Origin of the sequence: Nocardia sp. NPDC057353, from assembly GCF_042667085.1 — a bacterium.
GTDB lineage: Bacteria > Actinomycetota > Actinomycetes > Mycobacteriales > Mycobacteriaceae > Nocardia.
In genome coordinates this window covers 1-57,410 of sequence record NZ_JBHVAK010000048.1, presented here as the reverse complement: position 1 = coordinate 57,410, position 57,410 = coordinate 1, and the positions used below count along the sequence as shown (strand labels likewise).

Sequence of the window (57,410 nt, the reverse complement as noted above, 5' to 3'; positions counted from 1 at the left end):
CCCCCCTTCGGCGTTCCTCAGGACTCCAGCTGCCGCAGCCACTCCCGCACGGCGGCGGCGGTGGTGGGGCCGTGCTCCTCCAGTGCGGTGAAGTGGTCGCCGGGGATGTCGGCGGTCCCGTGCGGCACCGGCCAGTAGGCGCGCCAGTCCCGTTCGCCGCCGACGGTGGTGCCCGGCAGCGCGTTCTCGGCGCGCAGCAGGTGGATCGGGGTCGCGATCGGCCCGGGGCGCCAATCGGCGAAGATGCGGTTGTAGCTGCCCATGGTGGTGAGCCGGTCGTCCTGCACCGCGAGGTCGAAGCGGTCGACCCGCTCCAGCATGCCGCCGATCATCGAGCCGACCCACCACTCCATGCCCGGCTGGGCGGCGGCGTCGATCGGGTAGCTGTCCACCAGCAGCAGGCCCCGCGGCCGCACCCCCTCCGCCTCCAGGGCGGCGGCGACCGCGTGCGCGGCACAGCCGCCCATGGAGCGGCCGAGCACCACGAACGGGCGGTCCGGCGGGAGCGCGGCGCGCAGCCCGTCGACGCCGAGTCGGACCAGGGTCTCGATGGAGTCCGGCAGGTCGTCGCTGCCCGCGGTGAAGCCGGGCCACGGCACCACGACGAAGTCGCGCTCGCCGCGGAACTCCTGCGCCACCCGCGCGTACTCGTGCGGGCCGGAGATGGCGCTCAGCGCGGGGAACGCGACCACGGCGGTCGGGGCCGGGCCGGTGGCGAGCCGGACGGGCTCGACGGCGTGGCGGCCGCGCTCGGCCGCCGGGAAGGTGGCGCGGGCGTGCGAGGCCGCGATCAGCAGCTGGGCCGCCTCGGCGTGCTTGCCGCTCTCGTGGATGCGGCGGTGCAGTGCGGCCAGGCCGGTCGGCGCCGCCGGTGCCGGGGCGGCAGGCGTCTCGACCTGGCCGGCGAGGAAGGCGGCGATCGCCTCCGGGGTGGGGTGGTCGAAGGTGAGGGTCGCGGGCAGGCGCAGGCCGGTGGCGCGGCTCAGGCCGTTGCGCAGCTCGACCGCGCTGAGCGAGTCGAGGCCGAGTTCGACCAGGGCGCGCTCGGGGTCGATGGCGGCGGGGTCGGGGTGCGCCAGCGCGGTGCCGGTTTCGGAGCGGACCAGGTGGAGCAGGGCGCGGTGCCTGGCGTCGGGGTCGAGTCCGGCGAGTTCGTCGAGGACCGGGCGCCGGGTGACGCGGCGGGTGCCGGTGAGGGTGCGCAGTATCGGTGGCACGGCGTCGGTTTCGGCGCGCCTGGTGAGCGCTGCGGTGTCGAAGCGGGCGGCGACCACGACCGGGAGGTCGCCCGCGGTGGCGGCGTCGAAGAGCGCGGTGGCCAGGTCGGTGGGGAGCGCGCGGAGGCCGCCGCGGGCGATGCGGGCGCGGTCGGCGGGGGTCAGGTGGGCGGTGGTGCCGCCCGGCTGCTCCCACAGGCCCCAGGAGATCGCGGTCGCGGGCAGCCCTGCCGCGCGGCGGGCGGTGGCGATGGCGTCGAGCTCGGCGTTGGCCGCCGTGTAGGCGCTCTGGCCGGGCCCGCCGAGCAGGGCGGAGATCGAGGAGAAGAGGACGAAGCGGGTGAGCGTCCCGTGCTCCGCGGTGAGCTCGTGCAGGTGCCGGGCGCCCTCGGCCTTGGCGGCGCGCACGGTGGCGATGCGGTCCGGGGTGAGGTCGGCGAAGAGCGCGTCGTCGACCACGCCCGCGGCGTGCACCACCGCGGTGAGCGGGTGTGCGGGCGGGATGTCCGCGAGGGCGGCAGTGATGTCGCTCCGGTCCGCGAGGTCGGTGGCACGCACCCGGACGGTGGCGCCTGCGGCCTCCAGGTCGGCGATCAGCTCCGGTGCGCCCGGGGTGGTGGTGCCGCGGCGGCCGAGCAGCAGCAGGTGCCGCACGCCGTGCGCGGTGACCAGGTGCCTGGTGATCGCGGCGCCGACACCACCGAACGCGCCGGTGACGAGGACGGTGCCCTCCGGGTTCCAGGGCGCCGCGTCGGTGTCCGGTGCCCAGCGGTGCAGGCGCGGAACGAGGATGTCGCCGTCGCGGATGGTGGTCTGCGGGTCATCCGCGGTAGCCAATGTGGGGAGCGCCGCGAGGGCGGCGAGTGATTCATCGGTGCCGTCCAGGTCGGTGAGGATCAGGCGCCCGGGCTGTTCGGCCTGCAGGGAGCGGGCGAGTCCCCAGAGAGCGGCCGCGGCCGGTTCGATCGAAGCGGGGGCGGCCACCTGCGCGGCTGCGGCAGGCCGCGCCGTGGTGGCGATGGCGGCGCGGGTGGCGACGATGAGAGGGACGGATTCGAGTGCGGGCTCGGCGAGCCATTCGCGGAGAAGGGGGATGGCATCGTCGAGCGAGGTCGCGGTGAGGACGGCGGCGGTCGCCGTGCCGTGTTCGACGGCGGCGGCCGGGCCCGCGACCTCGTCGGCGCGGTGGCCGAGGGCGCGAAGCCGGGCGGCGGTCTCGCCCTCGCCCAGCACCAGGAAGTGTCCGGGTGCGGCGGGCGCGGGCGGGGCGGGCACCCAGACCGGCTCGTACAGGGCGTCGCGGAGTTCCGAACGCGCGGAGCGCAGCTGGGCGGCGGAGACGCGGCGGGCGACCAGGCTGTCGATGGTGAGGACCGGGGCGCCTGCGGGGTCGGTGGCGTGCAGCGCGACGGTGTCCGGGGCGATGTCGGCGATCCGGACGCGCAGGGCGGCGGCGCCGGTGCCGTGCACGCGGACCCCGTTCCAGGCGAACGGGAGCCGGTTCGCCCCGGGCGGGATGTCGGCGAGCGCGCGCAGCGCGGGCAGGTGCACGGCGGCGTCCAGCAGCGCGGGGTGCACGGCGAAGGCGGCCGCGCGGGCGCGCTCCGGCTCCGGGAGCTCCACCTCGACGAAGAGTTCGCCCGCGCGCTCCCAGGCCCGGCGCAGCCCCTGGAAGGCGGGGCCGTAGGCGAGCCCGGTGCCGAGCAGCTCCGGGTAGATACCGGTGACGTCGACCTCGGTGGCGTCGGCGGGCGGCCAGCTGCGCAGGTCGGGGAGCGGCTCGCCGGGCTCGGCGCCGAGCAGCGCGGTGGCGTGCCTGATCCACGCCCCGCCTGCCGGGCGGGAGTGGATCTGCACCTCGGCGCCGACCACGGTGACCTGCAGGTCGACCGGGTCGTCGCCGAGCACCAGCGGCGCCTCCACCAGCAGTTCGGCCACCCCGTCGACCCCGGTCTCGGTGCCTGCCCGCGCGGCGAGTTCGAGCAGCGCGGTGCCGGGCACGATAACGGTGCCGAGCACCGCGTGATCGGCGAGCCACGGGTGGCTGCGCAGCGACACCTGCCCGGTGAGCAGCACGCCGTCCCCGGTGGCGATGGCAACCGCGCCGGTGAGCAGCGGGTGGTCGATGCCGGGCACGGCCCCGCCCGCCCGACCCACCTCCGGCTCCGCCCAGAAGCGGGTGCGCTGGAAGGCGTAGGTGGGCAGCGGGATGCGCGGCCGCTCCGGGACCAGGGCGGTCCAGTCCACCGGGTGTCCCTGGGCGAAGGCGGTGGCCGCGGCGGTGAGCACGGTGCCGATCTCACCGCGGCCGCGGCGCAGGACCGGCGCGACGACGGTGTCGTCGGCGCGGAGCAGCGGGGCGAGGACGGCGTCGGCGCCGAGCTCGAGGACGGTCCCCGCGCCCTGTTCGCGCAGGGTGCGCACGACGTCGGCGAAGCGGACGGTGCCGCGCAGGTGCCGCACCCAGTAGCCGGGGCCCGCCAGGTCGGCGGCGGTGAGCACGGCGCCGGTCGAGTCCGAGACCAGGGCGGCCTCGGTGGGTTCGGTGAAGACCAGCTCGGCCACGACCTTCTCGAAGTCGGCGAGCACCGGCTCCATGAGCGGGGAGTGGAAGGCGTGCGAGACCCTGAGCCGCCTGCTGCGGCGGCCCCGCTCGGCCAGCTCAGCGGCGACGGCGAGCACCGGGACCTCGGCGCCGGAGAGCACGACCGCGCGCGGGCCGTTCACCGCGGCGACGGCGACCTCGGCGCGGTCCGGGTGCCGGTCGATGGCGGGCAGCACCTCGTCCTCGGTGGCCTCGACGGCGACCATGGCGCCGCCGGGCGGCAGCTCACCCATGAGCCTGCCGCGGGCGGCGACCAGGCGGGCGGCGTCGGCCAGGGAGAGCGCGCCGGAGACGTGCGCGGCCACGATGCCGCCGATGGAGTGGCCCGCGACGGTGTGGAAGCGCAGGCCCCACGCGCGGAGCAGGCGGTACAGCGCGGTCTCGACCGCGAAGATCACGGCCTGGGTGTAGACCGTCGAGTCGATCAGCCCCTCGGTGCCGGGGGCGCCGAAGGCGACGTCCCGTACCGAGTGCTCGGCGACCGGGGCCAGGTAGCGGTCGAGCAGGGCGACGGTCTCGTCGAAGGAGGCGCGGAACTCCGGGAAGCGTTCGTAGAGCTCGCGGCCCGCGCCCGCGCGCTGGCTGCCCTGTCCGGCGAAGACGGCGGCCAGGCCGCTGCCCGCACGCGATGCCGAGGTGATCGCGCCGGGCGCGGGGCGGTCTTCCGCTATCGCGGTGAGCCCGGCTACCAGCGTTTCCCGGTCGCCGGCCAGGACCACGGCCCTGGTGTCGAGCTCGACCCGGTGCCGGAGCAGGGTGGACGCGATGTCGTCCAGGTCGGCGCCCGTGGCGGCGAACTCGGCCAGCCGGGCGGCCTGGGCGGCCAGCCCCACCCGCCCGACCCCGGACAGCACGAAGGGGATTTCCATGGCCGGAGCGCCGTCGGTGGTCGTGGATGCGGGGTCCGCGGTGCTGGGTACGACAGCGGGCGTCGTGCCGGCGTCCCGCTGTCCGACAGCTGCTGCTGCCGCAGCGTCGACCGCAGCGCGCGCACCGCCGACCGCGGCAGGCGTGGCAGGCGCGGATGCGGCTGCCGTGTCGGACACTGACGGAGCCTGTTCCAGGACGACGTGCGCATTCGTGCCGGAGACGCCGAAGGCGGAGATGCCGGCGCGGCGTGGGCGGCCGCTCTCCGGCCAGGGACGCGCCTCGGTGAGCAGCGCGAGGTGCCCCGAGTCCCAGTCGACGAGCGGGGACGGCGCGTCCAGGTGCAGCGAGGCGGGCAGCCACCCGTGCCGCAGCGCCTGCACCAGCTTGACCACCCCGGCGACGCCTGCGGCGGCCTGCGCGTGCCCGATGTTGGACTTGAGCGATCCCAGGTACAGCGGCTCACCCCCGTCGCGCGAGCCGTAGGTGGCGAGCAGCGCCTGCGCCTCGATCGGGTCGCCGAGCACGGTGCCGGTGCCGTGCGCCTCCACCGCGTCCACCTCGCCGACGCCGAGCCCGGCATCGCCGAGCGCCGCCAGGATCACCCGCTGCTGCGCGGGCCCGTTGGGCGCGGTGAGCCCGTTGGACGCCCCGTCCTGGTTCACCGCGCTCCCCCTGATCACCGCGAGCACCGGGTGCCCGAGCCGCTGCGCGTCCGAGAGCCGTTCCAGTAGCACGGTTCCGACCCCTTCGGCCCAGCCGGTGCCGTCCGCGCCCGCGGCGAAGGCCTTGCACCGGCCGTCGGGGGCGAGCCCGCGCTGCCGGGAGAACTCGGTGAACCCGATCGGCGTCGCCATCACCGACGCCCCGCCCGCCACCGCGAGGTCGACCTCGCCGGAGCGCAGCGCCCGCACCGCCAGGTGCACCGCGACCAGCGAGGACGAGCAGGCGGTGTCCACGGTGACCGCGGGCCCCTCGAAGCCGAAGGTGTAGGCGATCCGCCCGGAGACCACGCTGCCCAGGTTGTTGATCGCCAGGTACCCCTCCAGCTCCTCCGGGATCGGGTCCAGCCGGGAGCCGTAGTCGTGCCCGGCCAGCCCGGCGTAGACACCGGTCCGGCTGCCGCCGAACGCGTGCGGGTCCAGCCCGGCGCGCTCGAACGCCTCCCAGGTGGTGCGGAGCAGCAGCCGCTGCTGCGGGTCCATGGCGAGCGCCTCGCGGTGCGAGATGCCGAAGAAGTCCGGGTCGAATTCGGCGACCCCGGTGAGGAAACCGCCGTGCCTGGTGTAGGAGGTGCCGGGGCGGTCGGGGTCGGGGTCGTAGAGCGCGGCCAGGTCCCAGCCGCGGTCGGCCGGGAACTCGCCGACGGCGTCGCCGCCCGCGGTCACCAGCTCCCACAGCTGCTCCGGCGTCTCGATGCCGCCGGGCAGCAGGCAGGCGGTGCCGACGATCGCGATCGGCTCCCGCGATCGGGCCTGCAGGTCGTCGAGGCGCTGCTGCAGCTTCTGCTCCTTGGCGATGGAGCGCTTGAGGTAATCGCGGAGTTTGGCTTCGGTTGCCATGCGTCAGGTCCTGTCTACCAGGTCGAACAGTTCGTCGTCGGTGGCCGAGTCGAGGTCGGCGGCGGCCGGGCCGCTGTCGCCGTCGAGCCGGTCCGCGAGGCTGCGCAGCCGCTCCGCGACCGCACCCGCCTCGCCGTTCACCGTGGTCAGCGCGGTTTCGAGGAGGCGAAGCGCGGATTCGGCGTCGCGCGGCTCCGGTTCCCCGCCGTCCGGCAGGGCGGCGACCACGAATTCGGCGACCGCCTCCGGGGAGGGGTGGTCGAAGATGAGCGTGGCGGGCAGCGCCAGCCCGGTGGCGGCGCGCAGCCGGTTGCGCAGGTCGACCGCGGTGAGCGAGTCCAGGCCGAGGTCGCGGAAGGCGCGGGAGACCGCGACCGCGTCCCCGCTGGGGTGTTTGAGGACGGCGGCGGTCTCGTCCCGGACCAGGGTGAGGACGGCGGCGCGGCGGGCCGGGGTGTCCAGCCCGGTGAAGCGGTCGAGGACGATCGGGGCCGCCGGTTCGGCCGCGGCGGCGCGCGGGGCGTGCTCGTCCCTGCGGGCACCGGAGCGGTCGGCGTCGATCCAGTAGCGGGTGCGCTGGAAGGCGTAGGTGGGCAGCTCGGTCCGCGCGCCGGGTGGGATGCCCCAGTCCACCGCGATGCCCCTGGTGTGCGCGGCGGCCAGCGCGGTGGTGAAGCGGGCCAGGCCGCCGTCGTCGCGGCGCAGGGTGCCGACGACCGCGGCGGCGGGGGCGCCCGCCGCCTCCAGGGTCTCCTCGATGGTGGCGGTGAGCACCGGGTGCGGGCCGATCTCCACGAATGCCCGGTACCCCGCCTCGACCAGGGCGCGGGTGGCCTCCTCGAAGCGGACCGTGCCGCGCAGGTTGTCGAACCAGTGCTCGCCGGTGAGCGCGGTGCCGTCGACCCAGTCGGCGGTGACCGTGGAGAGCAGCGGGATCGCCGACTCCACCGGCCGCACCGGGGCCAGCGCGGTGCCGAGCTCGGCGCGCAGCGCGTCCATGGTCGGCGAGTGCGAGGCGTAGTCGACGGCGACCCTGCGGTTGCGGATGCCGTCGGCGTCCAGCCGGGCCAGGATCTGCTCGACGGCGGCGATCTCGCCGGAGAGCACCACCGAGGTGGGTGAGTTGACCACGGCGAGCGCGACCCGGTCCGCCCACGGCTCGATGAGCTCGGCCGCCGCGGCGGCGGGGAGCTGCACCGCGGCCATGGCGCCGGGGCCCGCGCTCGCGGCGATGGCGCGGCTGCGCAGCGCGACCACGCGGGCGCCGTCCGCCACCGAGAGCGCGCCCGCCACCACGGCGGCGGCGATCTCGCCCTGCGAGTGCCCGACCACGGCGTCCGGCTCGACGCCGTGCGCGCGCCACAGCGCGGCGAGCGCCACCATGACCGCCCACAGCGCGGGCTGCACCACGTCGACCCGCTCGGCGTCGATCTCGGCGGTGCCGAGCAGCACCGGCAGTGGCTCCCAGTCCACGAGCGGGGCCAGCGCCTCGGCGCACTCGGTGAGCCGGGCGGCGAAGACCGGGGCGGTGGCGTGCAGCTCCCGGGCCATGCCGCGCCACTGGCCGCCCTGGCCGGGGAAGACGAAGACGGTGCGCCCGGCCACGTCGGCGCTGCCGCGCGCGGCGTGCTCGGGCAGGGCGCCGCCGCCCGCCAGCGCCTCCAGCCCGGCGCGCAGCGCCGCGTCGTCGCCGACCAGCACCGCGCGCTCGGTCAGCGCGGCCCTGCCGTGCAGGAGGGTGCGCGCCACGTCGGCGGGGTCGAGGTCGGGCCGCGAGCGCAGGTAGGTCGCGAGCGCGACCGCCTGCCCGCGCAGCGCCGCCGGGGTGTGCGCGGACAGCACCCAGGGCAGCGGCCGTCCGCCGAGGTCGGCGGCGACCGGGTCCGGCGTGCGGGGCGGCTCCTCGATGATGACGTGCGCGTTGGTACCGCTCACCCCGAAGGAGGAGATGCCCGCGCGGCGCGGGCGGTCGCCCGGCTCCCACGGGACGGGGTCGGTGAGCAGCCGGACACCCCCGCCCGACCAGTCGACGTGCGGCGTCGGCGCGTCGACGTGCAGGGTGCGCGGCAGGGTCCGGTTCCGCAGCGCCAGGATCATCTTGGCGATCCCGGCGCCGCCCGCCGCCGCCTGGGTGTGCCCGACATTGGACTTGAGCGAGCCGAGCCAGAGCGGCCGCCCCGGATCGCGGTCGGCGCCGTAGGTGGCGATCACCGCCTGCGCCTCGATCGGGTCGCCGAGCACGGTGCCGGTGCCGTGCGCCTCGACGGCGTCCACGTCGGCGGCGGTGAGCCCGGCATTGGCCAGCGCCTGCCGGATCACCCGCTGCTGGGCGGGGCCGTTGGGCGCGGTGAGCCCGCTGGAGGCGCCGTCCTGGTTCACCGCGGAGCCGCGGACCAGCGCGAGCACCCGGTGCCCGGCACGGCGGGCGTCGGAGAGCCGCTCCAGCACCAGGATGCTCACCCCCTCGGCCCAGCCGGTGCCGTCCGCGGCCGCGGCGAAGGCCTTGCACCGCCCGTCCGGGGCGAGCGCGCGCTGCCGGGAGAACTCGACGAAGGTGGCCGGGCTCGCCATCACCGCAACCCCGCCCGCCAGCGCCAGGTCGCTCTCCCCCGAGCGCAGCGACTGCGCCGCCAGGTGCAGCGCGACCAGCGAGGACGAGCAGGCGGTGTCGACGCTGATGGCGGGCCCCTCGAACCCGAAGGTGTAGGCGATGCGGCCGCTGGCGATGCTGCCCGCGCTGCCGTTCACCAGGTACCCCTCCAGGTCGGCGGGCGCGTCCTGGAGGTGCGGCGCGTAGTCGTGGTACATGGTGCCCGCGAAGACGCCGGTGCGGCTGCCGCGCAGCGAGGTCGGGTCGATGCCCGCCCGCTCCAGCGCCTCCCACGAGGTCTCCAGCAGCAGCCGCTGCTGCGGGTCGGTGGCGAGCGCCTCGCGCGGCGCCATGCCGAAGGCGGCGGCGTCGAAATCGGCGGCGTCGGTGAGGAAGCCGCCGTGCCTGGTGTAGGAGGTGCCTGCGGTGGCCGGGTCGGCGTCGAAGAGCGCGGCCAGGTCCCAGCCGCGGTCGTCGGGGAACTCGCCGACCGCGTCGCCGCCGGATTCCAGCAGCCGCCACAGCGCCTCCGGGCTCGCGATGCCGCCCGGCAGCCGCAGCGCGACCCCGACGATGGCGATCGGGTCGTCGGTGGCGCCGCGCTGCGCGGCCACCGCCCGTTCCGCGCTGCTGCCGCCGAGCAACTCGTCCAGGAAGGCGGCGATGGCGTCCGGGGTGGGGTGGTCGAAGGTGAGCGTCGCCGGGAGCTTCAGCCCGGTGGCGGCGGCCAGCCGGTTGCGCAGCTCGACGGCGGTGAGCGAGTCGATGCCGAGCTCGGTCAGGCCGCGGTCGCCGCGGATGCCCGCCGGGTCCGGGTGGTCCAGCGCGGCCGCGGCCTCCCGGCGGACCAGCTCCAGCAGGGCCGGGCGGCGGTCCACCGCGGTCAGGGCCGCCAACTCCGATTCCTGCTGTGCCGTAGCCGCTCTGGCCCTCGTCCGCCGGACCAGTGCGCGCAGGACCGGTGTGTCCGCGGGGCCCGGAAGGGCGAGCGGGGCCGGGACCAGCAGGGCGCGGTCCCGGTGGAAGACGGCGGCGTCGAAGAGCGCGAGCCCCTCGCCGGTCGCCAGCGCGCGGACGCCCTGGCGGGCCAGCCGGGCCCGGTCGGCGGCGGTGAGGTGCGCGGTGACGCCGGTGGTCTCGGCCCACAGCCCCCACGCGAGCGAAGTGGCGGGCAGGCCGTCGGCGCGGCGGCGGGCGGCCAGCGCGTCGAGCCCGGTGTTGGCGGCGGCGTAGGCGGCCTGGCCCGCGGTGCCGAGGATCCCCGCGACCGAGGAGTAGAGGACGAAGGCGGCGAGGTCGTGGCCGCGGGTGAGGTCGTCCAGGTGCTCGGCGGCGGTGAGCTTGGGGGCGAGCACCGCGGCCAGCCGCTCCGGGGTGACCGCGGCCAGGACGCCGTCGTCCACGATGCCCGCGGTGTGGATGACCGCGGTGAGCGGGTGCTCCGGGGCGACCGCGGCGAGCAGCCCGGTGACGGCCTCCCGGTCGGACACGTCGGCCGCGACCACGAGGACCGTCGCCCCGGCGGCGCGCAGCTCGGCCGCGAGCTCGGCGGCGCCCGGCGCGGCCGTTCCGCGCCTGCCCGCCAGCAGCAGGTGGCGGACGCCGCGCGCGGTGACCAGGTGCCTGGCCAGGGCGGCGCCGAGCCCGCCGGTGCCGCCGGTGATCAGGACGGTGCCGTCCGGGTTCCAGTCCCGGCCTGCGGCGGCGGTGGAGCGGGTCAGGCGGGGCAGGTAAGCGGTGCCCGCACGCAGCGCGAGCTGGGGTTCGCCGTTCAGAGCGGCGGCGACGGCGTGGTTCAGCACCGCGGCCGAGGCGGGGGTGTCGTCGGTGTCGAGGACGACGACCGCGCCGGGCTGCTCCGTCTGCGCGGTGCGGGCCAGCCCCCAGATCGGGGCGGCGGCGAGGTCGGGGCGGTCGCCGTCGAGGACGCCGACGGCGGTGTGCGTGAGCACGATCAGCGGGTGGTCCTGCTCGGCCTGCCGCAGTGCCTCGAGGGTCTCCGGCAGTGCCGCGTCGAGGATGCGGTGCCCGACCGGGGTGACCGCGGGCAGCGGGTGCTCGATCCAGCCGACCTCGTACAGGTCCTCGACGGCGCCAGGAGCGGTGGTGGCGGCGCGCAGGGTGAGCGAGTCGACGGTGAGCACCCGGCGGCCGGCGGGGTCGGTGGCGGTCAGCGCGGTCAGCCCGTCCGGTGCGGCGGTGAAGGTGACGCGCAGCGCGGTGGCGCCGCTCGCGTGCACCCGGATGCCGTTCCAGGCGAACGGGATGCGCGGGGCGGTGAAGTCGCCGGTGAGCAGCGCGACCGGGTGCAGGGCGGCGTCGAAGAGCGCCGGGTGCACGGTGTAGCCGCCCGGTTCGCCGTCCGGCAGGGTGATCTCGGCGAAGATCGTGTCGGCGCGCTGCCACACCGCGGTGAGGCCGCGGAAGAGCGGGCCGTACTCCAGGCCCGCGGCGAGCAGCCGGGCGTACACCTCGGCCGGGTCGAGCGCGGCGGCACCGGCGGGCGGCCAGGATTCGGAGCCGAGCGCGGCGGGCGCGGACGGGCCCGCGATCCGGGACTCCGCCGTTGGCAGGCCTGCGGGTGCCGACGATCCGTTCACATCACCGACGGCGGCAGCGGATTCGACGGTTCGCCCGGCATCGCGCAGGGTTCCGGTGGCGTGCCTGGTCCACGGGACCTCGGGCCGGTCGGCGGGGCGCGAGTGGATCTCGACGCTGAACTCGTCACCGGTGCGCCGGGCCTGCACCTGCAGCTCCACCGCGTGCTCCGGCCGCAGCACCAGCGGCGCCTCGATGACCAGCTCGTCCACGGTGTCGGCGCCGACGGTGTCGGCGAGGTGCACCGCGAGCTCCACCAGCGCGGTGCCCGGCACGAACACCGCGCCCGCCACCACGTGCTCGGCCAGCCAGGGATGGCTGCGCAGCGAGACCTGCCCGCTCCCGACCGCGCCCTGACCGTCCGCGAGCGCGACGACCGCGCCGAGCAGCGGATGCCCGCCCGCACCGCGCTGCCCGGATTCCACGGTGGCCCAGAATCGTTCGCTGCGGAAGGCGTAGGTGGGCAGCGGGGTGCGCGGCGCCTCGGGCACCACCGCGGCCCAGTCCACGGCGTGACCGTGCGCGAAGACCGTCGCCGCCGCGCCGAGCACGGTGCCGACCTCGTTCCTGCCCTTGCGCACGGTCGCCACCGCGGCGACGTCGTCCGGGAGCGTGGCCGCGATCAGCGGGGTCAGCACCGCACCGGCGCCGACCTCGACGAAGACCCCGGCCCCGGCCGCACGCGCGGTGCGCACGGCGTCCGCGAACCGGACGGTGCCGCGCAAGTGCCCGGTCCAGTAGGCCGGGTCGGCGAGCTCGGCCGCGGTGACCACCGCGCCGGTGGCGTCCGAGACCAGCACCGGCCCGGTCGGCTCGGCGATGGTCAGCCCCGCCACCACCGCCGCGAATTCGGGCAGCACGGGATCCATGAGCGGCGAGTGGAACGCGTGCGAGACGGCCAGGCGGCGGGTCCGCCTGCCCGCCCCGGTCAGCTCCGCGGCCAGCGCGAGCACCGGCTCCTCGGCACCGGAGAGCACCACCGCGCGCGGTCCGTTCACCGCGGCCACCGCCACCGACGCGGTGTCGCTCCCCGTGCCTGCCAACAGCTCCCGGACCTCGTCCTCGGCCGCCTCGACCGCCACCATGGCCCCGCCTGCGGGCAGCGCGCCCATGAGCCGGGCCCGTGCCGCGACCAGCCGGGCGGCATCCGGCAGCGGCAGCGCCCCCGCGACGTGCGCGGCGACGATGCCGCCGATGGAATGCCCGGCCACCACCCCGATCTCGATGCCCCACGACTCCAGCAGCCGGTAGAGCGCGGTCTCCACCGCGAAGATCACCGGCTGGGTGTACTCGGTGGCGTCGATCAGCCCCTCGGTCCCGGCGGCGCCGAAGGCGACGTCGCGGATCGGGTGCGGAGCGGCCGACTCGGCGTCCAGCAGCGCGGCGGCCGCGTCGAAGGCCGCGCGGAACGCCGGAAACCGCTGGTACAGCTCGGCACCGGCGCCGGCGCGCTGGCTACCCTGCCCGCCGAAGACCACCGCCACCGAACCCGTACCCGGCTGCTCCGGCCCGGTGATCACGCTCGCGGCCGCGGTCCCGCCTGCGACCGCGGCCAGTCCGGCCCGCAGCCCGCCGTGCTCGGCGGCGAGCACGACGGCGCGCGTTCCGAACCGCACCCGGTCCCGGACCAGCGCGGACGCCACCGAGCCGAGCGGAACGGCGTCGTCGGTGTGCGCGGCGAGCCGCGCCGCCTGCCCGCGCAGCGCCGCTGGCGTCGTGGCCGAGAGCACGAACGGCGTGACCCCGGCGAGCGGAACCGGCTCCGCCGCCCTGGTCTCCGGCGCCTGCTCGAGCACGACGTGCGCATTGGTCCCGGAGACCCCGAAGGCCGAGACCGCGGCGCGGCGCGGCCGTCCGGTCACCGGCCATTCCCTGGCCGCGGTGAGCAGCCCGACCCGCCCGGATTCCCAGTCCACCAGCGGCGACGGCTCGTCCACGTGCAGCGTCGGCGGCAGCACGCCGTGCCGCAGCGCCAGCACCGCCTTGATCACCCCGGCGACCCCGGCGGCGGCCTGGGTGTGGCCGATATTGGACTTCACCGACCCCAGCCACACCGGCGTCTCCCGGTCCCGGCCGTAGGTGGCCAGCAGCGCCTGGGCCTCGATGGGGTCGCCGAGCGCGGTGCCGGTGCCGTGCGCCTCGATCAGGTCGACATCGCCGGTCGCCAGCCCGGCGTCGGCGAGCGCGGCGCGGATCACCCGCTGCTGGGCGGGGCCGTTCGGCGCGGTGAGGCCGTTGGAGGCGCCGTCCTGGTTGACCGCGGAGCCACGCAGCACGGCCAGCACCTCGTGGCCGAGCCGCTGCGCGTCGGAGAGCCGCTCCACCAGCAGCACCCCGACGCCCTCGGCCCAGCCGGTGCCGTCGGCGTCCGCCGCGAAGGCCTTGCACCGCCCGTCCACCGCGAGCCCGCGCTGCCGGGAGAACTCCACGAAGATGTCCGGCGCGGCGAGCACGGTGGCGCCGCCCGCCACCGCGAAGTCGATCTCGCCCGCGCGCAGCGCCCGCACCGCCAGGTGCAGCGCGACCAGCGACGACGAGCAGGCGGTGTCGACGGTGAGCGCGGGCCCCTCGAAGCCGAAGGTGTAGGCGATCCGGCCGGAGAGCACGCTGGCCGCGGTCCCGGTCACCAGGTACCCCTCCACGGCGGCGGGGACCGGGCCTGGTCCGGTGACGTAGCTCTGGCCGTTGGTCCCGGTGTAGACGCCGGTGCGGCTGCCGCGCAGCGCGCGCGGGTCGATTCCGGCCCGTTCGAACGCCTCCCAGGTGGTGTGCAGGAGCAGCCGCTGCTGCGGGTCCATGGCGAGCGCTTCGCGGCGGGAGATGCCGAAGAAGTCCGGGTCGAAGCCCGCGGCGTCGGCCAGGAAGCCGCCGCGGGTGGTGTAGGTGGTTCCGGTGTGCGCGGGGTCGGGGTGGTAGAGCGCGGCGGTGTCCCAGCCGCGGTCGGTCGGGAAGTCGCGCAGCGCGTCCCTGCCCGCGGCGAGCAGCTCCCAGAACTGCTCGGGGGTGTCGGCGCCGGGCAGCCGCAGCCCGGTCGCCACGATGGCGATGGGTTCGCGGGCGGCGTCGGTGACCTCGCGCAGTTCCTCGCGGGTCTTGTAGAGTTCCGCGCTCACCCGCCGGAGCAGGTGCCGCATCTTGTCGTCGGAGGCGACGTCGTTCACAGCGTGACCTTTCGGGGGTTCAGGAGATGCCGAGTTCGGAGCCGATGAAATCGATGAGGTCGTCGTCGGAGGCGCTCGCCAGGGCGGCGGTCCGGTCGGTGGCCGGTGCTGCGGCCTCGGTGAGCCCGCGCAGCCGGTCGAGCGCGGTGGCGCGGGCGGTGCCCCGGAGCGCGTCGCCTGCCAGCAGCTCCCCGATCCGGTCCAGGTCGGCGAGCACGGTGTCGAGCAGCGGCGGCGGGGCCGGGGCGAGGCGCTGCACGAGCAGGTCGGTGAGCGCGGCGACGGTGGGGTGGTCGAAGACCAGGGTGGCGGGCAGGTCGAGCCCGGTGGCGGTGCTCAGCCGGTTGCGCAGCTCGACCGAGGTGAGCGAGGTGAAGCCCTGGTCGCGCAGGCCGCGGTCGTCGTCGACGGCGGTGGTGCCGGTGTGGCCGAGTGCGGCGGCGACCTCGGTGCGCACGAGGTGTGCGAGGTGCCTGCGGGTTTCGGCGGGGTCGAGCTCCGCGAGCAGGTCGGGGAGGTTCGGGGGTGCGGTGTGCTCCGGCTCCGGGCGGAGTTCGGCGAGCAGGCCGGGCCTGGCGTCGGCGGCGGGCCAGTCGATGTCGGCGACGATCAGCCGCGGTGCGGTGTCCGCGACCGCGCGTTCCATGGCGTCCAGCGCGGTCTCCGGGTTCATCGGGCGCAGGCCGTTGCGGCGGAGTTGTGCGGCCGCGGCGGCGCCCGCGATGCCGTCGCCGTCCCAGTGGCCCCAGGCGATGGCGGTGGCGGGGAGGCCGAGGGCACGGCGGTGCTCGGCGAGCGCGTCGAGCACGGCATTGCCCGGCGCGTAGTTGCCCTGTCCAGGGCCCGCGACGGTGCCGGTGATCGAGGAGAACAGGACGAACGAGTGCAGCGGCAGGTGCCGGGTGAGGTCGTGCAGGTGCAGCGCGCCCGCGACCTTGACCCGGTGCACCCGGTCGATCCGCTCCCGGTCCAGCCCGGTGACGAGCGCGTCGTCGAGGACGGCGGCGGTGTGCACGACGTCGGTGAGCGGGCGGTCGGGCGGGATGGCGGCCAGCACGGCGGCCAGGGCAGCGCGGTCGCCGATGTCGCAGGCCACGACGGTGGCGCCGAGTTCGGCGGCCAGCTCGGCGGCGCCGGGGGCCTCGAGGCCGCGGCGGCTGAGCAGCAGCAGGTCGGTGCTGCCGTTGGCGGCGAGGCGGCGCGCGACGTGGGCGCCGAGCGCGCCGGTGCCGCCGGTGATCAAGACGGTGCCGGTGGGGCGCCACGGTGTGGGCGGGCCCGCGAGGGTCGGCACGATGCGGCGGGTGCGGGTGGCGTGTTCGGTGATCGCGAGGTCGGGTTCCGGCGCGGCGAGTGCGGACACGGCCCGGGGGGCGTGGGCGGGGTCGGCGGGGAGCTGGAGAGTTCCCGGGGACGAACCGGTTTCGATGGCGAGGACGTCGAGGAAGGCGCGGTGCCAGGCTGCCACCGGGGTGTGCACGGGGTCGGGGGTCAGGACGCGCAGGGTGTCCGGGCGCGGTACCGCGCGGGCCAGCGCGACGTGGTCGGCGAGCGGGATGTCCGGGGAGAGCGGAAGGAGGGAGACGACCCGGTCCGGGTCGAACGCCATTTCCGTAGCGAGCCGGTGTCCCGGCGTCGCCCCGGCACCGGTTCGGCCGGTGGCGGCGGCGAACTCCGGCACGACACCCGGTTCGAGCCGCAGGGTGCGCACGGTGACGCCGTGCGTCGTGAGCGCGGCGGTGAGCGCGGCCGCCCACGGGTCGGCGGCGCCGTCGGCGGGGACGGCCAGCAACCAGGTGCCGCGCGGGACGGCGGCGGGGTCGGGGACGTCGCGCCACTCGACCCGGTAGGTCCAGGAGTCGACGGCACCGGCCTGCGCGCGCCGGGACCGCCAGGTGTCGAGGGCGGGCAGCAGCGCGGCCAGCGGCTCGGCGCCGATGCCGATGGCGGTGCCGAGCGCGGCGCTGTCGCGCTCGCGGACCCGCTCCCAGAACCAGCGGTCGGCGGCGGGCTCGGTGCCCTCCGGCTCCTCGATCCAGTAGCGGGAGCGCTGGAAGGCGTAGGTGGGCAGCGTGACCCGCGGCGCGGGTGGCACGACGGCCGCCCAGTCGACCGGGTGCCCGGCGGTGAAGGCCGTGGCGGCGGCGGCGAGCAGGGCGCGCACCTCGTCCCGGCCCGCGCGCAGCGTTCCGACCACGACCGCGGTGTCCACGGTCTGCAGGACCTGCGGGGTGAGCACCGGTTCGGCGCCGAGCTCGAGGAAGATCCGGGCCCCGGCGTCGTGCGCGGCGCGCACGGCGTCGGCGAAGCGGACGGTGCCGCGCAGGTGCCGCACCCAGTAGCTGGGGTCGGCGAGTTCGGCGGGGTCGATGATCGCCCCGGTGCTGTCGGAGACGAGGGTGCGGTCGGCGCCGCGGAAGGTCAGCCCGGCCACCACCTGCTCGAACTCGGCGAGCACCGGGTTCATGCGGGCGGAGTGGAAGGCGTGCGAGACGGTCAGCCGCTTGGTGCGGTGGCCCGCCGCCCGCAACGCCGCCGCGAGCTCGAGCACGGCGTCCTCGTCGCCGGAGAGCACGACGGCACGCGGCCCGTTCACCGCCGCGAGCGAGTACTCGCCGCGCGCCACCGCGGCGACCTCCCGCTCGGTCGCCTCGACGGCGACCATGGCGCCGCCGCGCGGGAGGGCGCCCATGAGCCGCCCGCGCGCCGCGACCAAGCGGGCGGCGTCCGGCAGGGCGAGCACCCCGGCCACGTGCGCGGCGACCACCCCGCCGATGGAGTGCCCGGCCACGAACTCCGGCTCGAGACCCCAGGATTCGAGCAGCCGGAAAAGCGCGGTCTGCACGGCGAAGATCACCGGCTGGGTGTATTCGGTGTCGTCGATGGGGCCGTCAGCGCCGAAGGCGACCGCACGGATCGGGTGGGCGAGCGTGCCCGCCCGGTCCACGGCGTCGGCGGCGGCGTCGAAGGCGCTGCGGAAGGCCGGGAAGTGGTCGTACAGGTCGCGGCCCGCGCCCGCGCGCTGGCTGCCCTGGCCGCTGAACAGGACGGCGAGCCCACCGCTCACCGGGGCTCCGGTGACGATGCCGGGGGTGGGCTCGCCCGCCCCGAAGGCGGCGAGCGATTCGAGGTCGAACGCCACCGCGCGGGTGTCGAAGACGGTCCGCTGTCGGACCAGGGCGGAGGCGATCGCCCCCGGCTCCGCGGTACTCGCCGCCAGCTTGCCCGCCTGGCCGCGCAGCGCCGCCTCGGACTTGGCCGACAGCACGAACGGCACATGGTCGACTCCGTCCGCAAGCGGCGCGGCACCGCCGCGCGCCGGGACCGGGGGCGCCTCCTCGATGACGACGTGCGCATTCGTCCCGCTGATCCCGAAGGACGAGATGCCCGCGCGGCGCGGCCGCTCCCCCGCTTCCCACGGCTGCTCGGTGGTCAGCAGCCGCACCGCGCCGGACTCCCAGTCCACGTGCGGGGACGGCGCGTCGACGTGCAGCGTGGCGGGGAGCAACCCGTTCCGCAGGGCCAGCACCATCTTGGTCACCCCGACGGCGCCCGCCGCCGCCTGGCTGTGCCCGATGTTCGACTTCACCGACCCCAGCCACACCGGCCGCTCCCGATCCCGGCCGTAGGTGGCGAGCAGCGCCCCCGCCTCGATCGGGTCACCGAGCGCGGTGCCGGTCCCGTGCGCCTCGACGGCGTCCACCGCGCTCGCGGCGAGGCCGGCATCGGCGAGCGCCGCGCGGATCACCCGCTGCTGCGCGGTCCCGCTGGGCGCGGTGAGGCCGTTGGAGGCGCCGTCGTGGTTGACGGCGGTACCGCGGACGACGGCGAGCACCTCGTGGCCGCGCCGCCGAGCGTCGGAGAGCCGTTCGACCAGCAACAGGCTCACCGCCTCCGCCCAGCCGGTCCCGTCGGCGGCGGCCGCGAACGCCTTGCACCTGCCGTCCGCGGCCAGCCCGCGCTGCCGGGAGAACTCGGTGAACATGCCCGGGTTGGCCATGACCGTCACCCCGCCCGCGACCGCGAGATCCGCCTCCCCCGCGCGCAGCGCCCGCACCGCCAGGTGCAGCGCGACCAGCGATGACGAGCAGGCGGTGTCGACGGTGAGCGCGGGCCCCTCCAGCCCGAAGGTGTAGGCGACGCGCCCGGAGAGCACACTCGGCGACACCCCGGTCAGCCCGAACCCCTCCGCGGCCCCCGGCATCCGGTGCAGCCGCGGGCCGTACTCCTGCGGGGTCGCACCCAGGTAGACGGCGGTCCGCGAGCCCGCCAGCGTGGCCGGGACGATGCCCGCCCGCTCGAAGAGCTCCCAGGCGGCCTCGAGCACCAGCCGCTGCTGCGGGTCCATGGCGGTGGCCTCGCGCGGCGAGATGCCGAAGAAGGCGGCGTCGAAGTCGCCCGCGGCGCGGAGGAAGCCGCCCCGGCGGGCGTAGCCCGCGCCGGGGCGCTCGCCCGCCGGGCCGTACAGGTCGGCGGGGTCCCAGCCGCGGTCGCGGGGGAAGTCGGTGACGGCGTCGCCGCCCGCGGTCAGCAGGGACCAGAGCTGCTCCGGGGTGTCGAGGCCGCCCGGGTAGCGGCCGCTCACCGCGACGATCGCGAGCGGCTCCGCGGGGTCGGCGGTCGCGGTCCGCTCCGGTTCGGCGTGCGCGCCCGCGAGGTGCGCGGCCAGCGCGGCCGGGGTGGGGTGGTCGTAGACGGCGGTGGGGTCGACCCTGGTGCCGAGTGCGCGGGTGAGCGCGGTGGCGAGCTCGGTGGCGCCGAGCGAGTCCAGGCCGAGTTCGCGGTAGGTGCGGCGGGGGTCGATGCGGGCGGGGTCGGTGTGGCCGAGTACCGCGGCGGTGGTGGCGCGGACCAGGGTCGTGGGGTCGGGGACCGAGGTCGGGAACGCGGCACGTCCGGATGCGGGGACGGAAACGCGGCTGTCCAGGGCATCGTCCGCACCTGGCTCGCTGGGTTCGTGGAGCGCAGCGGGTCGACCGAGCGAATCGGCGATCGCACCGGACAGATCGGGCACGCCGATCGAATCGAGCGGACGGGTGATCGCAGCGGGCGCGGCGAGCGCGCCCGCGTCCGGACCGTCCGCCGCGGCCGGAAGGAAGGTGTCGAGCCAGTACCGCTCGCGCTGAAAGGCATACGTCGGCAGCGAGATCGGCCCGGCCGGGGGAACCACGGCCGCCCAGTCCACCGCGTGACCGTGCGCGAATACCGTCGCGGCGGCGGTGAGCACCGAACGCGCCTCGTCCCGCCCGCGCCGCAGCGTCCCGACCGCCACCGGTAACCCGGCCGCCTGCGGCGTCAGCACCGGCGCGGCCCCGACCTCGATGAACACCTCCGCCCCGAGCGCACGCAGCGTGCGGATCGCCTCGGCGAACCGGACGGTGCCGCGCAGGTGCGCCACCCAGTACGCCGGGTCGGAGACATCCGTGAGCACCGCCCCGGTCGAATCCGACACCAGCACCGGCCCGGTCGGCGCCCGGAACCGGAGCCCGGCGACCACCTCCGCGAACTCGCTCAGAATCGGCTCCATGGCCGCGGAGTGGAAGGCGTGCGACACCGCGAGCCGCTTGGTCCTGCTCCCCACGGCGGCCAGCCGCCCGGCCACCGCGGCCACGGCCTCCTCCGCCCCGGAGAGCACCACCGCCCGCTCGGCGTTCACCGCGGCGATCGACACCCCCTCGACCAGTACCGCCCTGACCTCGGCCTCGGTCGCCTCGACCGCCACCATGGCCCCGCCGCGCGGCAGCGAACCCATGAGCCGCGCCCGCGCCGCCACCAGCCGCGCGGCGTCGCCGAGCGACAGCGCCCCCGCCACGTGCGCGGCCACGATCCCGCCGATCGAGTGCCCCGCGACCGCGGCGATCCCGATCCCCCAGGATTCCAGCAGCCGGTACAGCGCCGTCTCGACGGCGAAGACGACCGGCTGGGTGTACTCGGTGTCGTCGATCGGCCCGTCCGCGCCGAAGGCCACGTCGCGGATGGCATGCTCGGCGTCCAGCTCCCGATCCAGCAGCGTGGCCGCCTCGTCGAAGGCGGCCCGGAACACCGGGAACCGCGCGTACAGCTCGGCGCCCGCCCCGGCCCGCTGGCTGCCCTGCCCGCCGAACAGCACCGCCACCGAGCCGTCCACCAGCGTGCCGGTGACGACCCCGGGACCGCCCGCGTTCGCCGCCAGCGCGGTCAACCCGCCCCGCAGCTCGGCGGGGTCGGCGGCGAGCACCACCGCGCGCGCGTCGAGCACCGCCCGGTCCCGCACCAGCGCGGAGGCGATGTCGGCCGGCTCGGCCCCGGCCGCGAACTCCGCCAGCCGCGCGGCCTGTGCGGGCAGTGCCGCGGCCGACGCCGCCGTCACGACGAACGGGATCACCCCCCGGACGCCCTCCGCCCGCTGCTCGGCGCGTCCGGGCAGCTCCGCAGCCAACCGCTCGGCACAGCTCGGCCTGCCACCGCGCCGCCAGGCGTGCTCGCTCTCGGGGCCTCCTCCGCCACCTCGATGTCCCCCGCCGGACGACTCCGCCCCGCGCACCGGAACCACGCTGGGAGCCGACTCCACGACCACGTGCACGTTCGTCCCGCCCATGCCGAACGAACTCACCCCCGCCACGGCGGGTCCGGAAACATCCGGCCACGGCTCGGTCGCCGTCACCACGCGCAGCGCGGTCGGATCCACCGCCGGATGCGCCCTGGAGTGCCCCAGGGTCGCCGGAATCTCCCGATTCCGCACCACCAGGATCGCTTTCAGCAACCCCGCCAATCCTGCGGCACCTTCCAGGTGCCCGATATTCGGCTTCACCGACCCCACCGCGACCGGCCCGGCCGCCCCGAAGACCGCGGCGATGGCCGCCGCCTCGACCGGATCCCCGACCGGCGTCCCGGTCCCGTGCAGCTCGACGTACCGCACCTCGTCCGGTCGCACCCCGGCCCTGGCGTGCGCGCGCCGGATCACCGCCGCCTGCGCCTCCGGCACCGGAACGGTCAGCGCCGTCGCGGCACCGTCGTGCGCGACGGCGGTCGAACGGATCACCGCGTGTACCCGACGCCGCTCGGCCACCGCGCGTTCCAGCGGCTCGAGCAGCAGCACCACCCCGCCCTCGCCGCGCACGTAGCCGTCGCCGTCCGCGTCGAGGACGGTCGCGCGCCCGCTCGGCGAGACCCCGCCGAAGCGCTCGGCGGCCAGCGCCCCGGCCGCGGTCAGGTTCAGGTTCACCGCGCCGACGAACGCCGCCGACACCTCCCCGCAGGCGATGCTCGCGCACGCGGCGTGCACCGCCGTCAGCCCGGACGACTGCGCGGAGTCGACGGCCAGGCTGGCCCCCCGCAGGCCGAGGACGTGCGAGATCCGGTTGGCCAGCACGCCCCGGTTCAGCCCGGTCAGCGTGTGCCTGGTGACGGCGCCGTCCCCGGCCTGCTGGGTCAGCGCGGCGTAGTCGCTCGCGATGGCGCCGACGAAGACCCCGGTCTCGGTATCGCGCAGCCCGGTCACCGGGATGCGCGCGTCTTCGGTTGCCTCCCAGGCGAGTTCGAGCAGCAGCCGCTGCTGCGGGTCCATGGCGGCGGCCGCGCGCGGGGCGATGCCGAAGAGCCCGGCATCGAAGCGGTCGACCTCGTCCAGGAAGCCGCCGGTCAGCCCCGCGATCCCGGGATCGGCGGCCGCGCGCCGCCGGGACGGGCGCCCGATGGAATTCGCCGCGGCGCGCAGGAGTTCCCAGAAACGGTCGGGGTCATCGGCGCCCGGCAGCCTGCAGGCCACACCGACGACCGCGATCGGACGAAAATCAGCCACCTGAATTGTCTCCCTCTGATCCGGGGGAATTGCGGTCGATTCGACCGGCACTTTTCGCAAGTGTGCGGTGCAGAGAAAGTGCGGGCAACCTGGTATGAGCTGCCTCACAGCACAGCATAATCCGCTGAAAAGTGCTGCTGTGCAGCCTTTTCGGTGACCAACGATCGGAACCGCCGATACCCGCGGATATGGAACTCCGATCGAACGGAATTACGATCGCGTCCGGATGAAATACGCCCGGCAACTCTCGTAACAATAGACGACAGATCCGGGATCCCTTGTGATCGTGACGATTCAAAGGGTGCGCAACACGCGGAAAATGTAGTTCGATTACCGCCCAGGGATTCTCGACGAGGGGTGAAGTGACGGTTATGGCGGACCCGCTGGATCTGGTGCATCTCCGAACACTGGTCGCGATCGCCGACACCGGCGGTTTCCGGCGGGCGGCCGACGCGCTGCACCTGAGCCAGCCGACGGTCAGCCAGCACGTGCGGTTGCTGGAGCGCAGGCTGAAGCGCAGGCTGGTGCAGAAGGAGGGGCGCGGCTCCCGATTCACCACCGACGGCGAGCGTTTCGTCGGCGAGGCCCGCACCCTGCTGGCCGCGCACGACCGGCTGCTCGACCGCTTCGTCCCGGCCGACCCGGGCCGGATCACCATCGGCTCCACCGAGCACGCGGGCGACGGGCTGCTGCCGGAGCTGCTCGGCGTGCTGCGCGCCGCGTACCCCGATGTCTACCTGCGGTTCCGCATCGACCGCTCGACCAGCCTGACCGAGTCGGTGACCAAGGGCGCGCTCGACCTGGCGGTGGTGCTCGGCGGTAGCAGCGAGCCGACCGGTGCCGAGGTGGGCGAGCTGGCGCTGCGCTGGGTGGCGGCGCCGGGCTGGCAGGCCGCGGCGAGTGGCGGGCAGATCCCGCTGGTGGCCTTCGAGGAGCCGTGCGGGCTGCGCAGGCGCGCGGTGCACCGGCTGGCCGAGCAGGGCTACAGCGTCAGCGTGACGGCCGAGTCCGGCACGCTCGACGGGGTGCTCGCCGCCGCGCAGGCCGGGCTCGGCGTCGCGCTGCTCCCCTTCCACGGCGCGGTGCCGCACGGGCTGGCCGAGGTGGCCGGGTTCCCGGCCATGGGCACCATCGACGTCCGGTTGGTCACCCGCCGCGGTCTCGGCCCCGATATCGAGCTCACCGCGATCGAGACCATCACCGCGCACTACCGCTCGATCACCGGCCGCAGGCTGCGGGGCGCGGCGTGAGCGACTGGCGGGACGACGGCGTGCGGGTGATCAGGGGCGATCAGCTCGACCCGAACACCGCGCAGACACCGGGGATGGACCGGGCGGCGGCGATCACCGCCGCCCGGGTCGGTGCGGCGAAGATCTGGGCCGGGACGGTGGTGATCCACCCCGACGCCAAGACCGGCGCGCACCACCACGGCGAGCTGGAGAGCGTGATCTTCGTGCTGCGCGGGCGGGCCAGGATGCGCTGGGGCGAGCGGCTGGAGTTCGTGGCCGAGGCCGAGCCGGGTGACTTCATCTTCGTGCCGCCGTTCGTGCCGCACCAGGAGATCAACGCCGACACCGAGGAGCCGCTGGAGTGCGTGCTGGTGCGCAGCGGCGGCGAGGCGGTGGTGGTGAACCTGGACATCGAGCCGGTGGAGAAGCCGGACACGGTGCACTGGGTCGACCCCATCCACCGCCACCCCTGACCTACTCCGGCACGCCGAGCCCGCGCGCCAGCACCGGCCACGACGCCTTCAGCGCCTCCTGCCAGTAGCCCCAGGAGTGCGTGCCGGTGGGCTGGAAGTCGTAGGTGGCGGGGATGCCGAGCCCGTCCAGCCGCTGCCGCAGGTTCTGCGTGCAGACGTTCACCGCGGCCTCGATGACGCCGCCGAGCACCAGCTGGTTCAGGTAGCCGCGCGGGCCCGGCTGCATGTGCGCGCCGTTGAAGACGTCGTGGTGCCCGGGCACGCCGGTGCCGGTGGAGACGAACAGCTCGAGCCCGCGCAGCCGGTCGGCGTGCACGTACGGGTCGTTGGCGGCCCAGGCGGGGTCGCCGGGCGGGCCGTACATGTTGGCGGTGTCGCCGCCGCCCCAGGTCTCCACCGCGAGCTTCACGAACTCCTGCCCGAGCGGGTCGCTGATCTGCGCGCAGCCACTGTAGGCGGCGACCGCCCGGTAGAGCCCGGGCGCGGCGATCGGCAGCTGCAGCACCGAGGTGCCCGAGGTGGAGAGCCCGGCGATGGCATTGGCGCCGGTGGTGGCGAACTCGGCGTCGACGAGCGGGGGCAGCTCCTCGGTGAGGAAGGTCTTCCAGCGGTTGAGCCCGAGCTTCGGGTCGGGGGCGCGCCAGTCGGTGTAGTAGCTCCAGCGGCCGCCGACCGGTTGCACCACGTAGACGTCCTTGGTGGCGAGGAAGCCGGAGACGACGTCGGTCTGGCGCTGCCAGGTGGCCGAGTCCTGGCCGCCACCACCGCCGTTGAGCAGGTAGAGCACCGGGTGGGGTGCGCCGGTGTCGGCCGGGCGCAGCACGTCGACCATGATGTCCCGGCCCATGGCGGCCGAGTACACGCGCAGCTGCACGGTGCGGTCGTCGACGGCCCAGCGGCCGGTGATCGCGGGAGCCTCCGGTGCGGCGTTCGCGGGCGCGGGCAGCCCGGTGCTCAACGCGGCGGCGATGGCCGCCACCGCGAGGGCGCGCAGGCCGCGGGCGGTGCGGCGGGGTCGGCTCGGGCCTGGCATGGGCGGTTCCGTTTCTCTTCGGGCTCCCGGTGCTGTCCGGAGCCCACCGGGCCGGGCGGCCCGGTGGGTCCGGTACCCGCGTGCTGCGGCCGGGGCGGTCGGCGGGGTCGTGCGTTCCCGGCCCGGCCGCACGGGTGCGGGCGCATCCGCCGGGCGGATCGGGGAGCCGGTCGGCCCGCCCGGGGATGCGGGCTGACGCTACGACCCTGGCCACCCGGTTCCGCGCCGCTTCCGGGGTTCCTGGACGACTCACGAATGCCGGTTCCGCGGTCCGGTGACCGACCACAGCACCGGCCGCGAACAGCGCGAATCGGGGTCACGTGGCGTTCCACCAACCGGCGCGGCGGGTTTCGGTGACATCTCCAGACAATGCCGGGCGATGCCCGCCGCCCGGAGAGCCGGATTGATCATGTGGGGATCGGTCCGCGAACGGGGGAACGGCGACAGGAGTTCGAATGCGCAGCACCGCAGCCGGGCAGGCGACCGCGCCCGCGCACCGCCTCGACGGGCACCGGTACCGGGCCACGGCCAGGGTGGAGGTCACCGCGGGGGCGGTGCGGGAATTCGCCCGCGCGGTCCGGGACTTCCATCCGGCGCACTCCAGCGCGGCGGCCGCCGCCGCACTCGGGTACCCGGCGCTCATCGCCCCGCCCACCTGGAGTTCGATCGTGCTGGGGCGGGTGCAGCGGGAGATCCTGGAGATCGTCGGCTCCGGTTCGGGAAGCGCCAGGATTCTGCACGCCGACCAGGTGATCGATATCGGGCGCCCGCTCGTCGCCGGTGATCTGCTCGGGTGCGACATCTACTTCGAGTCGTTCCGGCAGTTCGCCGACTACGACGTCATGGCGATCCGCAGCGCGCTGACCGCCGCCGACGGGGCCGTGGTGCAGACCGGCTCCGCCGCGCTGCTGGCCCGCACCGGCGAGCGGGAGTCGGTGCTCGGCGCGGTCGCGCGCCGGATCACCGAGCGCGGCTACGCCCCCGTGGACGGCCCCGTCCCGGAGGCGCCGCTGCCCGCGCGCACCGACCGCACCCCGCGCCCCGCCGTGCGCTTCGAGGACCTGGCACCGGGCGCCGAGCTCCCGCCCGGCTCGCTGCTGCTCGCGCACGAGGACCTGGCCCGCTTCGCCGCCGCCACCGGCGAACCGGCCCGCCCCGAGGCGGGCGGCGTCGCGCCGGGCATGCTGCAGCTCGGCCTGGCCTCCGGGTACGTGAGCAACTGGCTCGGCGACCCCGGCGCCGTCACCCGCCTGCGCGCCCAGTTCGGCAGCTTCACCCACTCCCTGCGCATCCCCGCCGCGGGTGCGATCGCGGTGACCCTGCGCGGTCGCGTCGCCCGCCTCGACCCGCAGACCCGCCGCGCCACCCTCGCCCTCGACCTGCGCTCCGCCGGCCGCCCCCTCTTCGGCTACGCCGCCGCCGAAGTCCGGTTTCCCTGACCGCCGCACGGCGTCGAGACCGTCGCGTCGCCTGGCGGCGGTTCGATCGCCGTCGGGTGCGTGCGTCGAGCCCCTAGGAGGGCCCTACCTCGAGGGCGGGGGCCAGCGCGGCCCAGGTGCGCGGCAGCTGGGCCGCGAAATCGGGCCAGGTGTGCATGCCGTCCGGCGCGTACTCCACGGTGGCCGGGATGCCGAGCTGCGCCAACCGCCCGGCGAAGAGCTCGGTGCAGGCCCGCGACCCCGCCTCCAGCGCGGCCCCGCCCCCCGCCTCGGCCAGCGCCGCGGGCACCGACGGCGCCTGGGCGATCGCCACCAGGTCGGCGGGGGTCGGCAGCCCGGGCGAGGCCGACAGGTACACGGCGGTCCCGCGCAGCGACTCCGCCCCGAGCACGCTGTCGTGCTCCGCCCACTGCGGTGAGCCCGGCGGCCCCCACAGGTTCTGCACGTCACCCCCGCGGGAGGCGACGGTGATGGTGGTGACCGCGCGCCCGAGCGGGTCGGCGGTCGAGTAGCACCCGCTCATCCCGGCCACCGCCCGGTACAGCCCCGGGTGCCGCTGGGCCAGCATGATGGCGGCCTGCGCCCCCATCGAGACCCCGGCGACCGCGCGCCGCCCGTCCGAGCGCAGCAGCGACTCCACGATCGGCGGCAGCTCCTCGGTCAGGAAGGTCTCCCACCGGTTCAGCCCGAGCGCGGCGTCGGTGCGCTCCCAGTCGCTGTACATACTGCCGGTGCCGCCGCCGGGCACCACGACGTCGACCGGCTGGTCCGCGAAGAACTCCGCCGCCCTCCCCTTGGTGAGCCAGGCCGAGGTGGCGTCGCCGTCCACCCCGTCGAGCAGGTAGAGCACCGGCCGCGGCCCCGAGCCGGAGCCGTGCAGCACGTCGACCGAGATGATCCGCCGCATCCCCGCCGAGGCGATGCGCAGCGTCTCCCGCCCTTCCGCCCGCGGAATCCGCTCGACCAGCCCCGACCTGGTCATGGCCGGGTCGATCGGCGGCGGGGTGGCCGGCGTCGGCGCCGGATCGGCCGGGCCCGGCGCGGGCGGGGCGGGCACCGGCGGCGGCAGCGGGGCGCCCGACGGCGACGCCACCACCCCGGTCCCGGAGGCGACGGCGAGCGCGAGCGCCGCCGCCGCGGCGACCCCGAGCGGGAGGCGGCGGCGCAGGTTCCGGCTCATCCGGCGGCCGCCAGTGGTAGCGCGCCCGAGCGCTCGGCCTGCCCGGCGAGGAATTCGCGGAGCTCGGCGCGCGCCCGCTCCCCCTCCGCGCCGAACTCCAGCTCCGACACCCGCCACATCCGCAGCGTGGGAAGCAGGACTTCGGTCAGGTGCACGGAGGAGTCATACCCGCCGTAGGCGGCGAAAATCGCCGCCTCGCGGTCGAATCCGGGAAGCGCGGCGTGCGGCGGCCGGAACCCGACGACCACGTCGGCCACCGCGCGCATCGCGGCGTCAGGGGCTACGGCCAGCGCGGCGGCGGTGAGGTCGCGGAAGGCGATGAGGTGCAGGTTCTCGTCGGCGGCCACCCGGCGCAGCATGCGCTCGGTGGCGGGCTGGGCGCTGCGCGCGCCGAGGCGGCGGTAGGCGGTGCGGACGGCGGCGTGCGCGATGGTCGCGTAGACCAGCGCGGGCAACGGTCCGGCGTCCACCTCCGGCCAGCGCACCCCGGCGGCGGCGCGGGCCGACCTGGCCGCTTCGAACTCGGCCGGGTCGACGGCGCCGGTGCCGACCAGGTACTCGCGGAGCACGATCGCGTGCCTGCCCTGCTCGGCCGTCCAGCGCCCGATCCAGGCGCCCCACGCGCCATCGCGGCCGAAGGCGGTGCACAGTGCGCGGTGCCAGGCGGGCAGGTCGTGCTCGAGCAGCGCGAGCGATATCAGCATGCGCCGGGTACCCGGATCGGATTCCGGAGGCGGGGCGAGGAGCCGAATTCCGGCGCGGTCGGCGATATTCCGGCCGCGCGGGCGGTGCTCGTCGGGATCCCATTCCCGTGCCTTGCGCAGATGGTCGCGGAGCGCTCGGCCGACCGCCGGTTCGAGATCACGGGTGATTGACCGGTCGGTCGGCATTGCGGAAACTCCTCACCGGGCCGGAAACGCCGGGCCCACCTGCCACGATAGGCAACAGCGCTCAGGCGGAGCGACCGATTCGAGCGGCATTGGGCGGAGTGACGACTCCCCTGCGCGCCTGCTGGGGCGCGTCACAAGCGCGGCCGTCGGCGATATCCGGAATGGAATAGAGCCCGGGGCCGCGCCCCGACTCGCGGATATCGTCGAGCATGTCGTGCGCGCGCGCCGCCAATTCCGGAATGCGTCCGGTGGCGCCCGCGGTGACGGCGGCGGTGAGCGGCACCTCGGCGGCCTCGCTGAGCACCGCGAGGGTCTCGGTGCGCATGGTCGCGGCGGTCAGCGCCGCGTCGGCGTCCAGCGGAACGAGCACGGTGCCGCCGTCGGTGCCGAGCAGCGAGAGCGCCCTGGAGCCGAAGGGGTTGGCCAGCGCCGACTGCACCCGGCGCAGCTTGCGCCGTGCCACCGAGGCGGCGCCGAAACCACGCTCCTCGTCCGGGTGCGGGGGGATGGCCAGCGCGACCACCTGGTACGACTCGGCCACCGGGATTCCGCTCTGCCGCGCCATCCGGTGCACCCCGTGCCCGCCGAGCAGCGCGGCGACCATGGTCTGCGCCGCGGTCTGGTGCTCGCGCGCCACCGCCCGGTGCTCGTCGGCGTAGGCGGCGGAGGCGAGCACGGTGACCCGCTCCAGCGCGCGCAGCAGCAGCTCGGCGCCGTCGACCACCGGCCGCGCGGCCTGCCCCGATTCCTCGGCCAGCAGCTCCAGCCCGGCCCGGACGCCGTCGTGGCAGGCCTCGAGCACCGCCTCCAGCGCGACGCCCTCGCGCGCCCAGCGGGCCGCGGAGCCGCTCGGGTCCACCGCCGCGGCGGTGCTGCGCGGGCGCAGCGACCCGGCCGCCTCGGCGATCAGGGTGCGGGCGGCGTCGGCGACGTCACCACCGGGCAGCCCGTGCCCGCGGTGCAGATGTTCGACGAGTTTCGCTTCCAGGCCCGCCGCGCCCGTTCCGTGTGTGCCCACCATGACTGCCGAAGGCTAGCGAGCCCGCGCCGGATTGCACCCGGTCCCGAACCGTCTTGCGGGAAAGTCATCAGCCCGTCACCGGCCCCTTGGGGGGAATCACAAGAAGATCACGGCCGCCGCCGGGAAAGGGGTCGAGGATACGCGGCGGAGCGGCCGATTTCCATCGCTACCAGCGGATCTCGCACTCGACCGCACACAGGGGAGAATTTCTTCGGAACGGCCCGCATTCGCCGCATTGTTGCGGGAGCGGCAGGGAGCGCGAAGGGGAGACGCAGCGCCGACCGCGCATTCCCGGCGCTGCGTCGCGCCAACGATAAACCCGGCGCCCCGCGGCTCCGCCACCCCGACGCAATTCTGGAGACCTTCATGAGCTGAAACGCCGCAGGGCAGGGATCCGACACAATCGGTGACGACGACGGTGCTGTGAACCGTCCCTGAGATCACCCCGGCCCGGGCGCCACCGGCCCGGCACCGCTAGCATCGGCCCTTCGCCCGCCGACGGGCAGGGGCGACGCCGAGAGTTCGAAGAAGGTAGACGAGTAGACGATGAGCGGTACCCGAGAGAAGCTGGAACAGCTGCAGGCCGTCCTGGAGCTGGCCGAGGAACCGGCGGGGGAAGCCGGGATCGCCAAGCGCAAGGCCAAGGAGATCCCGAGCGCCCGCGAGCGGGTCCGGATGCTGCTCGACCCGGGCACCTTCGTCGAGATCGGCGCGCTCGCGCGCCAGCCCTACACCGACAACGCCATGTACGGCGACGGCGTGGTCACCGGCCGCGGCTACATCGACGGCCGCCCGGTCGTGGTGGTGGCGCACGACCAGACGGTGTTCGGCGGCTCGGTCGGCGAGATGTTCGGCCGCAAGGTCGCCGCCGCGCTCGACTTCGCGCTGCAGAACGGTTGCCCGGTGGTGGCGATCAACGACTCCGGCGGCGCCAGGATCCAGGACGCCGTCACCTCGCTGGCCTGGTACGCGCGGATGAGCAGGCGGCAGGAGGAGCTCTCCGGCTTCGTGCCGCAGGTCTCGATCATGCTCGGCAAGTGCGCGGCAGGCTCGGTGTACGGCCCGGTGAACACCGACATCCTGGTGGCCACCGAGAACTCGTACATGTTCGTCACCGGCCCCGAGGTCATCAAGGCGGTCACCGGTGAGGAGGTGACCATGGAGGAGCTCGGCGGCGCCCGCGTGCAGGCCGACAACGGCACCATCCACCACGTCGCCACCACCGAGCGCGCGGCCTTCGACTGGGCCCGCAAGTACCTCAGCTACATGCCGACCAACTGCCTGGAGACCCCGCCGCTGGTCAACCCCGGGCTGGAGCCGGAGCTCACCGACTCCGACCGCGAGCTGGACGCGATCATCCCGGACTCCGACCGCGCGGGCTACGACATGCACGACGTCATCCTGCGCTGCTTCGACGACGGCGACTTCCACGAGATCGCCGAGGACAGCGCGCGCAACCTGATCGTCGGCTTCGCCCGGGTGGACGGCCGCGCGATCGGCGTCGTCGCGAACCAGCCGATGCAGCTCGGCGGCGCCATCGACGCCGCGGCCTCGGACAAGGCCACGCACTTCATCCGGCTCTGCGACGCCTTCAGCCTGCCGCTGGTCTTCCTGGTCGACAACCCGGGCGTGCTGCCCGGCGTCGAAGAGGAGCGCAACGGCGTCATCAAGCGCGGCGGCCGGTTCTTCCGGGCGGTGATCGAGGCGACGGTCCCGATCGTCACCGTCGTCATCCGCAAGGCCTACGGCGGCGGCTACGCGGTGATGGGCTGCAAGCAGCTCGGCGCCGACATCAGCCTGGCCTGGCCGACCGCGCGGATCGCGGTCATGGGCGCGGAGAGCGCGGTCGGCATCGTCGGCAAGCGGCAGCTCATGAAGGTGCCCGAGGAGCAGCGCGCCGCGGTCCGCGACTTCATGATCGACCAGTACAACACCACCACCGCCACCCCGTGGATCGCCGCCGAGCGCGGCTACATCGACGCGGTGATCGAGCCGTCCGCCACCCGGCTGGAGATCCGGCGCGCGCTGCGGCTGCTGCGCGAGAAGGAGCTCACGAAGCGGCACAACCCGCGCAAGCACTCGCTCTTCCCGGTGTAGTCCGGTCAGGCGCCCGCCCAGGGCGCGCAGGCCCATTCGCGGTCCCAGGCGCGCGAGCGCCTGCGGTCGAGGACGGCGCGCGCGGCCAGGTAGCCACCACCGCACACGAGCAGCGCGGCGAGCAGCGCGCCGCCTGCGAGCAGGGTCGCGCGCCCGAGCGGCCGGGCGGGCGGCGGCGGCTCGACCGGCTCGCCCGCGGCGTTCAGCCACACGGTCACCTCGCCACCGGGCGTCAGCATCCCGGTGGCGCGGTGCACCGAGGTGCGCTCGGCGCCGTCGAGTCCGGTGAAGCGCACGGTCGCGCTGGAGACCGGGGCGTACAGCGGGGCGTGCTCGGCGGTGAGCACGGTGGCGGGCACCGGACGCAGCTTCGCCTGCTCGGCCGCGACCGCGCCGACCTCCGCCCGGTACGTCGGGAGCGCGACCAGCAGTGCGGTCAGCGGCAGCGCGGCGAGGAAGGCCAGCAGCAGCAGCGCCGCGAGCGCGGTCTGCAGCCGGTCCTCGCGGCGGCGCATGGGGTTGCGGTCCAGCCCCGCGCGCCTGCAGGTGCGGCGCAGCGGGCCTGCCTGCCCGATGGTCATAGCGGGGACTCCTCCGGGATCGCGGCGGCGACGAGCAGCAGGTGCGCGTCGAAGAACTCGCCGACCAGCCGCGGTAGCGCGTCCGGGTCGGCGCCGAGCGCCCAGGTCTGGAAGGCGGCGAGCAGCACGCCGGACCCGGCCGCGACCGCCGCGGCGGGGCGCCGGTCGACGGCGGGGTCGACACCGAGCCGCGCGGCCAGGATGTCGACCGCCTCGCGCTGCCCGGCCAGCCGGATGCGCTGGTAGCCGGTGAAGAGCCTGGGCTCGCTGTCGAAGCGGCGGAAGACCACCCAGCGCCTGGTCCAGAGCGGGACGTCGCCGCCGTCGCCCTCCGCCGCGGCCAGCCAGTCCTGCACCGCGTTGCGGTAGGCGAGCAGCGGCGGCTCGGCGGCCGGGCGACCGCGCAGCGCGGCGTTGAAGACGTCGACATCGCGGTCGATGTCGCCGAGCACCGCGTCCTCGATGGAGGCGAAGTGCCTGCTGAAGGTGCGCCGCGTGACCCCGGCCCGCCCGGCGATGTCCTCGACCGCGACCCCGGCCAGCCCGCGCTCGACCAGCAGGTCGAAGGCGGCGCGCGAGAGCGCGGTCCGGCTGCGCCTGGTGCGCTGCCTGCGGCCGTCGAGGTCGACATCGTCGTCGCCACCCATGGCCGCAGTGTAGCGCGCTATTGTCCCACGGAGACATAACTTCGCCGAACCGGCTCGGCAGTGCCGTTTCACAACGAAACACCGGCCCCCACGGTATATTTCACGAATTTTGCGAAATGGGCGCGGTGTTCCACTGGGCAAATTATGCGCCGATTTCTCCGTCCGAGACAGTGAAACGGCGTTCCCGGCCCGGACTTTCACTCTCTCCGCCAGCCTGACCAGGGAAGACGCTGCGGCACTTGACCAGGTGTGTGCCCACGGTTACAAATAAAATTCCCGCCGACCCGAGCTGTTCGAACCGGCCGACGAGAAGTGCAAGCGCTTGGTTACCGACGTTATCGACGTGGTCGCGGAGTTCCCGGTCGACCGCAAGGCAGTATCGGATCTCCTGCAGATTCCGGATACCTACCCGCGACTGTTCCCGGGCATCGGCGCGTGCGACCCGCTGGAGTCGGTCGAGGGCGATCCGGTGATCCGCTTCCGGGTCGGCACCCCCGCGACCGAGATCCGCACCCACGTGGTGCGGATGACCGCCGCGCGCGGCGGCGACGGCATCGAGCTGCACTGCCCCGCGCAGGGCAGCTTCACCTCCATCCGGCTCCAGGGCGACCAGCGCAGGACCCGGGTCACGGTCACCTTCTTCGCGCCCGCGCGCATGCACCCCGGCCTGGCCGACCTGCCCAACTCCGCGGTGGTGGACTGGGCCGTGCGCGGCCTGCGGCGCCTGGCCGACCTGGTGCTCGGCACCCCGACCTCGGTGGTGGTCAACGGCGAGGACTCGCCGCTGCGCAGGCGCGCCGACATCGCCAGGCAGGTGGTGGCGGGCGGCGTGCTGCGCACCTACCGCCCCGACTCCGCGGTCCGGCAGCTGCGCAGGCTCTCCGAGTACGGCTTCAACCTGGCGGGCGGCTACGCCTCCGGCGCGATCCGGGTGCCGCACCGCCCCGCCGTCGTCGACGCGTGGGGCTCGCGCACCTTCGCCGAGATGCACGAGCGCACCGAGCTGCTCGCCGCCGCCATGGCCGAGGCCGGGCTCGGCGCCGGTGACGCCGTCGGCATCCTGGCCCGCAACCACGGCGCCATGGTCGAGACCATGGTCGCCGCGGGCAAGCTCGGGGTGGACGCGGTGCTGCTGAACACCGGGCTGCCCGCGCGGCGGATCGAGGAGATCGTGCAGCGCGACCGGCTGGAGGCGCTCTTCGTCGACGCCGAGTACGACCACCTGGTGCAGTACCTGCACACCGATTTGCCGCGGTTCCGCACCGAGAACCTGCCCGGCGACGACTGGAACGTCACCACCGAGGACCTGATCGGCGACGGACACCGGGAGTACCGCAAACCGGTGCAGCCGGGCAGGTTGGTGGTGCTCACCTCGGGCACCTCCGGCACCCCCAAGGGCGCCCGCCGCCCGCACCCCAAGGGGTTCGCCACGGTCGCCGCGCTCATGTCGAGGATCCCGCTGCGCAGCGACGAGAACATGCTCATCCCCGCCCCGCTCTTCCACACCTGGGGGCTGGCCGCGCTGCAGCTGAGCACCGCGATCCGGGCCACCGTCGTGCTGCCGGAGCGCTTCGACGCCGAGGAGTGTCTGCGGCTGGTGCACGAGCATCGGATCACCACGCTGATCGTGGTGCCGATCATGGTGAACCGGATCCTCGACCTGCCCGCGGGCGTACGCGCCCGCTACGACACCTCCAGCCTGCGCATCGTGGCGAGCTGCGGCGCCCCGCTGGCAGGCGCCACCGTGCTCGACTTCATGGACACCTACGGCGACATCCTCTACAACGTCTACGGCTCCACCGAGGTGTCATGGGCGACCATCGCCGACCCGGACGACCTGCGCACCTCCCCCACCACCGCGGGCCGCCCCCCGCTCGGCACCAGGCTCGGGGTGCTCGGCCCGGACCGCAAGCCGCTGCCGGTCGGCCGGACCGGGCGGGTCTACGTCGGCAACCACATGCTCTTCGACGGCTACGTGAACTCGGCCCCGCCGGACGAGGCGGACGGCATGCTCGACACCGGCGACCTCGGCTACCTGGACGCCACCGGCAGGCTGTTCATCGCGGGCCGGGACGACGAGATGATCATCTCCGGCGGCGAGAACGTCTTCCCGCGCCCGGTCGAGGAGGCGCTGGCACACCTGCCGCAGGTGAGCGAGGTGGCGGTGGTCGGCGTCCCGGACCGGGAGTACGGCCAGCGGCTCGCGGCCTTCGTGGTGAAGCGGGAGGGCGCCGGGTTGGACTCGGACATGGTGCGCAACTACGTGCGGCACCGGCTGAGCCGCTTCTCCGTCCCGCGCGACGTCACCTTCCTGAGCGCGCTGCCGCGCGGCGAGACCGGCAAGATCCTCAAGCGCATGCTGGTCGGGGCCGGGGGTGACCCGCCGCTCCCTCCCCCGGCCCTGGGGACGGTGGCGCCCTGATCGATCAGGGCAGCTGAGCCCGCCCGACCCGCAGGTCGGGCCCCGGCATCCCGGACCCGGGGCACAACACCAGCGAATCACCGGGAGCCGCGGTCACCGCACCCCTGCGGGGCGGCGCCTCCGCCCCGGCGAGCACCGGCAGCCCGTGCCACGGGCGGTCGCACCAGCCGTGCGGGCAGCGCGGGAAACGGTCGCCGGTCAGCGGTTCCGGCGCGAGCCGGGCCAGCGCCTCCAGAAAAGTCCCCGACCTGACCATGGTCATCACCCCGTCTTCGCCGGTCACCGCCGTGCACCCGATCGGTTGTCATTCTGCGGGGTCGGCAACCGATCCGCAACCATTTCCGGTCAGTCCCACCACAGCCGCCAGACCGGGCGCAGCAGCCGCTCGGCGACCCCGTCCAGGGAACCGTAGTCCTGGTGCACCGCGTCCGGGCAGTAGGCGAAGGCCTCGTACGCGGCGGCCAGCGCGGTCTCCCGGTCCGGCAGCGGGGCCAGGTGCCGCAGCCACACCGTGTCGAAGCCGAGGGTGAGCAGCTCGGCCCGGTACAGGTGGTGCCAGCGGCGCAGCACCGCTGCGTGCTCGGCGCCGTCGAGCCCGGCATTGCAGGCCCCCTGCCAGCCCAGCCGGGCGGGCACCAGCCAGGGCGCGGCCACCGGAACCAGGGCGACGCGGTCGAATTCGTCGCCGATGATCGCCCAGGTGTCGGCCCAGTCGAAGCCCGCGTAGCGGTCCGGGTCGTCGGCGTCGCCCAGGTCGACCTCGGCGCGCACCGGGTCGCCGTACTCGCGGTCGGTCACGCGCGCGGTGAGCACCGCGGCGCCGTCCAGCGGGCCGGGGACGGTCTCCGGTTCGTGCGGGTGGTGCAGCGTCGCCTCCTCGACGAGCACCGGCCAGAAGCCGGTCCGCTCGAACCGGTCGCGGAGGGTGCGCCACCGGTCGCAGGCCGGGTAGCCGGGCTCGACCGGCGCCAGCCACACGCTGCCGCCGTCGATCTCGGTGCCGGGGAGCGGGGTGAGACCGGCCGCGGCGAGTTCGGGGTCGGCGGTGAGCAGTTCGCGCAGTGCGGCGTCGCGGCCGGGCGCGACGGCCTGTTCCGGGACCGGCGGGTCGGGGGTGAACCGCGGCGCGGTGGTGTCGATGGTCATGGGGCCTCCCGTCCGATGTTCCGGTGACCGTAGCGGGCGGGGGCGACAGCCGGAATCGCCGACGGCGGGGTGGGATCCGGGAGGTACGCTCGATCCGACCGCGCGGGTGCGCGGAACCGGGGAGGGTGCACATGCTGTTCGGCCTGGCTCTGATCGTCTTCCTGCTCGGCATCACGCTGGGCGCGACGGTCCATCCGGTGGCGGGCATCGTGCTCGTCGCGGTGGCCGTCCTGCTCCTGCTGATCGGGGTCGTCCGCGGTCGGCGGCCGTCGTCCGGCCGCGGGTCCGGCCGCAGGTCCGGCCGCGACGGCGCCTGGGCCGCGGGCGGCTTCCTCGGCGGTGACGGCGCGGGCCACGACGGCGGCTCCGGCGGGTCGAGCTGCGGGGGCGGCTCGAGCTGCGGCGGCGGGGGCGGCGGTTGTGGCGGCGGCGGGGGTAGCTGAGCCACCGCGGCACGCGGAAGCGGTCCGCGCGGTAGGTTCCGAGGGGAACTCACCGACGAGGAGCCGCGCATGCCCGACCCCGATCTGCGCGAGCGGGTCGCCGCCACCGCCCGCCGCCTCGCCGCGGCGGGGCTGCTGATCGGCACCGCGGGCAATGTCTCGGCCCGCGCGGGCGACCGGATCGCGGTCACCGGCACCGGCGTCGTGCTCGGCGAGTGCACCGCCGAGACCGTCACCGAGGTCTCCCCGGACGGCGAGATCCGCGCCGGGCGGCTGCGCCCGACCTCCGAACTCGACCTGCACCTCGGCATCTACCGGGACACCGGGGCGGGCGCCGTCGTGCACACGCACGCCCCGGACTCCACCGCGGTCGCCTGCCTGGCCGGGCTGACCGCGCTGCCCGTCCTGCACTACCAGCAGCTGCTGCTCGGCGGCGACATCCCGATCGCGCCGTTCGCCCCCTTCGGCACGCCGGAGCTGGCCGCGCACGTGCGCGCCGCGCTGGTGGGCAAGCAGGCGGCGCTGCTCGCCAACCACGGCGCCGTCGCGCTCGGCGACACCCTGGACAAGGCGCTGGAGAACGCGCTGCTGCTGGAGTGGGCGGCGGCGCTGTTCGCGAAGACCACCGCCATGGGCAGCCCGCGCGTGCTCACCGCGGACGAGCAGGCCGCCGTGGTCGAGCAGGCGATCCGCCTGCGCTACGGCACGATCCAGGAGAACCCGCATGGCTGAGCTGACCATCGCCACCGTCGGCATCCACGTGCTCGACGTGCACGTCGTCGGCATCGAATCGATCCCGACGGGGTCGGACGGCGCGCTGGTGGAGTCGATCGGCTTCTCCCCCGCGGGCACCGCGGGCGGCACCGCGGTGGTGCTGTCCCGGCTCGGCGCGCGGGTGCGCACGCACGGCGCGATCGGCGCCGACCCGCTCGGGCAGACCCTCACCGCGCTGCTCGCGGGCTACGGCGTCGACACCCGCGGGCTGATCACCGCGGCCTCGGCCCAGACCTCCGGCTCGGTCATCCCGGTGCGGCCCAACGGCGACCGCCCCGCCTGGCACTGCGTCGGCGCCAATGCCGCCTTCACCCTCGCCGACCTCGCCCCCGACGCGCTGGACGGCATCGACCACCTGCACATCGGCGGCCCCGAGTTCCTCGGCGGCGAGGCGGCCGGAAAGTTGCTCGCCGCGGCCAGGGAACGCGGGATCGGCACCTCGATCGACATCCTCGCCCCCGGCGACCCCGGGCTGCTGCAGTGGATCGCGGGCGCGCTGCCGCACACCGACTTCCTGCTCCCCAACGACGAGCAGGTACGCGGCTTCACCGGCACCGACGACCTCGAGGCCGGGGCTCGCGCGCTGCTCGGGCACGGCGTCGGCGGTGTCGCGCTGACCCGCGGCGCGGCGGGGGCGCTGGTCGTCACGCCGGAGCACACGGTGGCGGTGCCCGCCTTCGCGGTCGACGTCGTCGACACCACCGGCTGCGGGGACGCCTTCTCCGCCGGGTTCGTCACCGGTTGGCTGAAGTACCGGGATCTCGGTCGGGCGGCGCGGCTCGGGTGCGCGGTGGCGGCGCAGGTGGCGCAGGGTGTCGGCACCGGCGCCGGGGACTACGACCTCGCCCGGGTGGGGGAGTTCGCCGCCGCGGCGCCGACCCGGTAGGTCAGCCGTCGACGTACAGCACACCGTCGGCGGCGTCGACCGAGGCCCGGTCGAGCGCGTCGCTCCTCATGGCGCCGAGCACTACGCGGTACCGTTCGCCGAGCACGGTGTCGGCGATGGCGCCCGCCGACCACCAGCCGACCGCCATCCCCGCCACGCGCATGCTGCTCGGAATCCGCTGCAGGTGCGCGTTGTGGGCGAAGACCAGGGTGGGACCGCGGTCGCCCTCGATCTCGCGGATGTCGAGCAGGTTGCGCGCCATGATGGCGCCGCGGGTGGCGAGCAGCCCGGAGATACGGGCGCTCTCCTCGACCCGCCGCGCGGCCTGCCGGTGGTAGCGGAGCAGCCCGATCCCGGCGGTGAGGTGGGTGTGGGCGCGGCGCCATGCGGCGCGGGAACTCGCCTCCGGGGCGCGGGCGTGCAGGGTGTCGAGGAGGTCGTCGGCGCGAACCGTGAGCTTCGTGGCGATGTCGCTGTCGCCGATCGACCGGGAGGCGTCCAGGATCGCCTCCGGTCGGTCCCACTGCTCGTCGGGGCCGAATTCGGCGCTGTCCAGGTCGATGTCGAAGTGGCGGGCCGCGTACTCGAGGTAGGTGCGCGGGCTGGGGGCGGTGGTGTTCTCGGTCGGTGCGTCGAAACCGTGGAAGGCGAGGCGTTCCCCGGGCGGGCGGGTCGCGTTGTAGGCCCGCATCCGGGCGAGCAGCTCCCGATTCGGTTCCAGCGCGCCGAAGCCGTGCGAGAAGCCGTCGCGCAGGGCGTCGTCGAGCGTTCCGGTGCCGTCGCGCACGAAGTCGTCGACCGCGAGCGCGGCCACCCGGTCGGTCTCCAGGGCGATGGAGCGGAACCCGAGCCGCACGAGGGTGGCGAAGACGTCGTTGCGGCGGTGCCCGAAGGCGGGCTCCCGGTGGGTCGGCTCCCCCAGTCCGAGCAGTGTGCACGACGGGGTGAGGAAATCTCGGATGTCCTGACTCATGTGAGTGAATCGTATCGTTGAACGAACGGGTGAAGGTTCGTGTCCACCGACCTGGAATACCTGCCGTAAAGTCTCCACTCGGTGACCTCACTCCGCCCCTCCCACCTGGCCCGCGAGCACGGCATCTCGACCCAGGCCGTCCGCAACTACGAGCGTGACGGCTTCCTGCCGCCCGCCGCGCGCACCCCCACCGGCTACCGGATCTACACCGAGCGGCACGCCGCCGCGCTGCGCGCGTACCTCGCCCTGGTCGCCGCGCACGGCCATGACCCCGCGGGCCGGGTCATGACGGCGCTGCACGCGGGCGAGGTGGACCGCGCGCTGGCCGTGATCGCGGACGGGCACGGCCGCTTCCTCCGTGATCGCGACACCCTCGACCAGGTCCGCCGGGCGATCGGCCACCTCACGGCCCACCGGGAACACCCCGAGGTCTCCGGCGTGCGCAGTATCGGCGAACTCGCGCACCGCCTGCGGCTGAGCCCGGCCACCCTGCGCACCTGGGAGCGCGCCGGAATCCTCGTCCCGGCTCGGGATCGCGCGACCGGGCACCGGATCTTCCGGGCGGGCGACGTCCGCGACGCCGAACTCGCGCACCTGCTGCGCCGCGGCGGCTATCCGCTGGAACGCATCGCCACCGTGGTGGAGCAGGTCCGCACGGCAGGCGGAACCGACGAGCTCGCCGCGGCCCTGGACGGCTGGCAGCAGGCGCTGACCGCGCGCGGGCTGGCCATGCTGCGCGCAGCGGCACGGCTGGACGACTACCTCCGACCAGGCATTTCCCCGGAAACCTGGGATCGGTAGGGCGCGATTCCCTCCTACCTTCATCTCAACGGCCTCACCGGAAGCCGAACAACCCGAGATCGAAGGAACGAAAAGCGATGAGCACCACCACCATCCGCCTGGCCACCATCACCACCGCCGCGGCCGCCACCCTCACCCTGCTGGTCACCGGCTGCAGCGACAGCGGCAGCACCGCCACCCCCTCGAGCAACCCCACCACGCAGGCGAACACCGGCCCCGCGGGCAGCTCCGCCGCGAAGGTCGACGGCAAGGCCATCGACGCCCGCCTCGACACCACCTGCGCGAAGCAGAACGGCACCCTCGCCCTGGCCCTGACCGACCTGAGCAACGCCACCTACGGCAACCTCACCGTCTCGGCCACCATCCAGGGCGAGGACACCGTCCAGGCCGTCGCCATCGCGGGCACCAAGGGCGGCGAGAACGGCACCCCCTACGCCGTCGGCTACGGCGCGGGCGCCCCCGGCGGGTCGGCGAAGGTCACCAGGAGCGGTACCACCTACACCGTCACCGGCGAGGGTGTCGGCGGCGTCGACCTCACCAACCCCCTCGCGGGCCCGAAGAGCATCCCCTTCGAGATCACCTTCGCCTGCACCACCGTCGTCAACGGCTGACCCGCCGATCCCGGTGTCCCCCTTGGGCACCGGGGTCGCCGCGGTTCCGGCGTCGCCCGGCCCGCGCGCTGCTATCCTGGCTGCTCGCCGGTCGGCTGCGCCGTCGGCGGGAACGCCACCGGCCGCAGCGCGGCGGCGCCATCGGTGGGGTGCTCGTGATGCTCGAAGGGTCTGGTTGACGTGACGCGCGGCGAACGCTCGATTCTCGCTCGGTCGTGGCGGGAGGCGGTGAGCACGACCGGGGTCGCGCTCCCCGAGGTCGTGTTCGACGCGCTGACCGGCCACGCCCTCCGCGATTTCGGCGCCGAGCCGTTCGCGCCCGCCGCGGGCGCCGGGCTCGGCGCCGCGCTCGTCGATGCCGGGCTCACCGACCCGGCCGCGCCGATCGCCTCCGCGCCGGTGCTGCTCGCCATCGCGGCGAGCGCGGGCCGCGCCGAGGTGGCGGCGGGCTACCTGGTGGCGGTGGGGCAGGGGCACCAGGCGCGGCGCACCGAGTCCGCGCTGCCGGACGAACGGGCGCGCAGGCTCCGCATCCTGTTCGACCACTCGGCCGCCGCCATCGCCATCGGCGACACCGAGGGCCGGATCCTGGAGGCCAACCGCAGCCTCGCCGACATGATCGGCGTCGCCCCCGACGCGCTGGCCGGGATCTCGGTCTACGACTTCGCGCACCCCGACGACCACGACCACATCCGCACCCTGCTCTACGAGCAGCTCATCCCCGCCGGGAAGGGCACGGTCTCGCTCAAGCAGCGGCTCGTGCGCGCGGACGGCTCGATCGGCTGGATGAACATCGGCATCACCTTCGCCGGGGGCGGCTCCGACGGCGAACCGGACTACCTGGTCGCGGTCGGCGCCGACGTCACCGACCAGTACCGGCACCAGGCCGAGCTGCACCACCAGGCCAGACACGACCCGCTCACCGGGCTGCCCAACCGCAGATACCTCATGGAGACCATCAACCGCCACAGCGCCACCGCCGACGACGGCGCGCTGGTCGGGCTCTGCTTCCTCGACCTGAACCGGTTCAAGCAGATCAACGACCGGTTCGGGCACACCGTCGGCGACACGGTGCTGCGCGCGGTCGCCGCCCGGCTGCACGCCGACACCCGCGCGCACGACGACCACCTGATCGCCCGCATCGGCGGCGACGAGTTCGTGGCGCTCATCGCCCCGCCCACCACCGCCGAGCGGGTCGACGCCATCTCGCGGCGGCTGGCCGCGGTCTTCCGCGAGCCGATCGACGCGGGCGGCCGCAGGCTGGCGGTGACCGCGAGCATCGGCACCATCACCACCAGGATCGCCCGCAACGGCGCCGAATCCCTGCTCGCCGCCGCCGATTCCGGGCTGTACCACGCCAAGCGCAGCCGCTCGTCGGAGCCGGTGCCCGCGGCGGACCCGGACTCCGCCGCCGCGGAGGCCATGTACCACCGGCTCGTCGGCCTCGACGCGCACGTCGGGCTCACCCCGGGCCTGCACGCCGAATGACCGCCGCCCCGCACCTGCTCGACCACGCCGCGCTGGAGCGGTCGTCGGTAGTGGCGAACAACGCGATGAACCGCGGCCGCGGGCTCACCGGGGTGAACAGCTACGCCCGCGACCTCGGCTTCGACCCCGTCGCGCGGCTCGTCCAGCGGCTGCCGGCCCCGGTCACCTGGATCGACGTGTGCTGCGGCGCGGGCCGAGCGCTGCTCGAGGCGGAGTCCCGCTGCGCCGCCGACCACCCCGACGCGGACGTCACGCTGCTCGGCATCGATCTCGTCGGCTACTTCCAGAGTCCGCCGCGCACCCCGCGCCTCCACCTGCACACCGCCAGCGCGCACGACTGGCGCCCCGACCGCACCGCCGACCTCGTCACCTGCGTGCACGGGCTGCACTACATCGGCGACAAACTCGGGCTGCTCACCGCCATGGCAGGGTGGCTCACCCCCGGCGGCACCCTCGCCGCGCACTTCGACCCCGCCGCCGTCCGGCACCGCGACGGCTCCTCCGCCGCCCGCGAGGTGCACGCCGAACTGCGCCGAGCCGAAATCGCCTACGACGCCCGCAAACACCTCGTCACCGCCACCGGCCCCGCCTCTCCCCACTTCCCCGCGACCTACCTCGGCGCCGACGACACAGCGGGCCCCGGCTACACCGGCCAACCCGCGGTCACCTCGTACTACGACTGGTGCGGTCTCACCCGTATCGGGTGATATCCGGCCGGATCGCTCGACACGGCACGCGGACCGTAGTTCGCTGGGGAGAAACCGCCTCGGAAGGAGCATCCGTGCCGGTGCCGCACCCCCGACCCCCCGCCGCCCCGTGAGCAAGCTGACGCTGCTGCACCGACCACTGTTCACCGACGGTCTGCAGCTCGACCGGCACCGCGCAGCGAGCCGCGTCAGCGCGTACGTGTACGGCAACGTCCTCATCCTGGCGGCGCTGATTCCGATCCCGGTCAGCCCGAAACACGTCGGCATCCTGCTGGTGGTCGCCGCCGCGCTCTCCACCTTCGTCGCGCACGCCTTCGCCGAGAGCGTCGGCCAGAGCATCCGCGAGGACCGCACCCTGACCGCGGCCGACCGCAGGGCCGAGCTGCGCGACTCGCTGCCCATCCTGACCACGGCGATCCTGCCGTGCGCGATCCTGGCCTGCGCCTGGTTCGGCTGGCTCGAACCGCGCACCGCGCAACTCCTGGCCGAGGTCACCGTGCTGATCCGGATCGGCGGCACCGCGTTCGTCGTCCGCCGCCTGCAGGGCAGGCCGCCGCACCGGGCCACGCTGATCCAGGCGCTGCTGGTCACCGCTCTGGCGACCGCGGTGGTCGCGGTGAAGGTGTTCCTCACCCACTGACGCGGCCATGTCACCCGCAACGGGTGAGGCGCGGCGGACGCCGCTCGCGAATACTGGCCGCAGCGTGGAGCAGGAAGGACGCGCGCGATGAACCAGACCTTGTCGCTCGGCGCACTGCCCGGCGTCGTGACGGCCCGCGGCTACCGCCGCGAATGGCTGCGCGACGACATCACCGCAGGTCTCGTCCTGACTGCCCTGCTGATCCCCGCGGGCATGGGGTACGCCGAGGCCGCCGGGCTCCCCGCCTACACGGGGCTCTACGCCACCATCGTCCCGCTGCTCGCCTACGCGCTCTGCGGTCCGTCCCGCATCCTCGTCCTCGGCCCGGACTCCTCACTGGCGCCGCTCATCGCGGCCGCCATCCTCCCGCTGGCGGTCGCCGACGACCCGCAGACCGCGGTCGCGCTGGCGGGCGTGCTCGGCGTGCTGGTCGGGCTGATCCTGCTGCTCGGCGGGTTCCTCCGGCTCGGCTTCGTCACCGACCTGCTCTCCAAACCGATCCGCCTCGGCTACCTGAACGCCATCGCGCTCATCGTCCTGGTGGGTCAGCTGCCGAAGCTGCTCGGTTTCTCCGTCGACGCGGACAGCCTGCTCGGCGAGATCGCGGAGATCGGGCGCGCGCTCGGCTCCGGCGGGGTCGACCCGCCCGCGGCGGCGATCGGCATCGGGTCGCTGGTGGTGATCGTGGCATTCCGCCTGTTCCTGCCCGCGGTGCCGGGGGTGCTGGTCGCGGTCGTCGGCGCCATCGCGATCTGCGCGGCGGCCGGACTGACCGACGAGATCGGCATGGTGGGGGCGCTGCCGAGCGGCTTCCCGCTGCCGAGCTTCGGCGGCGTCGACTGGGGTGAGGTCGGGCGGCTGGTCGGGCCCGCGGCGGGGATAGCGCTGATCGCGTTCGCCGACACCGGCGTGCTGTCCAGGACCTTCGCCGCCAGGCACGGCGCCGAGGTCGATGGCAACACCGAGATGAAGGCGATCGGCGTCGCGAACATCGCGGGCGGCATCTTCGGCGGCTTCCCGATCTCGGCGAGCGGGTCGCGCACCCCGGTGGCCGAGCAGAGCGGCGCCCACACCCAGCTGGCCGGGGTGGTCGGCGCGCTCGCGGTGCTGCTGTTCGTGCTGGTCGCGCCCGGTGTGACCAGCTACCTGCCGGACGCGACGCTGGCCGCGGTGGTCATCGTGGCCGTCACCGCGCTGATCGATGTCAGCGGTCTGGCCCGGATGTGGCGGATGAGCAGGGTCGAGTTCGCGCTGGCGGCCGCGGCGCTGCTCGGGGTCGCGCTGGTCGGGGTGTTACAGGGCATCGTGGTCGCGATCGGGCTGTCGTTCCTGACGGTGGTGGTCCGCGCCTGGCAGCCCTACCGCACCGAGCTGGTGCGCACCCCGGCCCGCCCCGGCTTCCACGACATCGAACGCCACCCCGACGGTCACCGCATCCCGGGGCTGGTGCTGGTGCGCTTCGACGCGCCGCTCTTCTTCGCCAACGGCGAGATCTTCGACTCCTACGTGCGCTCGGTGGTGGCGCGCGCCCCCGCGCCGCCCGAGTGGGTGGTGGTGGCCGCCGAGCCGATCACCGGCCTGGACACCACCGCCGTCGACGAACTCGTCGACCTGGACCGGTTCCTGGAGAGCAACGGCATCCGGCTGGCATTCGCCGAGATGAAGGGGCCGATCAAGGATCGGCTCATCCGGTTCGGCGTCGGGGACCGGTTCGGCGAGGGCCACTTCTATCCGACCCTCGAGGCCGCGGTCGATGCCTTCGAACGGCGGGCGGACCCGTGAGCGCGCACCGCTGGTTCGCGCGCGCCGCGCTGCTGTGCGCGCTCGCCGCCGCCGCGACGCCGGTCGCCGCGGCGGGGGTGCGCGGCGCGACGGCGCTGCTCGCGGTCGGGGCCTGCGGGGTCGCGGTCACCGTTGCGGCGCTGTACTGGGCGCTCACCAGGCGCGGGGTGCTGCGCGCGGCGGCGGTGGGCGCGGCGGTGGCGGCGCCGATCGTCGTGGTGGTCGTGTTCGTGCGCGCCCACCTGCTGTGGGTGGTGCTGCTCGCCGCCGGATTCGCGGTGCTGGCGCTGCTCGCCGCGAGGGCCGCGCTGCGGCGCCCGCACGATCCCGTTCTCGAGCATCTCGCGCCGGACGTCGAGCGCCCCTTCCTGATCATGAATCCACGCTCCGGCGGCGGCAAGGTCACCAAGTTCGACCTGCGGCGCCGGGCCGAGGCGCTCGGCGCGGAGGTGGCGCTGCTGGACGGGCCGGAGCCCGTCGACGTGGTGGAGCTGGCGCGGGCGGCGGTCGCCCGCGGCGCGGATCTGCTCGGGGTGGCGGGCGGTGACGGCACCCAGGCCCTGGTCGCCGGGGTCGCGGCCGAGCACGGGCTGCCGTTCCTCGTGCTCAGCGCGGGCACCCGCAACCACTTCGCCATGGATCTCGGGCTGGACCGCGCCGACCCGGCCGCCGGGCTCGCCGCGCTCACCGACGGCGTCGAACTGCACATCGACCTCGCCCGGATCAACGGCAGGCCGTTCGTGAACAACGCCTCCTTCGGCGTCTACGCCCAGATCGTCGAGGACCCGGCCTACCGCGACGACAAGACCCGCACCGTCCTCGCCCGGCTCCCCGACCTGCTCACCGGCCCCGACCGCACCCGCCTGACGGTCCGCCTGCCCGACACCGAGATCACCGGCCCGCAGGCGATCCTGGTGAGCAACAACCCCTACGGCTCCAGCGACCTGGCCGGGCTCAGCCGCCGCGACCGCCTCGACCGCGGCGTCCTCGGCCTGGTCACCGTGACGGTGGCGAGCGCGGGCGCCGCCATCGGACTGCTGCGCCGCACCCGCACCCGCGGCCTGACCCGCGGCCTCGCCACCACCGTCACCGTCGAATCCGACGCCCCGCGCATCCCGGTCGGCGTCGACGGCGAATCGCTGCTCCTCGACACCCCGGTGCACTGCACCATCGAGCCGGGGGCGCTGCGCGTGCGCGTCCCCCGCACCCGGGTGTGGCACCGCCCCGCCGAGCCGGCGGTCGACTGGGTCCGGCTCCTGGAGCTGGCGAAGCCCGCCGTCCTGTAAGCGCCGTGTTACGCCCGGATTCGCTCTCGTTACGGTTGCCGTAGTTTTGCCGGTTCGGCTTCCCTCTGCGTTGCATCCAGTGTATACAAAGTATATGTCACCCAGGTCACACCAGAACGGCGGCGGCGACGAGCTGGCCGACCGGCTCCGCACCGCGATCGTCGAAGGCGTCTACCCGCCCGGCCATCGGCTGGTGCAGGAGGAGCTGGCCGACCGCTTCGGCGTCTCCCGCATCCCGCTGCGCGAGGCGATCCGCACGCTGGTCGGCGAGGGGCTGCTGCGCTCGGAGCCGGGCCGCGGCACCTACGTGACCAACCTCGACATCGAGGAGATCGACGAGATCTACGACCTGCGCAGGCTGATCGAGCCGAGCTTCGCCGGGCACGTCACCGAGCGGGTCTCGCGCCGCGACATCGCCCGGTTCGAGGCCATGGCGGCCGAGATGGACACCGTCGCCGAGATCGGCGCGGCGGCGTGGTCGCGCACCAACCTCGCCTTCCACCTGGACATGTACCGGCTCTCCGGGCTGCCGCTGCGCTACGAGTTCATCGCGCAGATGTACCACCGGCTGGAGCCGTACTCCCGGTTCTACGTGCACGGCACCTGCGCCTACGACCGGGTGCAGCACGAGCACAAGGCCATGGTCCAGGCACTGGCCGACGGTGACGCCGAGGCGCTGGCCGCGCAGATCGTCGCGCACATCGACGGTGGGCAGACGGGGCTGCACCGGGCCTGGGAGCACTCCTCGGAGGAGATGCGGCTGTACTGGCGGAGCAACGCATGAGGGCGCACCTGGACACCGACATCGGCGAGGGCTTCGGCGTGTGGGGCAACCACGACGAGTCCGCGCTCATGGCGCAGGTGTCGGCGGCCAATATCGCCTGCGGCTTCCACGCCGGTGACCCGGACATCCTGCGCCGCACCACCGCGCTCGCCGCCGAGCTGGGCGTCTCGATCGGCGCGCAGGTCTCCTACCGGGATCTGGCCGGGTTCGGGCGCCGCTTCATCGATGTCGCGCGCCCGACGCTGGTCAACGAGATCGTCTACCAGATCGGCGCGCTGCAGGCCTTCGCCCGGGTCGCGGGCACCGAGGTCACCTACGTGAAGGCGCACGGCGCGCTCTACAACGTCGCCGCCGAGCACGTCGAGCAGGCGGCGGCGATCGTGGACGCGGTCGAGCTGGTCGATCCGGGGCTGGCGCTGCTCTGCCAGTACGACACCGAGGTGTGGCGGCAGGCCCGCGAACGCGGGATCGCGACCGTCGCGGAGGCCTTCGTCGACCGCGGCTACACCGCCGAGGGGCGGCTGGTCTCGCGGAAGCACCCGGCGGCGCTCGTCACCGATGCGGAGGAGGCCGCCCGGCGTGCGCTGGCCATGGTGACCGAGCGCCGGGTGACCTCCGTCGACGGCGACACGGTGGCGGTCGCCCCCGACGACGCCACCGCGCTCGCGCTCTGCGTGCACAGCGACACCCCCGGCGCCCTGGAGCTGGCGACCGCCACCGGCGCGGCGCTGCGGGCGCACGGATTCGACCTCGCCCCGATCGGCCGCGCCCGATGACCGCGGGCACCGCGGTCGCCATCCACCGGGCCGGTGACCGCGGCTGGCTGATCGACGTGGAGCCGGGGCACATCGCCGCCCTCGTCCGCGAGATCCGGAGCCGCGAGTGGTTCTCGCTGGTCCGCGATCTGGTGCCCGCCGCAGCCTCGATCCTGGTGCTCGCGCACGCGATCGAGGACATGGCGGGGTTGCGCGCCGAGCTCGAGCGGCTGCTCGGCGGCTTCGACCCGACCACCGCGCCCGGCACCGCCGAGGGCGCCACCGTCGAGGTGCCTGTGGTCTACGACGGCGAGGACCTGGGGTACGTCGGCGCCGCGCTCGGCCTCGAGCCCGCCGCGATCGTCGCCGCGCACACCGGCGCGGTGCACCGGGTCGGGTTCTTCGGTTTCGCACCGGGTTTCGCCTACCTCGACGGCTCGGCCACGAAGCTGTCCCTCCCCCGCCGGACCTCGCCGCGCCCCCGGGTGGCGGCGGGCGCGGTGGCCATCGCCGGAACGCAGACCGTCGTCTACCCGGGCGGCACGCCGGGCGGCTGGCACATCATCGGCCACACCGAGGAGCTGCTCTGGAACATCGAGTGGGAGAGCCCGAGCAGGCTCGCCGTCGGCGACCGCGTCGTCTTCCGGGAGGTGCCGCGGTGACCGCGCTGCTCACGACGCAGGCACGCCGGGCCGCCACCGCGACCGCCCGGCTGCGGATCGTCGAGCCGGGGCCGCTCACCACGGTGCAGGACGCCGGGCGCGCCGGCCTCGCCCACCTCGGGATCGGCGCCGCGGGCCCGGCCGACCGCGCCGCCGCCGCGCTGGCGAACCGGCTGGTCGGCAACCCGGAGGGCACTCCGCTGCTGGAGAACACGCTGGGCGGGCTGACGGTCAGCACCTCGACGGCCAGGTACGTGGCGATCACCGGCGCCCCGGCCGCGGTCCGGGTGGACGGCCACACCGTCGCCGAACCGCAGCGGGTGTATCTGACCGCCGGGCAGCACCTTTCGATCGACCGACCGCCGCTCGGCGTACGGATCTACGTCGCGGTCGGCGGCGGGCTCACCGCGCGCCGGGTGTTCGGCTCGTGCAGCACCGATTCGCTGTCCGGGCTCGGCCCGGCGGCGCTCCGCGCCGGTGCCGACCTCGCCCTCGCCCCGACCGCCCCCGACCCGCCGCACGCCCCGCTCGAGCTGATCGCGCCGCCGCTCCCGGTCGGCACCATCGACCTGCGCTTCCGCTGGGGGCCTCGGCACTCCCTGTTCACCGCCGCCGACACCGCCGCGCTCACCGCGACGACCTGGACGGTGGGGGTGGACAGCAACCGCGTCGGCGTCCGGCTCTCCGGCCCGGCGCTGGGTATCGGCGCGGTGGATCTCCCCAGCGAGGGCATGCCGCTCGGCGCGATCCAGGTGCCGCCGTCGGGCCAGCCGATCGTCTTCCTCGCCGATCACCCCGTGACCGGCGGCTACCCGGTGATCGGCGTGGTGACCGAACCCGATCTCGACCTGCTCGCCCAGGCGCCGCCCGGTGCCAGGGTCTCGTTCTCCGCGCTCGGCGCGGCCTGACCACCCCGGAAAGGAAAGAGCCACGCCATCGGCAGGACGGCAATCCCGCCGACGGCAGGCAGCCCGTGCCCAGCGTCCACCGCGTGCCGATCACAGCCTGACCCGCCCGATCGACGCGCGCTCGTTCTCTCGAACTCGACCACTACACCCGGAGCTACCATGTCCACTCTAGTCACAGCTGCCTCGCCCCCGGCGACCGAGGAGCCGAATCGCATGCGACCCAGGCGCGCCGCGCTCGCGGCCGCGGCGGGCACCGCCGTCGAATACTACGAATTCGGCGTCTACGGCTACCTCGCCGTCATCATCGGCCCGCTGTTCTTCCCCAGCGACGACCCGACGGCCTCGCTGCTCTCCACCCTCGCGGTCTTCGGCAGCGCCTTCCTCATGCGCCCGCTCGGCGGGCTCGTGCTCGGCCGCCTCGGCGACCGGATCGGCCGCAAACCGGTGCTGATCACCACCGTCGTCGGCATGGGCACCGCCACCGCGGTGGTCGGGCTGCTGCCGACCGCGGCCAGTATCGGGGTCTTCGCGCCGCTGGCGCTGCTGCTGGTGCGGCTCGCCCAGGGCTTCTTCGCCGGCGGCGAGGTCACCGGCTCGGCGACCTACCTGTCGGAGTCGGCGCCCGCCGGGAAGCGCGGCTTCTTCGGCGCGTTCACCCCGGTCGGCGTCGCGGTCGGCGGCGGCACCGCGGCGCTGGTCGCCGGGCTCACCTCCACCCTGCTCAGCGACGAGCAGCTGCGCGACTTCGGCTGGCGCATCCCGTTCCTGCTCGCGCTGCCGCTCATCGCGGTCACCCTGATCGCGCGGCACAGGCTGGAGGACTCGCACGACTTCGTCGCCGCCGTCGAGGCGGACAAGCCCGCCAAGGCGCCGCTGCGCGAGGTGCTCACCGAGCACCGCGCCGCCGTGGTCAAGGTGATCTTCCTGGCGATCGGCTCCAACGCGGGCTACTGGGTCGGGCTGATCTTCATGAACATCTACCTGACCACCTACCTGGGCTACTCCAAGTCGAACACCTTCTGGATCATGGGCGCGATCAGCCTCTTCGTCGCCTGCCTGATGCCGATCTTCGGCGGGCTGTCGGACCGGGTCGGCAGGCGCAAGGTGATCACCGCCGGGTTCCTCGGGTACGCGGTGCTGGTGCTGCCCGCCATGATCGCCATGGACCAGGGCAGCTTCGCGCTGGCCGTCGGGGCGATGGTGGTGCTGGCGCTGCCCATGCCGATCGTGCAGTCGGTGACCTACCCGACCTACGCCGAGCAGTTCCCGACCCGGGTGCGCTACACCGGGCTCTCGCTGGCCTTCAATATCGGCACCATCATCGGCGGCGGCCTCACCCCCTACCTGGCCACCTACCTGATCGACCGCACCGGCAGCCTGCTCGCCCCCGGCTTCCTGCTCATCGCCGCGGTCGTGCTCGCGCTGCTCGCGCTCACCACGGTGCGGGAGCCGAAGTCGTGACCGGCGCAGCGCTGCTGCCCGGCACCCCGCGCGCGCTGCGCGCGGTGATCGCCGACGGCACGTGGACCGGGCCGACCGCGGGCATCCTGGACGGCCACCAGCAGGCCAACCTGGTCGTCGTCCCCGCGACCGCCGCCGCCGAATTCGCCGAGTACTGCGCCGCCAACCCGTCGGTCTGCCCGCTGCTGGCCCGCTCGGAGCCGGGCGACCCGCACCTCACGTACCGGGGCTGCACGGTCGACGTCCGCACCGAGCTGCCGCGCTACCGGATCTGGCGGGACGCGGAGCTCATCGGCGAACCGCTCGACCTGACCGCGTGGTGGCCCGGCGACGCGGTGGCCTTCGCGCTGGGGTGCAGCCACACCCTGGACGGCCCGCTGCGCCGGGCGGGAATCCCGGTCGCGGCCACCGCGCCACCGGTCTACGTGACCGCGCTGGAGACCGCGGGCGCGACCCGGTTCACCGGGCCGGTGGCGGTGAGCATGCGCCCGGTCGACGCCGCCCTGGTGGACGCCGCGGTGCGGCTCACCGCGGCGCTGCCCACCGGGCACGGCGCCCCGGTGCACGTCGGCGACCCCGGCGCGCTCGGCATCGCCGACCTGGCGCGCCCGGAGTACGGGGTCTTCCCCGGCATCCGGGACGGGCAGGTCCCCGTGTACTGGAACTGCGGCGTCACCCCGCAACTGGCACTCGCGAAGGCCGGGCTCCCGTACGCCGCCACCCACTACCCGGGCCACATGCTGGTCTTCGACGCGGAGGTGGCGCCGTGATGCGGATCGAGCACGACCTGCTCGGCGAGCGCGCGGTCCCCGACACCGCCTACTGGGGTATCCACACCCTCCGGGCCACGGAGAACTTCCCCATCACCGGCACGCCGATCTCCCACCACCCGACCCTGATCCGCGCCCTCGCGCTGACCAAGGCCGCTGCCGCACAGGCGAACCGCGAGCTGGGGCTGCTCCCCGCCGAGCTGGCGGACGCCATCGGCACGGCCTGCGCGGAGATCGCCGGTGGCGCACTGCACGACCACTTCGTGGTCGACGTCCTGCAGGGCGGCGCGGGCACCTCCACCAACATGAACGCCAACGAGGTCATCGCCAACCGCGCGCTCGAACTCCTCGGCCACCAGCGCGGCGCCTACACCGCGCTGCACCCGATCGAGCACGTGAACCTCGGCCAGAGCACCAACGACGTCTACCCCACCGCGGTCCGGCTGGCGGTCCGCGCCGCGCTGGCGGAGCTGCGCACCGCGCTCGCGCACCTGGTGGCGGCCTTCGCCGCCAAGGCGGTCGAGTTCGCCGAGCACCTCAAGATGGGCCGCACGCAGCTGCAGGACGCCGTGCCGATGACGCTGGGCCAGGAGTTCGGCACCTACGCCGTCATGGTCGGCGAGGACATCCAGCGCCTGGACGAGGCCGCGCTGCTCATCGACGAGATCAATCTGGGCGGCACCGCCATCGGCACCGGCCTCAACTCCCCGCCCGGCTACCCGGAGCTGGCCCGCGCGGCGCTCAGCGCGCTCACCGGCTACCCGCTGCGCACCGCCACCGACCTGCTCGAGGCCACCCAGGACGTCGGTGCCTTCGTGCAGCTCTCCGGCACGCTCAAGCGCACCGCGGTCAAGCTCTCGAAGGTCTGCAACGACCTGCGGCTGCTGGCGTCCGGGCCGCGGGCCGGGTTGGGCGAGATCCGGCTGCCCGCCGTGCAGGCGGGGTCGTCGATCATGCCGGGCAAGGTGAATCCGGTGATCCCGGAGGTGGTGTCGCAGGTCGCCTACGAGGTGGTCGGCAACGACATCGCCATCACCATGGCCGCCGAGGCCGGACAGCTCCAGCTCAACGCCTTCGAACCGCTGATCGCGCACAAGCTGCTGGAGTCGGTCGGGCACCTGGCCGCGGCCGCGCGCACGCTCGCCGAGCGCTGCGTGCCTGGCATCACCGCCGACACCGACCGCATGCGGGCGACCGTCGAGCGCTCGGCCGGGCTGATCACCGCGCTCAACCCGCACATCGGCTACGAGGCCGCCTCCCGGCTCGCCGCCCGCGCGCTGACCTCGGACCGCACCGTGGCCGAGCTGGCCACCGAGGCCGGGCTGCTCACCCCGCCGCTGCTCGAACTCCTGCTCTCGCCGCGGCGGCTCACCGGCCGAGCACACTCTGAGCAATTGACTGCTCACTGAATGGGAAGTAAAGTGCACATCATGACGACAGCGACCACCCTCCCGCCCTTCCACCTCGCCATCCCCGTCACCGACATCGAGGCCGCCCGCACGTTCTACGGCGACGTCCTCGGCTTCGCCCGCGGCCGCTCGGACACCAAGTGGACCGACTGGAACGTGCGCGGCCACCAGGTCGTCACCCACGAGGTCGGCGGCGGCACGCCGGACGACGCGGTGCGCGGCACCAACCCGGTCGACGGCCACCAGGTGCCGGTCCCGCACTTCGGGCTGGTGCTCACCGTCGAGGAGTTCCAGGAGCTGGCCGACCGGCTGCGCGCCGTCGACACCGCCTTCGTGATCGAGCCCTACGTGCGGTTCGCGGGCGAGCCGGGCGAGCAGTGGACCATGTTCTTCCTCGACCCCTCCGGCAATGCCCTGGAGTTCAAGGCGTTCCGCGATCTCGACCAGCTCTTCGCCGTCTGACCCGGTGAGCGAGCGCACGGGCGAGGACACCACCGCCGAAGGTGTCCTCGCCCAGGACTTCCTGCTCCGGGTCGGCGCCCGCATCCGGGCCGTCCGGATCGAACGCGACCTGACCGTGCAGCACCTGGCCGAGCTGTCCGGGGTGAGCCGCAGGCTGCTCACCCAGATCGAGCACGGCCAGGCCAACCCCAGCCTGGTCGCGGTCACCAGGATCGCGCGCAGCCTCGGCACCGAGTTCACCGAGCTCATCGGGGAGGCCGGGCCCGCGGAGAGCCCGATCGAGCGGATCCCCGCCGACCGGTACGCCCTGGTCTGGACCTCGCCCGCGGGCAGCTCGGCGCACCTGCTCGTCTCCACGCTCGGCGTGCGCACCGCCGACCTGTGGTCCTGGACGCTGGTCCCTGGCGACTCCTACAGCGGCCTGCCCGACGCCCCCGGCTCCTTCGAGCTCTTCCACGTCACCGCGGGCAGCCTCAGCGTGCTCGCCGACGGCGTCGAGGTCACCATGGCCGCGGGCGAGTCGGGGCGGCTGCGCAGCGACCGCCCCTACAGCTACCGCAACCACGGCACCGCCCCGGCCGTCTTCCTGCGCACCGTCGCGCTGGCAGGCGCCGCCCGCAATGCCCGCGACCCCGAGAGGCCACGATGAACCGGATCGACCCCGCGATGGCGCGATCCTGGCTGCTGGTCAACGCCGCCCGCCCGGCCGATTTCGCCGCCGCCGCGGACTCGGCCGCCGACGCGGTCGTGCTCGACATCGAGGACGCCGTCGACCCCGCCGCGAAGCCGGAGGCCCGCGAGCGGGTCGCGCGGTGGCTCGGCGAGCACCGCGCCTGGGTCCGGGTGAACGACGCCACCACCCCGTTCTGGGCCGACGACCTCGCCCGGCTGCGCACCGCGGCCGGGCTCGCGGGGGTGGTGCTGGCGAAAACCGACTCGGCCGAGCAGCTCTCGGACACCCGCGCCCTGCTCGGCGGCGCCGTCCCGGTCGTCGCGCTCATCGAATCGGCGCTCGGGATCGAGGAGGCGACCGCCATCGCCCGCGCGGGCGCTTCCGGCTCGCCTTCGGCAGCGGCGACTACCGGCGCGACACCGGCGTCGCCGACACCCCGCTCGCGCTGGCCTACCCGCGTTCCCGGCTCACCGTCGCCGCCAGGGTCGCCGGGCTGGCAGGCCCGATCGACGGCCCGAGCACCAGCGCCGACCCGGTCGACATCCGCGAGCACGCCCTGCTCGGCGCCTCGCTCGGAATGGCCGGCGCGCTCTGCCTGTTCCCCGCGCAGACCGCGGTCGTCAATGCCGCTGTCGCGCCGAGCCGGGACGACATCCGCTGGGCGGTGGAGTTCCTCGACGCCTTCCACACCTCCGGCGGCGCGATCCGCGACGGCAGCGACAAGCCTCGCCTGCACCGCGCCACCCGCATCACCGACCTCGCCCGCGCCTACGGGCTGCTCGCCACCCGGTGAACGGCCCGCGATCGCACCGCGGTGAATTCATCGAATCGGGGTGATTGAGCTCACGGGCGCAGGGTATGCCGCGAACTGGATGGGGCGCGTATGAGGGCGCGCACCAATAGTTTCGAAAGAACGGAGAGTGCCATGCTCGGTCTCGGAATCCTCGGCTGGATCATCATCGGCGGCCTGGCGGGCTGGATCGCCAGCAAGATCATGAAGACCGATGCCCAGCAGGGCATCCTGCTCAATATCGTCGTCGGCGTCATCGGCGGCCTGCTCGGCGGCTTCCTGCTGAAGCTGTTCGGGGTCGATGTCGAGGGCGGCGGGCTGTGGTTCAGCTTCTTCACCTGCCTCGGTGGCGCGGTCATCCTGCTGTTCCTGGTCAACCTGGTCACCGGGCGTCGCCGGACCGGCGTGCGGTAGTCCGCGCTCTCCCGAACGGCCCGGAGCTGCGGCTCCGGGCCGTTTCGCGTGCACAGCGCTAGGAAAGGTCCAGGTGGCGATTCATCGACATCGCGACGTCGGCGAGTTCGGGAAGCTCGATGACTTCGACCCCCGCCTGCTGCAGCTTCTCCACCCCCACGCAGTCGTCGACGAAGGTCGAGGGCTCACGCCAGGCGATCACCACCCGCGGGATCTCGGCCGCGAGAACACGCTCGGTGCACGGCAGCCGGGTCTTGGTGGCGCGTTCCGAGCACGGTTCCAGGGTGGTATAGATCGTGGCGCGTTTCAGGCGTGGATCGTCGGCCGCCAATTTGTCCAGCGCGGCTTTCTCGGCATGCACCTTCGGGTCCGTCTCGCGAGAGTAGCCAGACGCGATCTCCGCGCCGCCGACGACGATTACCGCGCCGACCGAGAACGCGCCCTCGACCACGGGGCACTGCCGGGCGAGCTCGATGGCCCGTTCCATCCAGCGGTGATCGTCACTCACCTGAGCTCCCTTCCTTCGGGCGATACCGCAGCAGCGCCACATCACCGATTTGTTCGACACCGGCCAGCCGCATCCGCCGGAGCGAACCGCCCGGGAAGGCAGCAGGGCCGAGAAAACGCGGTGCCGCCGGGTCGCCGACGAGCACCGGCCCGATGGCCAGATCCAACTGGTCAGCGAGCCCGCCCGCCAGGAACGCGGTGTGCATATGGCTGCCGCCCTCCACCATGAGCCGCTGGACTCCGCGGGCACCGAGATCATCGAGCAGCATCTCGAGATCGACCGTCGCGCCGAGCGCGACCACATCCGCGAGGTCTCCGAGCTGTTCGCGCGCGGTGACGGCGCCGTTCTCGGTCGTGTAGACGACGGGGCGCTGTTCGCTGGTGCCGTGGTGCCAGAACTTCGCTTCCGGATCGAGGTCGCCGCTGCCGGTCACCGTCACTTTCCGTGGCTGCCGGGTACGCCCTGCCACCACCCGACCCTCCTGCCGCTCTCCGCTTCGCACGATCAACCGCGGATTGTCCGCACGCAACGTGCCTGCACCGACGAGGATGGCGTCCGACTCGGCGCGCACCTGATCGATCCGGTCGAAGTCCTCGGCGTTGGACAGCAGCAGCCGCTCCGAGGTGGCGTCATCGATATAGCCGTCGACGCTCATGGCGACGGACAGCAGCACGAACGGCCGATTCACGAGGCCACGACCGCCCACCGCCGGACCTCGGCGCGAAACTCCGCGACCGCGGCGCCACCCGCCGTGCCCAGCAGATCGGCTACGGTGCGCACATTGTGCAGGTGAGGTTCCCCCGGTTCTCTGGAGGGCTCAGCATGGTCCGATAGGACCAGGAAGGAGCCCCGTATGGCAGCACCGAAGAAGTACCCCGACGAGCT

The 57,410-nt window shown here is 74.6% G+C and carries 38 protein-coding genes and 3 pseudogenes; 26 read left to right on the top strand and 15 right to left on the bottom strand.

Annotated elements, in window-relative coordinates; translation table 11 throughout:
* Window positions 1-17: 17 nt before the first annotated feature.
* The 4 genes and pseudogenes from ACFUUZ_RS23055 to ACFUUZ_RS23040 form a co-directional block, all read right to left on the bottom strand.
* The gene (locus ACFUUZ_RS23055) at window positions 18-6,251 is read right to left on the bottom strand and encodes a type I polyketide synthase (RefSeq protein WP_378699435.1); all 6,234 of its coding nucleotides are present in this window, start codon (window positions 6,249-6,251) and stop codon (window positions 18-20) included.
* 3 nt (window positions 6,252-6,254) lie between these two features.
* Window positions 6,255-14,573: an SDR family NAD(P)-dependent oxidoreductase gene (locus ACFUUZ_RS23050; RefSeq protein ID WP_378699441.1), complete on the bottom strand. Its 8,319-nt coding sequence runs from the start codon at window positions 14,571-14,573 to the stop codon at window positions 6,255-6,257.
* 46 nt (window positions 14,574-14,619) lie between these two features.
* Window positions 14,620-19,455, bottom strand: a pseudogene (locus ACFUUZ_RS23045) (type I polyketide synthase); the annotation flags it as partial.
* 447 nt (window positions 19,456-19,902) lie between these two features.
* Window positions 19,903-22,380, bottom strand: a pseudogene (locus tag ACFUUZ_RS23040) (type I polyketide synthase); the annotation flags it as partial.
* A 371-nt stretch (window positions 22,381-22,751) separates the two neighbouring features.
* Here ACFUUZ_RS23040 and ACFUUZ_RS23035 point away from each other — a divergent pair.
* Together ACFUUZ_RS23035 and ACFUUZ_RS23030 are read left to right on the top strand one after the other, a co-directional pair.
* Window positions 22,752-23,630, top strand: a complete 879-nt coding sequence (locus ACFUUZ_RS23035; protein ID WP_378699439.1) for a LysR family transcriptional regulator — start codon at window positions 22,752-22,754, stop codon at window positions 23,628-23,630.
* Complete coding sequence (locus tag ACFUUZ_RS23030) at window positions 23,627-24,082, top strand: cupin domain-containing protein (protein WP_378699433.1); 456 nt, start codon at window positions 23,627-23,629, stop codon at window positions 24,080-24,082. The genes ACFUUZ_RS23035 and ACFUUZ_RS23030 overlap by 4 nt, the downstream gene beginning before the upstream one ends.
* Window position 24,083: 1 nt before the next feature.
* On the opposite strand, the gene ACFUUZ_RS23025 is transcribed toward ACFUUZ_RS23030, so the two are convergent.
* The gene (locus ACFUUZ_RS23025; RefSeq protein WP_378699431.1) at window positions 24,084-25,115 is read right to left on the bottom strand and encodes an alpha/beta hydrolase; all 1,032 of its coding nucleotides are present in this window, start codon (window positions 25,113-25,115) and stop codon (window positions 24,084-24,086) included.
* A gap of 455 nt (window positions 25,116-25,570) precedes the next feature.
* On the opposite strand from ACFUUZ_RS23025, the gene ACFUUZ_RS23020 reads away from it, so the two are divergent.
* Window positions 25,571-26,554: a MaoC family dehydratase N-terminal domain-containing protein gene (locus ACFUUZ_RS23020; protein WP_378699429.1), complete on the top strand. Its 984-nt coding sequence runs from the start codon at window positions 25,571-25,573 to the stop codon at window positions 26,552-26,554.
* Window positions 26,555-26,627: 73 nt separating this feature from the next.
* Here ACFUUZ_RS23020 and ACFUUZ_RS23015 read toward each other — a convergent pair whose 3' ends face one another.
* From ACFUUZ_RS23015 to ACFUUZ_RS23005, 3 genes are all read right to left on the bottom strand, one after another.
* The gene (locus ACFUUZ_RS23015; RefSeq protein ID WP_378699427.1) at window positions 26,628-27,734 is read right to left on the bottom strand and encodes an alpha/beta hydrolase; all 1,107 of its coding nucleotides are present in this window, start codon (window positions 27,732-27,734) and stop codon (window positions 26,628-26,630) included.
* Entirely contained in the window at window positions 27,731-28,624 is an 894-nt protein-coding gene (locus ACFUUZ_RS23010; protein ID WP_378699425.1) for an acyl-ACP desaturase, read from the bottom strand. The genes ACFUUZ_RS23015 and ACFUUZ_RS23010 overlap by 4 nt, the downstream gene beginning before the upstream one ends.
* Window positions 28,625-28,685: 61 nt before the next feature.
* Window positions 28,686-29,645 (bottom strand): transcriptional regulator, encoded by a 960-nt coding sequence (locus tag ACFUUZ_RS23005; protein WP_378699423.1) that lies wholly within the window; start codon window positions 29,643-29,645, stop codon window positions 28,686-28,688.
* A gap of 546 nt (window positions 29,646-30,191) precedes the next feature.
* On the opposite strand from ACFUUZ_RS23005, the gene ACFUUZ_RS23000 reads away from it, so the two are divergent.
* Complete coding sequence (locus ACFUUZ_RS23000) at window positions 30,192-31,742, top strand: acyl-CoA carboxylase subunit beta (RefSeq protein WP_378699422.1); 1,551 nt, start codon at window positions 30,192-30,194, stop codon at window positions 31,740-31,742.
* A gap of 5 nt (window positions 31,743-31,747) precedes the next feature.
* On the opposite strand, the gene ACFUUZ_RS22995 is transcribed toward ACFUUZ_RS23000, so the two are convergent.
* Window positions 31,748-32,323: a hypothetical protein gene (locus tag ACFUUZ_RS22995; RefSeq protein WP_378699420.1), complete on the bottom strand. Its 576-nt coding sequence runs from the start codon at window positions 32,321-32,323 to the stop codon at window positions 31,748-31,750.
* Window positions 32,320-32,970, bottom strand: a complete 651-nt coding sequence (locus tag ACFUUZ_RS22990; RefSeq protein WP_378699418.1) for a TetR/AcrR family transcriptional regulator — start codon at window positions 32,968-32,970, stop codon at window positions 32,320-32,322. Before ACFUUZ_RS22990 ends, ACFUUZ_RS22995 begins: the two co-directional genes overlap by 4 nt.
* A gap of 322 nt (window positions 32,971-33,292) precedes the next feature.
* Here ACFUUZ_RS22990 and ACFUUZ_RS22985 point away from each other — a divergent pair, with 322 nt between their 5' ends.
* A complete protein-coding gene (locus tag ACFUUZ_RS22985; protein WP_378699416.1) occupies window positions 33,293-35,392 on the top strand; it encodes an AMP-binding protein in 2,100 nt (699 codons plus the stop codon).
* Window positions 35,393-35,396: 4 nt separating this feature from the next.
* Here ACFUUZ_RS22985 and ACFUUZ_RS22980 read toward each other — a convergent pair whose 3' ends face one another.
* The gene (locus ACFUUZ_RS22980; RefSeq protein WP_378699414.1) at window positions 35,397-35,675 is read right to left on the bottom strand and encodes a hypothetical protein; all 279 of its coding nucleotides are present in this window, start codon (window positions 35,673-35,675) and stop codon (window positions 35,397-35,399) included.
* A 62-nt stretch (window positions 35,676-35,737) separates the two neighbouring features.
* Entirely contained in the window at window positions 35,738-36,538 is an 801-nt protein-coding gene (locus ACFUUZ_RS22975) for a DUF4253 domain-containing protein (RefSeq protein ID WP_378699412.1), read from the bottom strand.
* A gap of 131 nt (window positions 36,539-36,669) precedes the next feature.
* On the opposite strand from ACFUUZ_RS22975, the gene ACFUUZ_RS22970 reads away from it, so the two are divergent.
* From ACFUUZ_RS22970 to ACFUUZ_RS22960, 3 genes are all read left to right on the top strand, one after another.
* Complete coding sequence (locus ACFUUZ_RS22970; RefSeq protein ID WP_378699410.1) at window positions 36,670-36,981, top strand: hypothetical protein; 312 nt, start codon at window positions 36,670-36,672, stop codon at window positions 36,979-36,981.
* Window positions 36,982-37,050: 69 nt separating this feature from the next.
* A complete protein-coding gene (locus ACFUUZ_RS22965; RefSeq protein WP_378699408.1) occupies window positions 37,051-37,713 on the top strand; it encodes a class II aldolase/adducin family protein in 663 nt (220 codons plus the stop codon).
* Complete coding sequence (locus ACFUUZ_RS22960; protein WP_378699406.1) at window positions 37,706-38,641, top strand: carbohydrate kinase family protein; 936 nt, start codon at window positions 37,706-37,708, stop codon at window positions 38,639-38,641. Before ACFUUZ_RS22965 ends, ACFUUZ_RS22960 begins: the two co-directional genes overlap by 8 nt.
* Before the next feature lies 1 nt (window position 38,642).
* On the opposite strand, the gene ACFUUZ_RS22955 is transcribed toward ACFUUZ_RS22960, so the two are convergent.
* Window positions 38,643-39,614, bottom strand: coding sequence for an erythromycin esterase family protein (locus ACFUUZ_RS22955; protein ID WP_378699404.1), 972 nt, complete (start codon window positions 39,612-39,614; stop codon window positions 38,643-38,645).
* Window positions 39,615-39,695: 81 nt separating this feature from the next.
* Between ACFUUZ_RS22955 and ACFUUZ_RS22950 the strand changes: the two genes are divergently transcribed.
* From ACFUUZ_RS22950 to ACFUUZ_RS22865, 18 genes and pseudogenes are all read left to right on the top strand, one after another.
* A complete protein-coding gene (locus tag ACFUUZ_RS22950; protein WP_378699402.1) occupies window positions 39,696-40,415 on the top strand; it encodes a TioE family transcriptional regulator in 720 nt (239 codons plus the stop codon).
* 77 nt (window positions 40,416-40,492) lie between these two features.
* A complete protein-coding gene (locus ACFUUZ_RS22945) occupies window positions 40,493-41,026 on the top strand; it encodes a lipoprotein LpqH (RefSeq protein WP_378699400.1) in 534 nt (177 codons plus the stop codon).
* Window positions 41,027-41,254: 228 nt separating this feature from the next.
* Window positions 41,255-42,514, top strand: a complete 1,260-nt coding sequence (locus ACFUUZ_RS22940; protein WP_378699397.1) for a diguanylate cyclase domain-containing protein — start codon at window positions 41,255-41,257, stop codon at window positions 42,512-42,514.
* Entirely contained in the window at window positions 42,511-43,221 is a 711-nt protein-coding gene (locus ACFUUZ_RS22935; protein ID WP_378699395.1) for a class I SAM-dependent methyltransferase, read from the top strand. The genes ACFUUZ_RS22940 and ACFUUZ_RS22935 overlap by 4 nt, the downstream gene beginning before the upstream one ends.
* Window positions 43,222-43,339: 118 nt before the next feature.
* Window positions 43,340-43,861 (top strand): hypothetical protein, encoded by a 522-nt coding sequence (locus tag ACFUUZ_RS22930; RefSeq protein ID WP_378699437.1) that lies wholly within the window; start codon window positions 43,340-43,342, stop codon window positions 43,859-43,861.
* A gap of 87 nt (window positions 43,862-43,948) precedes the next feature.
* A complete protein-coding gene (locus tag ACFUUZ_RS22925) occupies window positions 43,949-45,643 on the top strand; it encodes a SulP family inorganic anion transporter (RefSeq protein ID WP_378699393.1) in 1,695 nt (564 codons plus the stop codon).
* The gene (locus tag ACFUUZ_RS22920) at window positions 45,640-46,929 is read left to right on the top strand and encodes a diacylglycerol/lipid kinase family protein (protein WP_378699391.1); all 1,290 of its coding nucleotides are present in this window, start codon (window positions 45,640-45,642) and stop codon (window positions 46,927-46,929) included. Before ACFUUZ_RS22925 ends, ACFUUZ_RS22920 begins: the two co-directional genes overlap by 4 nt.
* 94 nt (window positions 46,930-47,023) lie before the next feature.
* Window positions 47,024-47,713 carry a GntR family transcriptional regulator gene (locus tag ACFUUZ_RS22915; RefSeq protein ID WP_378699389.1) on the top strand — a complete coding sequence of 230 codons (690 nt, stop codon included), beginning with the start codon at window positions 47,024-47,026 and terminating at the stop codon, window positions 47,711-47,713.
* Complete coding sequence (locus ACFUUZ_RS22910; protein ID WP_378699387.1) at window positions 47,710-48,489, top strand: LamB/YcsF family protein; 780 nt, start codon at window positions 47,710-47,712, stop codon at window positions 48,487-48,489. Before ACFUUZ_RS22915 ends, ACFUUZ_RS22910 begins: the two co-directional genes overlap by 4 nt.
* On the top strand, window positions 48,486-49,130 hold the full coding sequence (locus ACFUUZ_RS22905) for an allophanate hydrolase subunit 1 (RefSeq protein WP_378699385.1): 645 nt from the start codon (window positions 48,486-48,488) through the stop codon (window positions 49,128-49,130). Before ACFUUZ_RS22910 ends, ACFUUZ_RS22905 begins: the two co-directional genes overlap by 4 nt.
* Window positions 49,127-50,038: a biotin-dependent carboxyltransferase family protein gene (locus tag ACFUUZ_RS22900; RefSeq protein WP_378699383.1), complete on the top strand. Its 912-nt coding sequence runs from the start codon at window positions 49,127-49,129 to the stop codon at window positions 50,036-50,038. Before ACFUUZ_RS22905 ends, ACFUUZ_RS22900 begins: the two co-directional genes overlap by 4 nt.
* Window positions 50,039-50,251: 213 nt before the next feature.
* The gene (locus ACFUUZ_RS22895; RefSeq protein WP_378699381.1) at window positions 50,252-51,499 is read left to right on the top strand and encodes an MFS transporter; all 1,248 of its coding nucleotides are present in this window, start codon (window positions 50,252-50,254) and stop codon (window positions 51,497-51,499) included.
* The gene (locus ACFUUZ_RS22890) at window positions 51,496-52,269 is read left to right on the top strand and encodes a D-glutamate cyclase family protein (protein ID WP_378699379.1); all 774 of its coding nucleotides are present in this window, start codon (window positions 51,496-51,498) and stop codon (window positions 52,267-52,269) included. Before ACFUUZ_RS22895 ends, ACFUUZ_RS22890 begins: the two co-directional genes overlap by 4 nt.
* On the top strand, window positions 52,269-53,678 hold the full coding sequence (locus tag ACFUUZ_RS22885; RefSeq protein WP_378699377.1) for an aspartate ammonia-lyase: 1,410 nt from the start codon (window positions 52,269-52,271) through the stop codon (window positions 53,676-53,678). The genes ACFUUZ_RS22890 and ACFUUZ_RS22885 overlap by 1 nt, the downstream gene beginning before the upstream one ends.
* A gap of 21 nt (window positions 53,679-53,699) precedes the next feature.
* Window positions 53,700-54,140, top strand: a complete 441-nt coding sequence (locus ACFUUZ_RS22880; protein ID WP_378699375.1) for a VOC family protein — start codon at window positions 53,700-53,702, stop codon at window positions 54,138-54,140.
* A 4-nt stretch (window positions 54,141-54,144) separates the two neighbouring features.
* The gene (locus ACFUUZ_RS22875; protein ID WP_378699373.1) at window positions 54,145-54,789 is read left to right on the top strand and encodes a helix-turn-helix domain-containing protein; all 645 of its coding nucleotides are present in this window, start codon (window positions 54,145-54,147) and stop codon (window positions 54,787-54,789) included.
* Window positions 54,786-55,606: pseudogene (locus ACFUUZ_RS22870) on the top strand (HpcH/HpaI aldolase/citrate lyase family protein). The gene ACFUUZ_RS22875 and the pseudogene ACFUUZ_RS22870 overlap by 4 nt, the downstream one beginning before the upstream one ends.
* Window positions 55,607-55,738: 132 nt before the next feature.
* Window positions 55,739-56,017, top strand: a complete 279-nt coding sequence (locus ACFUUZ_RS22865) for a GlsB/YeaQ/YmgE family stress response membrane protein (RefSeq protein WP_378699371.1) — start codon at window positions 55,739-55,741, stop codon at window positions 56,015-56,017.
* A 58-nt stretch (window positions 56,018-56,075) separates the two neighbouring features.
* Here the strand turns inward: ACFUUZ_RS22865 and ACFUUZ_RS22860 are convergent, their stop codons facing one another.
* Both ACFUUZ_RS22860 and ACFUUZ_RS22855 read right to left on the bottom strand, forming a co-directional pair.
* Window positions 56,076-56,525 (bottom strand): deaminase, encoded by a 450-nt coding sequence (locus ACFUUZ_RS22860; RefSeq protein ID WP_378699369.1) that lies wholly within the window; start codon window positions 56,523-56,525, stop codon window positions 56,076-56,078.
* Entirely contained in the window at window positions 56,518-57,198 is a 681-nt protein-coding gene (locus tag ACFUUZ_RS22855) for a RibD family protein (protein ID WP_378699366.1), read from the bottom strand. The genes ACFUUZ_RS22860 and ACFUUZ_RS22855 overlap by 8 nt, the downstream gene beginning before the upstream one ends.
* Between the last annotated feature and the right edge of the window lie 212 nt (window positions 57,199-57,410).

Coding starts and splice junctions, on each gene's coding strand:
- ACFUUZ_RS23055 (WP_378699435.1), bottom strand. CDS start 6,251: ATGGCAACCGAAGCCAAACTCCGCGATTACCTCAAGCGCTCCATCGCC.
- ACFUUZ_RS23050 (WP_378699441.1), bottom strand. CDS start 14,573: ATGCGGCACCTGCTCCGGCGGGTGAGCGCGGAACTCTACAAGACCCGC.
- ACFUUZ_RS23035 (WP_378699439.1), top strand. CDS start 22,752: ATGGCGGACCCGCTGGATCTGGTGCATCTCCGAACACTGGTCGCGATC.
- ACFUUZ_RS23025 (WP_378699431.1), bottom strand. CDS start 25,115: ATGCCAGGCCCGAGCCGACCCCGCCGCACCGCCCGCGGCCTGCGCGCC.
- ACFUUZ_RS23020 (WP_378699429.1), top strand. CDS start 25,571: ATGCGCAGCACCGCAGCCGGGCAGGCGACCGCGCCCGCGCACCGCCTC.
- ACFUUZ_RS23015 (WP_378699427.1), bottom strand. CDS start 27,734: ATGAGCCGGAACCTGCGCCGCCGCCTCCCGCTCGGGGTCGCCGCGGCG.
- ACFUUZ_RS23010 (WP_378699425.1), bottom strand. CDS start 28,624: ATGCCGACCGACCGGTCAATCACCCGTGATCTCGAACCGGCGGTCGGC.
- ACFUUZ_RS23005 (WP_378699423.1), bottom strand. CDS start 29,645: ATGGTGGGCACACACGGAACGGGCGCGGCGGGCCTGGAAGCGAAACTC.
- ACFUUZ_RS23000 (WP_378699422.1), top strand. CDS start 30,192: ATGAGCGGTACCCGAGAGAAGCTGGAACAGCTGCAGGCCGTCCTGGAG.
- ACFUUZ_RS22995 (WP_378699420.1), bottom strand. CDS start 32,323: ATGACCATCGGGCAGGCAGGCCCGCTGCGCCGCACCTGCAGGCGCGCG.
- ACFUUZ_RS22990 (WP_378699418.1), bottom strand. CDS start 32,970: ATGGGTGGCGACGACGATGTCGACCTCGACGGCCGCAGGCAGCGCACC.
- ACFUUZ_RS22975 (WP_378699412.1), bottom strand. CDS start 36,538: ATGACCATCGACACCACCGCGCCGCGGTTCACCCCCGACCCGCCGGTC.
- ACFUUZ_RS22970 (WP_378699410.1), top strand. CDS start 36,670: ATGCTGTTCGGCCTGGCTCTGATCGTCTTCCTGCTCGGCATCACGCTG.
- ACFUUZ_RS22965 (WP_378699408.1), top strand. CDS start 37,051: ATGCCCGACCCCGATCTGCGCGAGCGGGTCGCCGCCACCGCCCGCCGC.
- ACFUUZ_RS22960 (WP_378699406.1), top strand. CDS start 37,706: ATGGCTGAGCTGACCATCGCCACCGTCGGCATCCACGTGCTCGACGTG.
- ACFUUZ_RS22955 (WP_378699404.1), bottom strand. CDS start 39,614: ATGAGTCAGGACATCCGAGATTTCCTCACCCCGTCGTGCACACTGCTC.
- ACFUUZ_RS22945 (WP_378699400.1), top strand. CDS start 40,493: ATGAGCACCACCACCATCCGCCTGGCCACCATCACCACCGCCGCGGCC.
- ACFUUZ_RS22935 (WP_378699395.1), top strand. CDS start 42,511: ATGACCGCCGCCCCGCACCTGCTCGACCACGCCGCGCTGGAGCGGTCG.
- ACFUUZ_RS22925 (WP_378699393.1), top strand. CDS start 43,949: ATGAACCAGACCTTGTCGCTCGGCGCACTGCCCGGCGTCGTGACGGCC.
- ACFUUZ_RS22915 (WP_378699389.1), top strand. CDS start 47,024: ATGTCACCCAGGTCACACCAGAACGGCGGCGGCGACGAGCTGGCCGAC.
- ACFUUZ_RS22910 (WP_378699387.1), top strand. CDS start 47,710: ATGAGGGCGCACCTGGACACCGACATCGGCGAGGGCTTCGGCGTGTGG.
- ACFUUZ_RS22905 (WP_378699385.1), top strand. CDS start 48,486: ATGACCGCGGGCACCGCGGTCGCCATCCACCGGGCCGGTGACCGCGGC.
- ACFUUZ_RS22895 (WP_378699381.1), top strand. CDS start 50,252: ATGCGACCCAGGCGCGCCGCGCTCGCGGCCGCGGCGGGCACCGCCGTC.
- ACFUUZ_RS22885 (WP_378699377.1), top strand. CDS start 52,269: ATGCGGATCGAGCACGACCTGCTCGGCGAGCGCGCGGTCCCCGACACC.
- ACFUUZ_RS22880 (WP_378699375.1), top strand. CDS start 53,700: ATGACGACAGCGACCACCCTCCCGCCCTTCCACCTCGCCATCCCCGTC.
- ACFUUZ_RS22865 (WP_378699371.1), top strand. CDS start 55,739: ATGCTCGGTCTCGGAATCCTCGGCTGGATCATCATCGGCGGCCTGGCG.